Origin of the sequence: Chamaesiphon sp. (assembly GCF_041738855.1) — a bacterium.
In the GTDB taxonomy this organism is placed as follows: domain Bacteria; phylum Cyanobacteriota; class Cyanobacteriia; order Cyanobacteriales; family Chamaesiphonaceae; genus Chamaesiphon.
The window spans coordinates 1-57,469 of the sequence record NZ_JBGSPA010000143.1; the positions used below are offsets into that span (position 1 = coordinate 1).

At 48.9% G+C, this 57,469-nt stretch carries 56 protein-coding genes and 2 tRNA genes; 26 read left to right on the forward strand and 32 right to left on the reverse strand.

Translation table 11 applies throughout. The features are described from left to right. Positions 1 to 81 precede the first annotated feature (81 nt). The 5 genes from kdpA to ACEW9I_RS14685 all read left to right on the forward strand — a co-directional run bounded on the left by kdpA (position 82) and on the right by ACEW9I_RS14685 (position 6,289). Positions 82 to 1,791 (forward strand): potassium-transporting ATPase subunit KdpA, encoded by a 1,710-nt coding sequence (kdpA, locus tag ACEW9I_RS14665; RefSeq protein ID WP_373541073.1) that lies wholly within the window; start codon positions 82 to 84, stop codon positions 1,789 to 1,791. A gap of 2 nt (positions 1,792 to 1,793) precedes the next feature. After that, entirely contained in the window at positions 1,794 to 3,878 is a 2,085-nt protein-coding gene (kdpB, locus tag ACEW9I_RS14670; RefSeq protein WP_373541074.1) for a potassium-transporting ATPase subunit KdpB, read from the forward strand. Positions 3,879 to 3,884: 6 nt separating this feature from the next. After that, positions 3,885 to 4,124, forward strand: coding sequence for a potassium-transporting ATPase subunit F (locus ACEW9I_RS14675; RefSeq protein WP_373541075.1), 240 nt, complete (start codon positions 3,885 to 3,887; stop codon positions 4,122 to 4,124). Between the two features lie 400 nt (positions 4,125 to 4,524). Continuing rightward, positions 4,525 to 5,160: a K(+)-transporting ATPase subunit C gene (kdpC, locus tag ACEW9I_RS14680; RefSeq protein ID WP_373541076.1), complete on the forward strand. Its 636-nt coding sequence runs from the start codon at positions 4,525 to 4,527 to the stop codon at positions 5,158 to 5,160. 37 nt (positions 5,161 to 5,197) lie between these two features. Beyond that, on the forward strand, positions 5,198 to 6,289 hold the full coding sequence (locus ACEW9I_RS14685) for a universal stress protein (protein ID WP_373541077.1): 1,092 nt from the start codon (positions 5,198 to 5,200) through the stop codon (positions 6,287 to 6,289). Positions 6,290 to 6,297: 8 nt separating this feature from the next. Here the strand turns inward: ACEW9I_RS14685 and ACEW9I_RS14690 are convergent, their stop codons facing one another. Then, positions 6,298 to 6,696, reverse strand: coding sequence for a thiol-disulfide oxidoreductase DCC family protein (locus ACEW9I_RS14690; protein WP_373541078.1), 399 nt, complete (start codon positions 6,694 to 6,696; stop codon positions 6,298 to 6,300). An 82-nt stretch (positions 6,697 to 6,778) separates the two neighbouring features. Here ACEW9I_RS14690 and ACEW9I_RS14695 point away from each other — a divergent pair, with 82 nt between their 5' ends. Further along, a complete protein-coding gene (locus ACEW9I_RS14695; RefSeq protein ID WP_373541079.1) occupies positions 6,779 to 7,183 on the forward strand; it encodes a hypothetical protein in 405 nt (134 codons plus the stop codon). Between the two features lie 173 nt (positions 7,184 to 7,356). After that, the gene (locus ACEW9I_RS14700; RefSeq protein ID WP_373541080.1) at positions 7,357 to 8,034 is read left to right on the forward strand and encodes a hypothetical protein; all 678 of its coding nucleotides are present in this window, start codon (positions 7,357 to 7,359) and stop codon (positions 8,032 to 8,034) included. A gap of 123 nt (positions 8,035 to 8,157) precedes the next feature. On the opposite strand, the gene ACEW9I_RS14705 is transcribed toward ACEW9I_RS14700, so the two are convergent. From ACEW9I_RS14705 to ACEW9I_RS14715, 3 genes are all read right to left on the reverse strand, one after another. Beyond that, complete coding sequence (locus ACEW9I_RS14705) at positions 8,158 to 8,805, reverse strand: Uma2 family endonuclease (RefSeq protein WP_373541081.1); 648 nt, start codon at positions 8,803 to 8,805, stop codon at positions 8,158 to 8,160. Between the two features lie 303 nt (positions 8,806 to 9,108). Next, positions 9,109 to 11,664, reverse strand: coding sequence for an endonuclease MutS2 (locus ACEW9I_RS14710; RefSeq protein WP_373541082.1), 2,556 nt, complete (start codon positions 11,662 to 11,664; stop codon positions 9,109 to 9,111). A gap of 50 nt (positions 11,665 to 11,714) precedes the next feature. After that, positions 11,715 to 12,131: an SRPBCC family protein gene (locus ACEW9I_RS14715; protein WP_373541083.1), complete on the reverse strand. Its 417-nt coding sequence runs from the start codon at positions 12,129 to 12,131 to the stop codon at positions 11,715 to 11,717. 106 nt (positions 12,132 to 12,237) lie between these two features. On the opposite strand from ACEW9I_RS14715, the gene ACEW9I_RS14720 reads away from it, so the two are divergent. Beyond that, positions 12,238 to 12,831: a TetR/AcrR family transcriptional regulator gene (locus ACEW9I_RS14720; RefSeq protein WP_373541084.1), complete on the forward strand. Its 594-nt coding sequence runs from the start codon at positions 12,238 to 12,240 to the stop codon at positions 12,829 to 12,831. Positions 12,832 to 12,836: 5 nt separating this feature from the next. On the opposite strand, the gene ACEW9I_RS14725 is transcribed toward ACEW9I_RS14720, so the two are convergent. The 5 genes from ACEW9I_RS14725 to ACEW9I_RS14745 form a co-directional block, all read right to left on the reverse strand. After that, positions 12,837 to 12,959, reverse strand: coding sequence for a hypothetical protein (locus ACEW9I_RS14725; protein ID WP_373541085.1), 123 nt, complete (start codon positions 12,957 to 12,959; stop codon positions 12,837 to 12,839). Between the two features lie 178 nt (positions 12,960 to 13,137). After that, on the reverse strand, positions 13,138 to 13,776 hold the full coding sequence (locus ACEW9I_RS14730) for a hypothetical protein (protein WP_373541086.1): 639 nt from the start codon (positions 13,774 to 13,776) through the stop codon (positions 13,138 to 13,140). Positions 13,777 to 13,810: 34 nt separating this feature from the next. Further along, complete coding sequence (locus ACEW9I_RS14735) at positions 13,811 to 15,484, reverse strand: S-layer homology domain-containing protein (protein WP_373541087.1); 1,674 nt, start codon at positions 15,482 to 15,484, stop codon at positions 13,811 to 13,813. Positions 15,485 to 15,739: 255 nt separating this feature from the next. Further along, positions 15,740 to 16,333, reverse strand: coding sequence for a hypothetical protein (locus ACEW9I_RS14740; protein WP_373541088.1), 594 nt, complete (start codon positions 16,331 to 16,333; stop codon positions 15,740 to 15,742). Between the two features lie 94 nt (positions 16,334 to 16,427). Then, entirely contained in the window at positions 16,428 to 18,149 is a 1,722-nt protein-coding gene (locus ACEW9I_RS14745) for an S-layer homology domain-containing protein (protein WP_373541089.1), read from the reverse strand. A 481-nt stretch (positions 18,150 to 18,630) separates the two neighbouring features. Here ACEW9I_RS14745 and ACEW9I_RS14750 point away from each other — a divergent pair, with 481 nt between their 5' ends. After that, positions 18,631 to 20,565 (forward strand): polysaccharide biosynthesis protein, encoded by a 1,935-nt coding sequence (locus ACEW9I_RS14750; protein WP_373541090.1) that lies wholly within the window; start codon positions 18,631 to 18,633, stop codon positions 20,563 to 20,565. Between the two features lie 89 nt (positions 20,566 to 20,654). Here ACEW9I_RS14750 and ACEW9I_RS14755 read toward each other — a convergent pair whose 3' ends face one another. Next, positions 20,655 to 22,133, reverse strand: a complete 1,479-nt coding sequence (locus ACEW9I_RS14755) for an amidase (RefSeq protein ID WP_373541125.1) — start codon at positions 22,131 to 22,133, stop codon at positions 20,655 to 20,657. Between the two features lie 72 nt (positions 22,134 to 22,205). Between ACEW9I_RS14755 and ACEW9I_RS14760 the strand changes: the two genes are divergently transcribed. Continuing rightward, positions 22,206 to 22,805 carry a TetR/AcrR family transcriptional regulator gene (locus ACEW9I_RS14760; RefSeq protein ID WP_373541091.1) on the forward strand — a complete coding sequence of 200 codons (600 nt, stop codon included), beginning with the start codon at positions 22,206 to 22,208 and terminating at the stop codon, positions 22,803 to 22,805. A 6-nt stretch (positions 22,806 to 22,811) separates the two neighbouring features. Here the strand turns inward: ACEW9I_RS14760 and ACEW9I_RS14765 are convergent, their stop codons facing one another. Next, positions 22,812 to 23,501 carry a hypothetical protein gene (locus tag ACEW9I_RS14765; RefSeq protein WP_373541126.1) on the reverse strand — a complete coding sequence of 230 codons (690 nt, stop codon included), beginning with the start codon at positions 23,499 to 23,501 and terminating at the stop codon, positions 22,812 to 22,814. A gap of 429 nt (positions 23,502 to 23,930) precedes the next feature. Between ACEW9I_RS14765 and ACEW9I_RS14770 the strand changes: the two genes are divergently transcribed. Then, entirely contained in the window at positions 23,931 to 24,398 is a 468-nt protein-coding gene (locus tag ACEW9I_RS14770) for a single-stranded DNA-binding protein (protein WP_373541092.1), read from the forward strand. 37 nt (positions 24,399 to 24,435) lie between these two features. Here the strand turns inward: ACEW9I_RS14770 and cobA are convergent, their stop codons facing one another. After that, positions 24,436 to 25,983 carry a uroporphyrinogen-III C-methyltransferase gene (gene cobA / locus ACEW9I_RS14775; protein WP_373541093.1) on the reverse strand — a complete coding sequence of 516 codons (1,548 nt, stop codon included), beginning with the start codon at positions 25,981 to 25,983 and terminating at the stop codon, positions 24,436 to 24,438. 218 nt (positions 25,984 to 26,201) lie between these two features. On the opposite strand from cobA, the gene ACEW9I_RS14780 reads away from it, so the two are divergent. Continuing rightward, the gene (locus ACEW9I_RS14780; protein ID WP_373541094.1) at positions 26,202 to 26,429 is read left to right on the forward strand and encodes a hypothetical protein; all 228 of its coding nucleotides are present in this window, start codon (positions 26,202 to 26,204) and stop codon (positions 26,427 to 26,429) included. A gap of 162 nt (positions 26,430 to 26,591) precedes the next feature. Further along, complete coding sequence (gene infB / locus ACEW9I_RS14785) at positions 26,592 to 29,678, forward strand: translation initiation factor IF-2 (RefSeq protein ID WP_373541095.1); 3,087 nt, start codon at positions 26,592 to 26,594, stop codon at positions 29,676 to 29,678. Positions 29,679 to 29,689: 11 nt separating this feature from the next. Here infB and ACEW9I_RS14790 read toward each other — a convergent pair whose 3' ends face one another. Then, entirely contained in the window at positions 29,690 to 29,869 is a 180-nt protein-coding gene (locus ACEW9I_RS14790; protein ID WP_373541096.1) for a hypothetical protein, read from the reverse strand. Positions 29,870 to 30,350: 481 nt separating this feature from the next. Between ACEW9I_RS14790 and ACEW9I_RS14795 the strand changes: the two genes are divergently transcribed. From ACEW9I_RS14795 to ACEW9I_RS14810, 4 genes are all read left to right on the forward strand, one after another. Then, a tRNA-Asp gene (locus ACEW9I_RS14795) sits at positions 30,351 to 30,423 on the forward strand. A 29-nt stretch (positions 30,424 to 30,452) separates the two neighbouring features. Continuing rightward, positions 30,453 to 30,525 (forward strand) — tRNA-Ile (locus ACEW9I_RS14800). Positions 30,526 to 30,713: 188 nt separating this feature from the next. Then, positions 30,714 to 32,330: a TROVE domain-containing protein gene (locus tag ACEW9I_RS14805; protein ID WP_373541097.1), complete on the forward strand. Its 1,617-nt coding sequence runs from the start codon at positions 30,714 to 30,716 to the stop codon at positions 32,328 to 32,330. 341 nt (positions 32,331 to 32,671) lie between these two features. Then, the gene (locus tag ACEW9I_RS14810; RefSeq protein ID WP_373541098.1) at positions 32,672 to 33,160 is read left to right on the forward strand and encodes a hypothetical protein; all 489 of its coding nucleotides are present in this window, start codon (positions 32,672 to 32,674) and stop codon (positions 33,158 to 33,160) included. A gap of 166 nt (positions 33,161 to 33,326) precedes the next feature. Here the strand turns inward: ACEW9I_RS14810 and ACEW9I_RS14815 are convergent, their stop codons facing one another. From ACEW9I_RS14815 to ACEW9I_RS14860, 10 genes are all read right to left on the reverse strand, one after another. Then, complete coding sequence (locus tag ACEW9I_RS14815) at positions 33,327 to 33,623, reverse strand: RNA recognition motif domain-containing protein (protein WP_373541099.1); 297 nt, start codon at positions 33,621 to 33,623, stop codon at positions 33,327 to 33,329. Between the two features lie 306 nt (positions 33,624 to 33,929). After that, positions 33,930 to 34,139, reverse strand: a complete 210-nt coding sequence (locus ACEW9I_RS14820) for a hypothetical protein (protein ID WP_373541100.1) — start codon at positions 34,137 to 34,139, stop codon at positions 33,930 to 33,932. Positions 34,140 to 34,366: 227 nt separating this feature from the next. Continuing rightward, a complete protein-coding gene (locus ACEW9I_RS14825; RefSeq protein WP_373541101.1) occupies positions 34,367 to 34,945 on the reverse strand; it encodes an SH3 domain-containing protein in 579 nt (192 codons plus the stop codon). A 279-nt stretch (positions 34,946 to 35,224) separates the two neighbouring features. Beyond that, the gene (locus ACEW9I_RS14830; RefSeq protein ID WP_373541102.1) at positions 35,225 to 36,712 is read right to left on the reverse strand and encodes an AAA family ATPase; all 1,488 of its coding nucleotides are present in this window, start codon (positions 36,710 to 36,712) and stop codon (positions 35,225 to 35,227) included. A gap of 103 nt (positions 36,713 to 36,815) precedes the next feature. Beyond that, positions 36,816 to 37,199 carry a type II toxin-antitoxin system VapC family toxin gene (locus tag ACEW9I_RS14835; RefSeq protein WP_373541103.1) on the reverse strand — a complete coding sequence of 128 codons (384 nt, stop codon included), beginning with the start codon at positions 37,197 to 37,199 and terminating at the stop codon, positions 36,816 to 36,818. Further along, positions 37,196 to 37,420, reverse strand: a complete 225-nt coding sequence (locus ACEW9I_RS14840) for a type II toxin-antitoxin system Phd/YefM family antitoxin (protein WP_373541104.1) — start codon at positions 37,418 to 37,420, stop codon at positions 37,196 to 37,198. The genes ACEW9I_RS14835 and ACEW9I_RS14840 overlap by 4 nt, the downstream gene beginning before the upstream one ends. Positions 37,421 to 37,424: 4 nt before the next feature. After that, positions 37,425 to 37,610 (reverse strand): type II toxin-antitoxin system Phd/YefM family antitoxin, encoded by a 186-nt coding sequence (locus tag ACEW9I_RS14845; RefSeq protein ID WP_373541105.1) that lies wholly within the window; start codon positions 37,608 to 37,610, stop codon positions 37,425 to 37,427. 236 nt (positions 37,611 to 37,846) lie between these two features. Next, on the reverse strand, positions 37,847 to 38,032 hold the full coding sequence (locus ACEW9I_RS14850; RefSeq protein WP_373541106.1) for a hypothetical protein: 186 nt from the start codon (positions 38,030 to 38,032) through the stop codon (positions 37,847 to 37,849). 34 nt (positions 38,033 to 38,066) lie between these two features. After that, positions 38,067 to 38,381: a hypothetical protein gene (locus ACEW9I_RS14855; RefSeq protein ID WP_373541107.1), complete on the reverse strand. Its 315-nt coding sequence runs from the start codon at positions 38,379 to 38,381 to the stop codon at positions 38,067 to 38,069. Beyond that, positions 38,356 to 38,721: a hypothetical protein gene (locus tag ACEW9I_RS14860; protein ID WP_373541108.1), complete on the reverse strand. Its 366-nt coding sequence runs from the start codon at positions 38,719 to 38,721 to the stop codon at positions 38,356 to 38,358. Before ACEW9I_RS14860 ends, ACEW9I_RS14855 begins: the two co-directional genes overlap by 26 nt. 142 nt (positions 38,722 to 38,863) lie before the next feature. Between ACEW9I_RS14860 and ACEW9I_RS14865 the strand changes: the two genes are divergently transcribed. Further along, the gene (locus tag ACEW9I_RS14865; RefSeq protein WP_373541109.1) at positions 38,864 to 39,877 is read left to right on the forward strand and encodes a type I glyceraldehyde-3-phosphate dehydrogenase; all 1,014 of its coding nucleotides are present in this window, start codon (positions 38,864 to 38,866) and stop codon (positions 39,875 to 39,877) included. 174 nt (positions 39,878 to 40,051) lie between these two features. Here ACEW9I_RS14865 and ACEW9I_RS14870 read toward each other — a convergent pair whose 3' ends face one another. Continuing rightward, positions 40,052 to 41,200, reverse strand: a complete 1,149-nt coding sequence (locus ACEW9I_RS14870; protein WP_373541110.1) for a glycosyltransferase family 4 protein — start codon at positions 41,198 to 41,200, stop codon at positions 40,052 to 40,054. A gap of 477 nt (positions 41,201 to 41,677) precedes the next feature. On the opposite strand from ACEW9I_RS14870, the gene clpP reads away from it, so the two are divergent. Together clpP and murQ are read left to right on the forward strand one after the other, a co-directional pair. After that, a complete protein-coding gene (gene clpP, locus ACEW9I_RS14875; protein ID WP_373541111.1) occupies positions 41,678 to 42,289 on the forward strand; it encodes an ATP-dependent Clp endopeptidase proteolytic subunit ClpP in 612 nt (203 codons plus the stop codon). A 236-nt stretch (positions 42,290 to 42,525) separates the two neighbouring features. Further along, positions 42,526 to 43,440, forward strand: coding sequence for an N-acetylmuramic acid 6-phosphate etherase (gene murQ, locus ACEW9I_RS14880; RefSeq protein WP_373541112.1), 915 nt, complete (start codon positions 42,526 to 42,528; stop codon positions 43,438 to 43,440). Here the strand turns inward: murQ and ACEW9I_RS14885 are convergent. Together ACEW9I_RS14885 and thrC are read right to left on the reverse strand one after the other, a co-directional pair. Next, entirely contained in the window at positions 43,404 to 43,910 is a 507-nt protein-coding gene (locus ACEW9I_RS14885; protein WP_373541113.1) for a phosphoribosyltransferase, read from the reverse strand. The two genes, murQ and ACEW9I_RS14885, sit on opposite strands and share 37 nt — an antisense overlap. A 300-nt stretch (positions 43,911 to 44,210) precedes the next feature. Then, positions 44,211 to 45,314: a threonine synthase gene (gene thrC / locus ACEW9I_RS14890; RefSeq protein ID WP_373541114.1), complete on the reverse strand. Its 1,104-nt coding sequence runs from the start codon at positions 45,312 to 45,314 to the stop codon at positions 44,211 to 44,213. Positions 45,315 to 45,612: 298 nt separating this feature from the next. Here thrC and panB point away from each other — a divergent pair, with 298 nt between their 5' ends. Continuing rightward, a complete protein-coding gene (gene panB, locus ACEW9I_RS14895; protein WP_373541115.1) occupies positions 45,613 to 46,380 on the forward strand; it encodes a 3-methyl-2-oxobutanoate hydroxymethyltransferase in 768 nt (255 codons plus the stop codon). Positions 46,381 to 46,554: 174 nt separating this feature from the next. Continuing rightward, the gene (locus ACEW9I_RS14900; RefSeq protein WP_373541116.1) at positions 46,555 to 47,199 is read left to right on the forward strand and encodes a bifunctional 4-hydroxy-2-oxoglutarate aldolase/2-dehydro-3-deoxy-phosphogluconate aldolase; all 645 of its coding nucleotides are present in this window, start codon (positions 46,555 to 46,557) and stop codon (positions 47,197 to 47,199) included. Between the two features lies 1 nt (position 47,200). Here the strand turns inward: ACEW9I_RS14900 and ACEW9I_RS14905 are convergent, their stop codons facing one another. The 3 genes from ACEW9I_RS14905 to ACEW9I_RS14915 all read right to left on the reverse strand — a co-directional run bounded on the left by ACEW9I_RS14905 (position 47,201) and on the right by ACEW9I_RS14915 (position 49,396). Beyond that, positions 47,201 to 47,377 carry a hypothetical protein gene (locus ACEW9I_RS14905; protein ID WP_373541117.1) on the reverse strand — a complete coding sequence of 59 codons (177 nt, stop codon included), beginning with the start codon at positions 47,375 to 47,377 and terminating at the stop codon, positions 47,201 to 47,203. A gap of 138 nt (positions 47,378 to 47,515) precedes the next feature. Further along, the gene (locus ACEW9I_RS14910) at positions 47,516 to 48,076 is read right to left on the reverse strand and encodes a hypothetical protein (protein ID WP_373541118.1); all 561 of its coding nucleotides are present in this window, start codon (positions 48,074 to 48,076) and stop codon (positions 47,516 to 47,518) included. Positions 48,077 to 48,154: 78 nt separating this feature from the next. Then, positions 48,155 to 49,396: an esterase-like activity of phytase family protein gene (locus ACEW9I_RS14915; RefSeq protein WP_373541119.1), complete on the reverse strand. Its 1,242-nt coding sequence runs from the start codon at positions 49,394 to 49,396 to the stop codon at positions 48,155 to 48,157. A gap of 269 nt (positions 49,397 to 49,665) precedes the next feature. Here ACEW9I_RS14915 and ACEW9I_RS14920 point away from each other — a divergent pair, with 269 nt between their 5' ends. Then, the gene (locus ACEW9I_RS14920) at positions 49,666 to 50,199 is read left to right on the forward strand and encodes a hypothetical protein (protein WP_373541120.1); all 534 of its coding nucleotides are present in this window, start codon (positions 49,666 to 49,668) and stop codon (positions 50,197 to 50,199) included. A 208-nt stretch (positions 50,200 to 50,407) separates the two neighbouring features. On the opposite strand, the gene ACEW9I_RS14925 is transcribed toward ACEW9I_RS14920, so the two are convergent. From ACEW9I_RS14925 to apcA, 3 genes are all read right to left on the reverse strand, one after another. Next, entirely contained in the window at positions 50,408 to 50,611 is a 204-nt protein-coding gene (locus ACEW9I_RS14925) for a phycobilisome linker polypeptide (protein WP_373541121.1), read from the reverse strand. A gap of 268 nt (positions 50,612 to 50,879) precedes the next feature. Next, positions 50,880 to 51,365 (reverse strand): allophycocyanin subunit beta, encoded by a 486-nt coding sequence (gene apcB, locus ACEW9I_RS14930; protein WP_373541122.1) that lies wholly within the window; start codon positions 51,363 to 51,365, stop codon positions 50,880 to 50,882. Positions 51,366 to 51,436: 71 nt separating this feature from the next. Beyond that, entirely contained in the window at positions 51,437 to 51,922 is a 486-nt protein-coding gene (gene apcA, locus ACEW9I_RS14935; RefSeq protein WP_295621512.1) for an allophycocyanin subunit alpha, read from the reverse strand. Positions 51,923 to 52,211: 289 nt separating this feature from the next. Between apcA and ACEW9I_RS14940 the strand changes: the two genes are divergently transcribed. From ACEW9I_RS14940 to ACEW9I_RS14950, 3 genes are all read left to right on the forward strand, one after another. After that, positions 52,212 to 53,123: a PhzF family phenazine biosynthesis protein gene (locus ACEW9I_RS14940; RefSeq protein WP_373541123.1), complete on the forward strand. Its 912-nt coding sequence runs from the start codon at positions 52,212 to 52,214 to the stop codon at positions 53,121 to 53,123. 245 nt (positions 53,124 to 53,368) lie between these two features. Then, the gene (gene ftsH2, locus ACEW9I_RS14945; protein WP_373541124.1) at positions 53,369 to 55,255 is read left to right on the forward strand and encodes an ATP-dependent zinc metalloprotease FtsH2; all 1,887 of its coding nucleotides are present in this window, start codon (positions 53,369 to 53,371) and stop codon (positions 55,253 to 55,255) included. 525 nt (positions 55,256 to 55,780) lie between these two features. Further along, a complete protein-coding gene (locus tag ACEW9I_RS14950; RefSeq protein ID WP_373541127.1) occupies positions 55,781 to 57,136 on the forward strand; it encodes an IS4 family transposase in 1,356 nt (451 codons plus the stop codon). Positions 57,137 to 57,469: the final 333 nt, after the last annotated feature.

Below are 57,469 nucleotides of genomic sequence, written 5' to 3' on the forward strand. Positions count from 1 at the left end.
TTGAAGCAGCCAACATCAGTGGTAGATTCAAAGCTTCAATAATTAAGCTCGATCGCCGATGCAGATGAGGAATATTTATACATGCTACAGGGATGGATTCAAATTGGATTAACGCTGGTTATCATTCTGGCGATTACGCCAGTATTTGGTGACTATATCGCTCGTGTCTATCTAAGTCAAAAAACACTACTCGATCGAGTTTTAAGTCCAGTCGATCGACTGATTTGGAGCTTGAGTGGTGTCAATACTCAAACCCAGATGACTGGATGGCAATATGCTAGGGCGATTTTATATAGCAATTTAGCAATGGCGATTTTGTTATTTGTGATGCTGATGTTGCAAGGAGTGCTACCGCTCAATCCGACGGGGCTAGGTGCGCCGACTTGGGATACAGCACTGCATACGACCATTTCATTTGTGACCAATACCAATCAGCAGCACTACTCTGGGGAAACGACATACAGCTACTTCTCCCAGATGTTGGGTTTAGGTTTTATGTTTTTTACTTCCGCTGCGACGGGGATTGCGGTCGCGATCGCCTTTATTCGCGGCTTGACGGGTAGACCGTTAGGCAATTTTTATGTCGATCTGACATTGGCGATTACGCGAATTTTGCTCCCGATTAGTATTGTCGGTACGATCCTGCTTGTTGCTGCTGGTACGCCAGAAACCTTGGCTGGAGCCGTGTTAGTGCCCACGCTGGAAGACCCGACCCTGAGTCAGGCGATCGCGCTGGGGCCTGTCGCACACTTCGAGATCATCAAACAACTCGGGGAAAACGGTGGGGGCTTCTTTGCGATCAACTCCGCTCACCCATTTGAAAATCCCAATGGATTTACCAATCTGATTCAGATTTTGACGATGATGGCGATTCCGACCTCGATGATTTATACCTACGGCGTCATTGCTGACAATCGCAAGCAAGCTTGGTTGGTCTTTGGGATGGTGTTTATCCTATATGTGACATTTATCATCGTTACTGCCATGGGAGAGTATGGCGGCAATCCCCTGGTCAACTCAATCCTCGGCAGCTCACAGCCCAATCTGGAGGGCAAAGAGGTGCGATTTGGGTGGGCACAATCAGCTCTATACGCAGTGACAACTACGGGGACAATGACTGGTGCCGTCAACTCGATGCACGATTCATTTATGCCTGCGGGCGGATTTATCCTCTTATCCAATCTGTTTCTCCAAATAATTTGGGGGGGACAGGGTACTGGCACAGCTTATCTATTTTCTTACCTGATTTTGACGGTATTTGTCACCGGATTAATGGTCGGGCGGACTCCTGAATTTTTGGGACGGAAGATTGAAAAAAATGAAGTCGTATTGACCAGTTTTTTACTCTTACTGGTACATCCCATTTTCGTGTTATTTCCAGGAGCGATCGCCTTAGCGTTCCCCGAACAACTCGCGGGGATTAGCAACCCTGGTTTTCATGGACTAGCTCAAGTGATGTATGAATATGCCTCCGCTACTGCCAATAACGGTTCTGGCTTGGAAGGATTGGCGGATAGCCAACCCGCAGCTACGGCTTTGTGGTGGAATCTGAGCACTTGCTTGAGTCTGCTGGGTGGACGGTATATCCCGATCGTGGCATTACTACTACTAGCAGATGGGATGTCCCAAAAACAACCCGTTCCCTTTACCACAGGCACACTGCGTACCGATACCGTCTTATTCACTGGAGTTACCGCAGGCGTAATTCTGATCATGGGCGCATTAAGCTTCTTTCCGATTTTGGCACTCGGACCGATCGCTGAAGCCTTTCAACTTGCCAAGGGAGCTTAACCATGACTAGCAAATCTTCTCAACCTCAACCGACTCCCGACAGCCCAGGCGCAGCGCGCCGCAAAGCTCCCAAAGCCGCTGGCATGTATCGCAGCGCAATCCGCAATGCCTTCATCAAGCTCGATCCGCGCAGTGCGGTGGGCAATCCAGTGATGTTTATCGTGTGGGTCGGGACGATCGTCACTTTCCTCGTTACTCTCGATCCCAACTTATTTGGGGGAGTATCGGCAGATGTCAATCGCGAGCGGATCTTAAATGGACTGATTACCCTAATTTTATTCTTGACAGTGATGTTTGCCAACTTTGCCGAAGCGATCGCTGAAGGACGCGGTAAAGCTCAAGCCGAATCCCTTAAAGCAAGTAGATCGGACACGATCGCCAATAAAGTCTTACCAGACGGTAACATCCAGCAAGTCAGCTCCACCGCGCTTCGCAAGGGCGATCGCGTCAAAGTCGCCCTCGGCGAAATGATTCCCGCTGATGGGGAAGTAGTCGTCGGCGTGGCTTCAGTTGATGAGTCTGCCATTACGGGCGAATCCGCTCCAGTGCTCAAGCAACCTGGTACCGATATCGCCAGCTCCGTCACAGGTGGCACGCGGGTGGTTTCGGATGAATTGACAATTCAGATTACCGCCGATCCAGGACAGGGATTTATCGATCGGATGATCGCCCTCGTCGAGGGTGCCAAACGCTCCAAAACCCCCAACGAGATTGCCCTGACGGTATTCCTCGCCGTCCTGACGCAGGTATTTCTGATCGTGGTCGCGACTCTATCACCGCTGGCTAACTACGTCAATACACCGATTTCGATCGCGATTCTCGTGTCGTTGCTGGTGGCGTTGATTCCCACAACGATCGGGGGCTTGCTCAGTGCGATCGGGATTGCGGGGATGAATCGAGTCGCCCAGTTTAACGTGATCGCTACCTCTGGACGGGCTGTAGAAGCCTGTGGCGATGTCAATACGCTCATTCTGGACAAAACAGGCACGATCACCCTCGGCAATCGCTTGGCGGATGAATTTATCCCCGTCAACGGTCATTCCGCGGTCGAAATGGCGAATGTCGCCCTGGCTGGTAGCTTATTTGACGAAACGCCAGAAGGCAAATCGATCGTCCAACTCGCCGAAAAATTGGGGGCGGTATTTACACTCGATCGCGCTCAAACAGAAGGGATCGAATTCTCAGCGAGAACTCGGATGAGCGGTACCGATTTGCCCAATAATATCGAAGTTCGCAAAGGTGCGATCGACGCCATTCGTGGCTTTGTGCGATCGCGTGGCGGTAATATTCCCGCTGAATTCGACGAAGCCTACGAGCGGGTCTCCAAACTGGGGGGCACACCACTAGGCATTTGTCAAAATGGGGACCTATACGGCGTAATCTATCTCAAAGATATCGTCAAAGCTGGTTTGAGAGAGCGATTCGACCAACTGCGGCGGATGGGAGTCCGCACGATCATGTTGACCGGAGACAACCGGATTACTGCTGGCGTGATCGCCCAAGAAGCGGGAGTCGATGACTTCATCGCTGAAGCCACCCCCGAAGACAAGATCGATGTAATTAAGCGTGAACAGTCCCAAGGCAAACTCGTCGCCATGACTGGAGACGGCACCAACGACGCCCCCGCCCTCGCCCAAGCCAACGTCGGCGTCGCGATGAACTCCGGTACCCAGGCTGCCAAAGAAGCCGCCAACATGGTCGATCTCGACTCCGACCCCACTAAACTCATCGATCTAGTCGCGATCGGTAAACAACTCCTGATTACCCGTGGTGCCTTGACGACCTTTTCGATCGCCAATGACATCGCCAAATACTTCGCGATCATCCCTACGATCTTCGCCGCTGCTGGCATCGGCTCCCTCAATATCATGGGACTAAAAAGTCCCCAATCAGCGATCCTCTCCGCCCTGATTTACAACGCCCTGATCATCCCCGCGCTCATTCCGATCGCGCTCAACGGCGTCAAATTTCGCCCTCTCACTGCCGATCAGTTGCTTCAGCGCAACATCCTCATCTACGGATTAGGCGGCGTGATCGCCCCCTTTATCGCCATTAAGCTCATCGATGTCCTCCTCCCTATCTCCTAACCGATCGTGAACCACTTTATTTCCACAGAACTAGCTCCACTCTGGCAAGCCTGGAACCGTCGGCGATATCCTACATATCTGTTCCTCGCCCTCTGTTTGAATGTCATCCTGGCTGCCAATGTCTCTGCGGCTACAGGTGACGCCTTCTCTCGCCCACAAGTTTATGCGCTTGGCATCTTGGGCTTAGGTACTGTCGCTTTGTCTGCTTATTTATTTGTGGTGATGTTTCAACCAGAGCGATTTTAGTTAGCGTCAGTTCGGTTTAGGGCACGGGTTCAACTTCTAGTTGCAAGCCGAACGGTAGACGAAGAGAATTTGTAAGTTGCGAATTTTGCTAGTGTGGGCAGAACCCGGATCTGGGGGTTGTCTTGATGCGCTAAACCGTTGGGAAACCCAACGAGCGCGCATCGCTCCGACCCCCAGACCCCCGTTGAGAGGCGGGATGCCGCCCCTCAAACTCCCCTGCATCAGGTTCGACTAGTGTGAAGCGTGGTGCGGCGATCGCTCCACTCTAGATTTTAGTTGAAGGTTACTACCAAACTAAAATTTAATCTAAGCATGACTTTCACTGATATCTTTAACCCGAATTCCACCCTAACAGCAATTTCCATCAAGCACCAGTCCAAATTCACCACCCACAACTATCATGAACCCCATCCGCGAAATCACCAAAGCCATCCGCGCTACCCTCGTCCTCTGGGTGCTAGTCGCTATCATCTATCCCTTTACTATGCTCGCCGTCTCCCAAGTCGCCTTCCGCGAACAAGCCAACGGTAGCCTTCTTAGAAATGCCCAAGGACAAGTAGTTGGCTCCGCTCCGATCGGACAACCATTTACTAGCGATCGCTACTTCAACAGCCGTCCCAGCACTACCAGCTACAGCACCGCTACCCCCACCAAAGACGCCAATAACATTCTCAAAACCGGAGTCTCTGGAGCCAGCAACCTCGCCCCCACCAACCCCGCATTACTCGATCGCATCAACGGCAAAACCGACCCCGATCCCACCAAAACCATCACTGGAGACCTTCCTAGACTCCAGCAAGCAGGTATCAAACCCACCGCCGACCTCCTCTACACCTCCGGCTCCAGCCTCGACCCCCACATCACTCCTGCCGCCGCCATCGCCCAAATCCAACGCGTTGCCACCGCCCGCAAACTCCCACCCAATCGCCTGGAAGCATTAATCAGTCAAAATACTGACGATCGCGCCTTGGGGATCTTCGGCGAACCAGGTGTCAACGTACTAAAATTAAATCTAGCCCTAGATGCCATAAATTGACTCCGCGCCTAAAATCTAAAGCCTAAAGCCTAATTCCATGCAGATCTATCGTCGCGGTAAACACAAAATCTTTATCGGTATGAGTCCTGGAGTGGGCAAAACCTACCGGATGCTCGAAGAAGGACACCGACTCCGCTCCGAAGGAATTGACGTAGCAGTTGGTTTGCTCGAAACCCACAATCGTGCCGAAACCTCCGCCAAAGCGATCGGTTTGGAACAAATCCCCCGCAGGCAGATCGAATATCAGGGTGTAACTCTCAGCGAGATGGATGTCCCCGCGATCCTTCATCGTCAACCCCAACTAGTCTTGGTAGACGAGCTAGCTCATACCAATGTCCCTGGTTCCGCTCTCGAAAAACGCTATCAAGATGTCGAACAGATCCTGATCGCCGGAATTGATGTCTATTCCACTGTCAATATCCAGCACCTCGAAAGCCTCAATGATACCGTCGCTCAACTGACAGGCGTGGTCGTCCGCGAACGGATTCCCGATCGCATCCTCGAAGCCGCCGATGAAGTAGTTGTCGTCGATGTCACACCAGAGACACTCCAAGAACGACTGCGGGATGGCAAAATCTATGCGCCCGAAAAGGTCGATAGTTCGCTCAAAAATTTTTTCCAACGTCGTCATTTGGTAGCATTGCGGGAGTTGGCACTGCGGGAAGTTGCTGACAATATTGAAGGTACCGAGCAGTCGCATGGATACGCGCTCACAGGGGCATCCTGCAACATCCACGAGCGGGTATTGGTGTGCATCTCTACCTATCCCAATTCGCTGCAATTGCTGCGGCGGGGAGCGCGAGTAGCTAATTATATGCACGCCCAATTTTATGTCCTATTTGTAGACGATCCCGATCGCTTTCTATCCAAAGAAGATAGTCTCCATATCGAAACCTGCCAACGCCTCTGCCAAGAATTTGGGGGTGAGTTTATTCGGGTGCGCGACTACAATGTGATCAAATCGATCGCTCAAACTGCCCAACAATATCGCATTACCCAAATTGTGATGGGTGAGAGTCAAAAATCCCGCTGGCAAGCATTTTGGAAAGGCTCTTTGACACAGCAGATCCTCCGCTTACTCAAAAATGTGGATATTCACATTATTTCCACTACTCAGGAGCGGGAATAAGCTAACTATCAGCAGATAAATCGTTCCTGTAATTCGGGAGTGGGTACCATACATGTATCGCGCCGTCCGAACAGGACAAATCGCTGGCGGGCAAATTCACCATAAGCCCAGTCGCGTAATGGTTGGGGCATGGCTCTAAAACCAGCTAATAACTGCCAGCCACCATCAAGTCGAGCTAGCACCTCTAGCACCGCGTCACTTTTAGTCAAAACGCGATCGCCATCGACAAACATCAGCGTTTGGATATCGATCGGATCTAATCCATGCTGATGATAAAGCTGTTGTCCTAATTCCGACTGAATTGAAGCAAATTTAAAGATTTTTCGGCGATCGATCTCGATGACCATCTGGACTGCGCTATTACAAAAGTTACAGACTCCATCAAACAAAATTAAATTTTGATACATGAGTTAATACTGATAAATTTAGGTGATGATTGGTAGGTTATTTAATCCCCTGCTCGAGATGATGACTACTCGAAATTTTGCTATGTACTTTATTCTATATATCTTGACTAGTATAGTTATGGCTCTTAGCATCGCTTTCACGAGTGCTGCTTGGAGTATCTATTTTTTTAGCCTATTACCATTCTATCTGATTTGCACTCTCTACTGTCTCAATCTGTACGTAAATCATCGCCAGCAACAGCTCAAGTTTAGAATATCATTTTGGTGCCCGCTCTTATTCCAATCGATATTTATCATCACTAGCCCAGCCGAATGTCGTCTCTGGCATCAAGGTAGAGCATGTTATTCATTTATTCAATCTTATGTAGAAACTACTCAGCTCGATCCTCCTCATTGGAATTTTGTTGAGGTGATTTTCCCGCTGTCATTACTACTATATCTGCTCTCGATCGTCGCTTTTTTGAAGAATGCTCAGATCGCTAACTAACCAATAACAGAGAGATTTATTCAAGGATCGATGCAACATCTCAGCTAGCTTCGATCCTGCAAGATCGATCGGCTAAACAGCATTAATTTTGATGAGGAGATCGAAAATCCGTAAATTTACCTAGAGCGGTCATGAATTGAGTGGGAATACTAAAATAATCAATATATTTAGCCGTGTTCAAGTATCCTCAGTCCAATTTTTTATCACAATGGCTACTGGTTCAAGTTTTCGGTTCGATCGCGCTAGCAATTGCCACTCAGGCGATCGTCACTTTGATAATCTTACTAGTTCAGATCGACGATCTGACAACGATTTATCTCATCAGATTATTAGGTTATCTAGCAAGTATTACAATTCAGGGATATTTACAATGGCGTCTGCTCAAACAAACGATCGCGACACTCGATCGCCAGTGGATTTGGACAGCAATTGTGGGACTACCGCTCGATATTTTAACTTGGAAATTAATTCATCTCGGTATCCAAATGTTAGTATTGGATGAAGATGGCACCGCATTAATTATATTAGGGATTGTGGGTGCCATCATCGGTGGTATCAACGGACGAACGATCGGGAATTGGCAAAAATCTTTATTTAAGCACCGCCTTTACTGGCGATCGCTTTGGCATGATTGGGATCGCGAACAGATCCTCGCTGGTGCGCTCGGTGGCGTTGTCAAAACGGTGATTATTATCGGTGCGGTGTTTTTATTTGGCTGGGATTGGCTGGCTTCGCCACTAGCTGCGTTCATTTGTGCGAGCGTACTAGCTGCAAGTTCCCAAGTGATGTATGGTGCGATCGTGGGTGATACTATTTATGATGTATTCAAGCAAGCTAAATTATTAAAGTAAGCAATTGCTATTACTGAAATGAGTAATAAAATGGGATGAGTATCATCTATCTATGCTGCGAAAACGATCGCTCACAACATTACCACTTGGTTCACTCTCTAATTCAAATAGATCGAATCACTCCTACTGTTTGGTGAATTCTCGCACCCATTGGCGGAGATTAATTTCCGCTGCTACTTCATCTGTTTGAGCGACTGCCAAGAATTCATAAAGCCTTTCTTTCGATACCATCGGGAAAGTGGGACTATTGGCGACTTCGGTATAGCGATTGGTTTGAACCCGATAGATCGACCATTCGCGTCCATTATATCGCCAAAACTCTGGCACTCCCATACTGGCATAGAGAGCTGGTTTATTGATATCGCTATGAGTTATGTCTACTTCCACAACTAAATCGGGCGGTGGATCTGTAGCCAAATCTACTTTACGCCCAGCTACTAACGATTGGTTTTGAATATAGTAGGCATTGTCTGGCTCTGCGCCCCGTTCCAAGTCCGATCGATCGAGTGTTGTCGAACCCATCGTTTTGACCTTTAGACCTAGCTCTACTACTAAAATGACAATCATTCGTTCGATTAAACGACCAAAAAATTCATGTTCTTCTAAAGGCATCGTAATTTCTAGAATTCCGCGATCGAATGTGACTCTACTAGCACGGTTTTCGCCCAAAATACTCAGCAGTTGTTGGTAACCCTGCCAAGTAATATTGTGGAACACCACCCGTCTTTCGCCCACGAGCACAGGAGCGATAATCGGCGTCATCGAAACCATCTATTTTCCTCCTCCGTTAGGTTTTAGGCTTTAGATCTGTAAGTTGGGTAGCGGATGCGCGATCCTCGGCTCTGCCGTAAGCGCAGAGCGCAGGCTACGCCAACGCGCAGCGGATCGCACAGAGGGTTTAGCGCACCAAGCAGGCTTTAGGCTTTAGCGGATGCGCGCTCCTCGGGTTCCCCGAGGGTTTAGCGCACCAAGCAGGCTTTAGGCTCTAGGTTGAGAAGAGCAAGGCGAAACCCAACACACCCAACTACCCTCTCATCGCAATTAACGTCGGACTTTCGCAAGAGGTCTATTGGACTACTTGAGATAAGCGATCGTCACACCACCACCACCATCTTTTTCACCAGCTAATTCAAAGCGATCGACCTGTGGATGATGGGATAAGAATTCTTGGACTCCCTCGCGGAGTTTGCCAGTGCCTTTACCATGAATCACCCACATGATACCCGATTCGTAAGCTTGCCCGATCGCGCGTTCGATTTCGGTTTCGGCATTCATCACTCTTTGCCCGCGCACATCGACAGTATTTCGCGATGTCCGAATTGCTACGGGAGTGACAACAGGCGTAGTCTTGGCAGGAACTTTGGCAGCGGATTTTTTTGGTGCTGGGGTAGCTTTTTCACCTGTCAAGGATTCGATGTCAACTAGTGCGACGTTCATTTTCATGATCCCAAACTTGACATTGAGATTGCCGCTATCATCAACTTTGCTGAGCACTTCGGCGGTTTGTCCCAATTTGGGAATCCGAATCCGATCGCCTATCTGGGGATTGAAGCCTGGAGGCGGCTGGGGGGTCGATTTGGCTGGTAAATGGCGATGATTGACTCCATCGAGAGCAGCGGTGGCTTGCTGGGCAGCCTGAGCGGTTTGGGGGCCTTGTTGAAGTTGGCGGATCACCTGGGCGATCTCACCTTTAGCTTCAGCGATCGCGGCTTGGATGGTGCGTTCCTGATTGATTTTGAGTTCTTGTTCCCGAGCTTGCAACTGTGCGGCTGTTTGGGAAACTTCCAGATAAAATGCTTCGGCTTGTTTTAATAGTGTGGCAGCTTCATTAGCTTTGGTTTCTTGAGTACGCCGTTGTGCTTCGAGTCCCGCAATTACTGCATTTACTTCCTGCGTCGCACCCAAGACTACCTGCGATCTGGCACTCTCAATGACGGCTGGATTCAAGCCGAGTCGCTGAGCGATCGAGAGAGCATTGGATCGCCCTGGAATCCCCCACAATAACCGATAAGTGGGCGCGAGGTTGACATCATCAAATTCGACTGAAGCATTCTCAAATCTACTATCTTGATATTTGAGAGCTTTTAACTCCCCATAGTGGGTACTAGCGATCGTCAGCATCGCGCGATCGGCCAAATATTGCAATAGGGCAATCGCGAGTGCGCTCCCTTCCGCTGGATCGGTGCCAGCTCCAACTTCGTCGAGGAGGATGAGGGCAGAGGGTAGGGGGGTGAAAGAGGGTAGGCGATTAGGTAAATCCAAATCTCGATCTGGTTCTGGATTTAGTGGAGAGTTGTGGCTGTCTGGTGCCTCAGTGGTTGTGGCATCTGTACCGATCGCCTCCAAAATCCGCCCGATCCGGCGAATGTGTCCCGAAAAAGTCGAGAGACTCTGCTGAAGTGATTGTTCATCGCCGATGTCAGCCAGAATAAGGTCGAACCAGGGGATCTCCACTGGCTCCCGAGCGGGGATAAATAGCCCCACCTTTGCCATCAAAGCGACGATCGCGAGGGTTTTGAGGGTAACGGTTTTACCGCCTGTATTGGGGCCAGTAATGGTGACTACACGGATATCTGGGCGGATCGAGAGATCGACTGGGACGACGGCGGGGCCTGATTCGTGGCGGTGTTGCCATATTAATAAGGGGTGCCGCAGTTGACGCAGGGTGATATATTCAGCGGCAGCTCGATCGACAAATCTTGGCGGATTGGCTTCCAACCACAGACTATATCGCGCTCTGGCAGTGGCGAGATCGATTGTCGTGGCGACAACGAGCAGGTGTTCGAGGTCATCGACTACTTCAGTTACTTTGACAGTTAGAGCGGTCAAGACCACTTCAATTTCTCGCTGTTCTTGGCGTTGAAGTTGGCGGAGTTGGTTGCCGAGGTTGATGATTTGTTGGGGTTCGATATATAGTGTCGAGCCACTGCCAGAGGTATCATGAACGACGCCAGGAATTGCCTCTTTATGGGATGCTTTGACAGGGATGACAAAGCGATCGCCCCGTTGGGTGATGAGTGGCTGTTGGACGGCATTGGAATGACGTTGGATCAGACTATTGAGAAACTTGTAAATCCGATCGCGCAATCCCTTGAGCTGGACGCGTACCTGTGCCAGTTTCTCACTCGATCGATCCGTAACGTCACCGCGATCGTCAATGCACCGATAGATCTCTTGCTCCAATTCGGGATATGTCCGCACATCTGCGACCAAAGTTGCTAAGACGGGAATATGTTCTTCACTCTCAATAGTACGGCGCAACTTCCGCATCCCCGCTAGCGTCGTCGCAATCTCGTGTAGCTCTTTACCTGAGAGCATCCCTTGCACCGCAGCACGTTCGAGCGCGTCCCCAAAATCTTCGATCCCATCGAGTGACAACCCCCCAGTCAATCGGGTTTCGAGATCGTATACTTCCTTGGTTTGTGCCAACAAGTTCAGACTGACACTAGGGTGCTGGGGAATCACCAACTTTCTCGCCGCGATCGTTCCTAGCTTAGTCGCGGCAAATGTGGATACCTGCTGACACAATCGCGACCATTCCAATAACTCTAAAGTCTCTGCCTGAATCACTAATCTACACTCGCTGTTGCACTCCCAACCATTATAGAGGCTCGGGATTGGGGATTTCATCCCTCGATGCGACTGGCTACTGGGTATTCACGAGGTTAATTTCTCATGATTCATCTTTGGACTTCAGCAATTCGCTTGATATTCTCCATAATTCCAGGTAGTTTTGTCCGAAATCTTCGCCCTAATAACACCCCAAACAGAAAGGCAAGAAATCCTTGAAATGAAACTTCATGGGTAAAGTAAGTCCCGTCTGACCCAATATGAAGGTGGCGATAGACATTCAACTGAGAAAGCGGCAATTTCGTGGTGAACGTATAGCTTTTTCCTACATTAAATTGTGAAATTCTAAACGAGGAAACTGGACCTGATTTGGGTCTGAGTTTACCGACGGCTCCAAGACCAAAAGTACCGTCTAAACTAGCAGCCGATAGTTCAGTATCCCATTCTGACCAATGCGCTACATCTGTCCAAATAGCCCAGATCTTTTCTGGGGAAGCCGACGTTTGAAGAGTATGACTAAATTTCATAAGATTCTGCCACCATAAATGTTTAGATCTGGAGGCTCGGCACAGTAAAATATTGTTAATGTAAATATAGTCCCTAAATATTGTCACTGTCAATATCTAGAGAAGAATGCCCAAATACCATCACGGCAACTTGCGTAATGCGCTGCTCTCGATCGCGGCTGAACTATTGGCTGAAGACGGACTTCATGCCCTGAGTTTGCGAAAAATGGCGCAGAGAGCTGGAGTGAGTCATAATGCGCCATATATGCACTTTGCTGACAAAGAAGCCGTACTGGTGGCGATTGCTGAAGAAGGCTTTCGGTTGCTTTCGGTGGAGGTGGAATCTGCTATTTCTCAATCAAGCACCACGCGCTTACAGTTGATTTCGGCAAGTAATGCCTATGTTAACTTTGCACTCAATTATCCCAATCATGTGCAATTGATGTTTTGTGCTTACGATGAAGAAAAATATCCTAGCTTGCTTGAATCTTCGCAAGCATCATTGCATCGATTATTTGAGCTGGTTAAAACTGGACAGGAGAAGAGGGAACTAATTTCTGGGAATACTCAGGAAATGACCAAAGCAATATGGGCAATGGTGCATGGAGTAGCAACCCTCTCGATTGCTTATAAAACAAATAGTCTGTTGCCAGGAAAGATTTCAACAGCAGAAACTATTTCTGTGTTTATAGATTGTTTGCTAGATGGATTAGCGGCATAACGTTCCTAGTCAGCGGCGGCAGATATCTTTTGCATCACCACCAAGATCGATAGGTCTGTTTTTAGCAAGCCTCGCATCCGTTGGATCGCACCAGAACGATCGGCTTCAGAAACTGGCCGATCTTGCAAACCTGAGTTCGATGAGGCGTAGCCTCATCAAACTTAGAGGATGTGTGGAAATACGGAGAGTATACAATATTTAGGCAAGTCTACGGAGCATAAGTCGAATCATCACAATGTGAATGAAAGCTTTAGAGGAGGCAGGTAAACTGTCATCAATTGAGCCGCGATCGAGCTGTCATCGCGACTACTTAGGTGCCGCTTGGTTGGCAACTCGAACCAATTGACTCAATAGCCCTTGCACCGCTTTTTGACCGACTGGAGCGGTGGCAACCGCCGCATCGGGGCCGAGTTCGCCGACGAGAGCTGTGACGTACTGATTGAAGGCACCGACAGAGCGATTGAGTTTGCTGGCATCAATTTTCCCATCACCCGATCGCATCCCTTGGAGCGTACTGGCGAGATTTTGGGCGGCTTTGGCTGTTGTGCCATCCGTAGCCATCCCAGTGGGTAACAAGACTGCGACTAGCGGTGCTGGTGCGCCACCATTGATGACATCAAATGTCGCCGCATCGCCGATACTACTAGCAGTAAGGGATTGAGAGAAGCGATCGACAGCAGTTTGACTCTGAGCGATGTAAGCCGACTGGCGGTTACCAGGTAGTGGGGCGACGATCGCTTCTCGTCCGCTCCCATTGTCGTTACCACCAGCGATTTGGGCGCGGACGGGGGTGAGATTGCCCAGGAGCGCACTAGTTACTGCTCCTAGACCTACTAAATAAGTGGCAAGTTTCATGGTGAATGGTGAATGGTGAATGGTGGAAGGTGGCTGGACAGACAACTCATCGATTCGATCGGCTATGTTTGAGATAGGAAGGGAATACATTCGAGCGCAATTTACCGATCTAGACCAGTGGTGATTAGAACCGGAAACCCAATCCAGCGTTGACAACAAACCGCGCACCGCCAGTTTCTTTATTCACCAGATCGACTACCGATGGCACCACTTGGAGCGTGGCACTATCGCCCAGGTAAAGGGTAATCGGCACCCCCACACCCAAATCTTGACCATTCCAGTCAGCAACTAGTGATAAGTTCGGCGATAGCCGAGTGCCCAGACTGCCAAATACTCCATAGCTATCTTTACCCGTACGGATATCCCCAACAGTGCGGAATCGTCCAGCACCACCACCAACTGATAACGTCGTGTTGCTCAAAAAGCCCACATTCGGATCGGGATTTAAGACCAAACTCGCTACACCATAGCCAGTCTGACCGCCATCTAAATTATTCCGATTGAAAGGAATTGCATTTTCAAAACCACCTGCGATCGCGAAATTATCCCCAAACTGTTTGTGCAGCTTAAAACTGAGACTACCCGCATTGAGCAAACCACTAATAGCGGTACTGTAGGAAGTCGCCACTGTTTCTAACCCCAAGAAGCTCCGCGCGTCGCCCAGACCAAAGCCTAGATAGACTGCACCATCGTTGCGAGCTTGACCGACATTTGGCGGGTTGAGGTAGAGAGCCGCACGGGTAGAGGACTGATAGCTCGTCCCGACAAATACCTGCCCCCAACTCGCCCCAAAAGCATAAGGTGTATTGAGACCTGCAACTGGATAGATATTAGCACTGCTGTACGCCAGCTCGGGCACGCGATCGACTACCCCTAGCTTGGAAATCGCCTCATCTGCACTCAGTCCCGCAGTTCTAGGAGTTGTATCACCAATCGTCGTCACATACGTGCCCTGCGGGCAAGCTGCAACATATTTATTAGCAGGGCTAGTTACTGCTACAGCCGACAATTTGCCAGTGCTGACCAATACCTGATGGATATACGCAGCGACATCTGCACGCGTCGCTACGGCATTTGGGCCGAAGTTACCACCTGGAAGTCGGCTACTGTCGTACTCGACGCTCACAGCCACACAGCTTTGGGTGGCAGCGATCAGGGCATTTTGACCGTAGCTAGGCACTTGAGCGGCATCGCCAAAGACGTTATTGAGATCGACATTGCCTGTGGGTGTAAGCTTGCTACCATTTACCAGCGCGACGAGACTTTGAATCCGGCTGATATTTTGACTGGGGGCAAAGGTGCCATCGGGATAGCCAGCGATAAATCCAGCTTGAGACGCTGTTTGGATGACTGCGGCTGCCCAATAATTGGTGGGGACATCTTTAAATGTGCGCGCAGCTCGGATGGGCTGGAGGGCAAAAGCTTTGTTGAGCAAAGCGGCAAACTCTGCCCGAGTTATGGGTCGATCTGGCTGGAAAGTGCCATCTGGATACCCTTTGATAATATCTTGTGCGACTAAGGCTCTAATGAAAGGTTCAGCCCAATTGCCTGCAATATCACTAGCTTGAGCGATGCGATGCGCGGCGGGAATGAATGGTGCAGTGCGATCGATTGCTGTGAGGGTTGCTGCCACAGAGCCAGTGCTGGTAACTCTGGTCAATGAGTTGTCATCGCTGGGTGCCGTTGGCTCTGCTCGTGCACAGCCAATCGCGATCGAGCCGCTGGTTAGCACTGAGCCAATTAGTAGGCATACCAGCCGATCGACTTGGATCTGTTTGAAATTATTTGGTTGGTTCATGTTTTTGTTGCTAAACTCCTCACCGAAAAATTCATCACCTCGGATTATCTTACTACGAGTATTACTTTCGCAGGAGGTATATGCAACTATTGCCAATATTTCACATCGATCTCCACTATCTCAGTCGATTTGCAGCAACAACATGGCAGATATTCCGATCTGTCTATACCCTTATAAAAGAACAGGAGCAAGAAAAACTGTCCTTGCTCCTGTTATGACTGCTAACGAATTATGCGGTTTAGCTACAGCCAGTCGCTATCTGGGCAGCGGTGGGGTAGTTGGAGCTGGCGCAGTTGGTGAAGATTGGTTGGCAACTTGGATGAGTTGACCCAGCACTCCTTGGAGTGCTTTTTGACCACTAGGTGCTTCATTCAATGCTCGTTCGGGACCGATCTCGCCGACTAAAGCTCTGACATAATCATTGTATGCACCCACCGAGTCGTTAAGCTTGGTCGCACTGATGTTGCCATTGCCACCACGCATTCCTTGGACGGTATTCGCCAGATTACTCGCAGCTCTGCCTGTCGCACCATCTGCGGGTACGCCAGCAGGTAGCAATGCTGCGACCAGTGGTGCTGGTGCTGCACCATTGATGACATCAAATGTCGCTGCATCGCCAACAGTATTGGCACTTAAAGATTGTGACAGCTGGTTGACAGCACTCTGACTTTGGGAATCATAAGATGGCTCACCGCTACCGACAATCCCGCCACCACCAGTGTTGGTAATTGAAGTGAACGGGTTACCATTATCGGAACCGTTACCGATTTGGGCACTAGCAGGAGAGACATTGAGTGCGGCGAGGGTCGCTACAGCACCTAGTCCTAACAAATAAGCTGAGATTTTCATGTTTGCGCTGATGATGAAGGGAATGGATAAGAAGAATGGAAACTTGAGGATCGCTCCTCAAATTTCCAGCAGGTAATCAATCGACTAGCTGTGTCTAGAAGCTGAAGCCTAAACCACCGCTAACTGTAAAGCGAGAACCGCCAGTTTCGTTGTTGACTAGATCGACTAGTGCTGGCGTAATTTGGAAGGAAGTACCACCACCAATCGGGATGAAGATGGGTAAACCAACACCTAAGTCTTGACCGTTCCAGTCAGCAACCAATGAAACATTGGAGAATAGACGAGTGCCGAGACTACCGAAAACATTGATCGTATCGCGACCGCTGCGGATATCACCAACTGTTCGGAAGCGACCCGCACCAGCACCAACTGATAAGGTGGTGTTGCTGAAGAAGCCCAGGTTGGGATCGGGATTGAGGATGACACTCGCTACGCCGTAGCCAGTCCGACCACCATTAACTCCACCATCGGGAGTAGTGGGGAACCCAGAATTACTACCAAAGGTGATGGCGTTTTCAAAACCACCTGCGATCGCAAAGTTGTCACCGAGTAACTTGTGAACCTTGAAACTAATCCCACCATTATCAAACGAGCCAGCGTTAGGTCGGTTGTAAGTAGTGGCGACTGTTTCCAAGCCAAAGAAGCTACGCGCGTCGCCCAAGCCTAGACCAACGGAGTACGCATAAGTCTCTGGATTCTTAACTGTTGATGGTACGAACCCTGGATTTGGTGGAGTACCATAAATGTTCGGGCGAGTTTGGTTTTGGTAGCCTGCGCCCAGGAAAAAGCCTGTGCTAGCACCAAAGGCAGTCGGCGTACCCAATCCACCTACGGGGAAGGTACTGATAGGATTTGACGCGAGTTGGGGGACTTGACCGGGGAGGCTGAGTCGGGAAATCGCCTCGTCAGCAGTCACGGGCGTGGGCGGGGTAGGAGTACCAGTGATGCTGGTTACGTATACGCCTTGAGGGCAAGATGCGATGTATTTGTTGGCAGGGCTAGACGGGTCTAGCGCAGTCAGTCTGCCTGAACCGACCAAGACTTGGTGGACATAAGCAGCGACATCAGCACGAGTCGCGACGGTGTTGGGGCCAAAGTTACCACCAGGGAGCCTGCTGCTATCATATTCGACACTTACGGCTACGCAGCGTTGAGTTGCGGCGATCAGGGCATTTTGCCCGTAGCTAGGGACTTGAGCGGCATCACCAAAGACGCTGTTGAGATCTAAGTTGCCAGAGGGTTCGAGTCTACTACCATTGACTAGAGAAACTAAACTCTGAATCCGAATAATATTTTGGTTGGGTGCAAAGGTACCATTTGGATATCCAGCGAGGAATCCACTTTGGTAAGCTTTCTGGATGACATCGGCAGCCCAGAAACGGTTAGGTACGTCTTTAAATTTACGTGCAGCTCGAGTTGGTTCCAAGGTGAAGGCTTTATTTATTAAAGCGGCAAACTCAGCCCGAGTGATGGCTTGGTCTGGTCGGTAAGTACCGTCAGGATAGCCAGCGATGATTCCTCTCTCGACTAATACTCGGATAAAAGGTTCTGCCCAGTTGCCAGCGACATCGCTAGCTTGAGCGACTTGGTTGGTGGCTGGAGTTGCGGGAGCATTAGTGTTTACTCCTTTGACTGCTTCAGCTAGAGGTGTGGATGCGGCAACTTTATTCAACGAATTGCCAGTTGCAGCGGTTGGTACGGCCAGTGCCGGATCGATCGCCAACAATATGCCTGTAAAGACCGAACCTAACATTAAGGATGCAATTCGACCTACCTGGGCGCGTTTAAGCTGAGATTTTTGGTTGTTTTTTTTCATGGTTTCTTTAGTACACTCCTCGCCGAATCGCTGCTGTCACTTTGTGGTTGGACTGCAAATTTCCGGATTGAGAGCAGGTGGGTATTTGTTGGAAGTTTAGACGGTGAGCAATTTTGGGTTGGTGTTTATTTTACCCATCGCTTCGATACCACATGTATTTAAATTATAGACTTAAACATCTAGATAGCGAATGGATCGATCTCAGCCTTACCCGCTCAAGTTCAGATATTTGGCTGAGTACATTTGGGTAAAAAAAATATACTTTAGATGTATCGATCGAACTTTTACGAACTGTTTTTTTCGGCACTGCCATTGACTAAGCTTACTTAGTACAGGTTGCTTCAATTTATCAGTTACTGACAGCTTACACCGTACGTTGATGCTCATAGCATCCGTATTTGCAAAAGTCAGTAATCGAGTTTTAAACTCGATCGAAACTTAATTTCAACTTGTTAAAAACCGTCGATTGCGTCATAATATCATGTCCACAAAAAGCCGATCTTTGTTGAGTATTGAAGCTACTGCGGCAACTCTTGAAAAACTTATCAATGCGCTTTCCAATCATCAGAAGTATACTATTCTGACGTCGATCGATATCAGTTTGTTCCTGACTTCTATTATTGCGGCGATCGGCTTTGAGTGGGGATTTGACCGCATTCCGATGGGGATGTGGCACCTCAGTAAGTTCGTGGTGCTAGAAATTAGCATCAAAATTGGACTATTCTGGGCTTTTAGAATCTATCAGCAAGTATCGCGATATATCGATGGCGAATTCATTTTGACGATCGCCAAGGCTGTAATCACTAGCACTATAGCGATCGCGGCGATTGGTAATTGGTCGATCGCTCCGGCAATTCCAGTTTCTGTCACGGTCAATGATGGCATGTTAACCCTGATTTTGGTCATCGCCTTCCGCCTCAGCGTCCGGCTGACGATGAGCAAAATTCGTCAGATTGACGGTCGCGGTCGAGATAGCTGTGGGGTGGTCATTTATGGTGCTGGCAGTGCTGGCTGTATCCTCGCTCAAGCCTTGGCTGGCAATGGGAAACGACCGATCGGATTTGTAGACGATAGCCCCTATCTCCAAGGTCGCCACATTCAAGGTATTAAAGTATATGCTCCAGCCGAATTGCTCAAGCTCAAAGCCAATATCGGGTTTGATGAAATCCTCCTGGCGATGCCGTTACTCGATGGCAAACGCAAACGCGATATTTTAGCCACATTGCAAGTGCTAGGCGTACCTGTCAAAACCGTACCGAGTATTGCTGAGATTCTCAATGGTCAGGTGTCGATCTCGAAAGTACGCGAACTGGAGATTGAAGATTTGTTGGGTCGCAAAGCGATCGCCGCTCGTCCCGAATTGTTACAGCATGATATTACTGGACGAGTAGTGTTGGTCACGGGTGGTGGTGGTTCCATCGGTTCGGAACTCTGTCGTCAGATCGCCAAGCAACATCCCAAACTGCTGATTGTTTATGAGTTTCACGAATTGTCGCTCTATACAATGGCGATGGAACTAAACGAGAATTATCCCCATCTCGACAAAGTTGCCTGCTTGGGTTCTGTTACCGATGCCCAAACCTTGACCCAAGTTTTGAATAAATATGGTGTCGAAACGATCTATCACACAGCAGCTTTCAAACACGTACCGATCGTTGAAGACAATCCACTCTATGGCGTCATCAACAATATCAATGGTACGCTAGTGACCGCCAAATGCGCGATCGCTTGTGGCGTCAACAAATTCGTACTCATCTCTACTGATAAAGCCGTCCGCCCCACCAACATCATGGGTGCAACCAAGCGGGTGGCAGAGTTGGTACTCCAAGGTTTAGCCGACCACCCCAATCATCATACTTGCTTCACGATGGTGCGCTTTGGGAATGTCTTGGGCAGTAGTGGTTCTGTCGTGCCTCGGTTCCGCGAACAGATTGCTTCAGGTAGCTCGATCACAGTGACACATGCCGATATTACTCGTTATTTCATGACGATCCCTGAAGCTGCTACGCTGGTGATCCAAGCTGGTGCGATGGCTCAAGGTGGGGAAGTATTTCTGCTAGATATGGGCGAACCTGTCAAAATCTACGATCTGGCTACTCAAATGATCCGATTACATGGACTGGAACCGCACAAGGATGTCCACATCGAGATCGTTGGGTTACGCCCTGGTGAGAAGATCTACGAAGAATTGCTGATCGATTGCGATGCGGCGTTGGTGACGGGACACCCGAAAATCTTCTGTGCTCATGAGGCTAAATTAGGCTGGCAAGAGCTGTCACCGCAACTGGATACTTTACTAGCGGCTGCGGCGGAAGGTAAAGTCACCGAATGCGTATCTGCTCTGCATCGATTGGTGCCTGAGTATCAACCGATGGGACAATATGCTCAGGTCAAATATGCCGTGGTAGCCGTGTAAGCGAGGCTGAGTTGTCGCCACGCATCGATCGTCATCCCCATCTAAGTTCACATCAAAGTAAATCCCCAGTCGATCGAGGCTGGCTTCTGTCAGTAGCCTGGTGGCTGGCGGAAATCGCCAGTAATGCGATCGATTTCTTGGGCGATGGCGAGTAACTCCATCTCTCGCCATCGCTGACCGATAATTTGTAGCCCGATCGGTAAACCTGCCTGAGTACGGGCGATCGGGATAACTACAGCCGGATGTCCGCTGAGGTTGAAGGGGATGGTGTAAGCTCCATTTGCCACGGCGTGGGGATAGGATCTGCCATCGATATCCACTGCACTCCAGGCTGGGCGATGGGTAAAAGCTGGTGTCGCGGCTACAGGTACGATCCAGACATCCCAAGGCTCCAAGGCTGTATCCAGATCGGCGATAACTCGATCGCGTGCTGTCAATGCTTGAAAATAACCCTCTAAAGTCGGATTGAACATTTCGGGCAAAAAGCGACTAAAATTGCCCAATTGACGTAATTGGCGATCGCCTTGAGTTGCCGTCCGCCATAATATTTTGAGGCTGTGCTGGATGGTGTAACGATTGACTGGTTGGGCATACCTGTTCAAATAGGCAGACATCCGTCCGTATAATCCGAAATTGGCAGCTAGATCGAAGTTAGGTGGCATCCAGCGATCTACTTTTGCACCTGCGGCAGTCAACTTTTTGGCACTCGCTACCATTGCCGCTTTAATCTCCGCTGCGACAGGGACTTGTGCCCATTCATCGCTCCAAGCAATCTGGAGATCGGCGAGAGATTTAGTCGGAGGTGCATCGAGTGGAATTGGCGGCACATCTGGTTGGCGCGGATCTACGCCTGCAATTAGCTCGAAACACAATCGCAGATCCTCTACAGATCGCGCTAAACAGCCCACCGTCATCATTTGCCGCAAACAGACAGGCATCCCTGGGACTTCAGGAATCGCGCCAGCCGTAGAAATCCGGCGATCTGTGGGCTTCAAACTACATACGCCACAAAAATGTGCGGGTTGACGGAGCGAACCCCCAAAATCGTTACCAACATCTAAAGCTGAAAATCCCGCCGCCACTGCCGCAGCACTACCGCCAGAACTGCCCCCAGGCGTATATTCGAGCTGCCAAGGATTATTTACACGCGGAAATAGAGAATTGGTGCTCTGAAAATCTCCACCCAACTCAGCCATATTACTCTTTCCCAAGATAATTGCGCCAGCAGATCGCAATCTGGCAACTATAGTTGCATCTTGGTGGGGAATATAATCCTTGAGCGGGATATAACCCGCTGTAGTTCGCACTCCTGCTGTCTCGAAAATATCTTTAACCGTAATTGGCACACCATGCAATACACCCCAATTCTCACCGCGATCTAGGGCTAAATCGGCTTCCTTGGCTCTAGTCAGTGCATTTTCGGTATCTAGAGTGCAAATTGCATTGAGCTGGGCGTTGTGGCGAGATATCTTGGCGATGTGCGCCTCAATAACTTCAACTACCGAAACTTGGCGATCGCGAATTAGTTGTGCTAGTCGATGAGCAGGGAGAAAGGTGATGTCATTCATCAGCGGGCGACCGTTATTTTTGATAAAGTTAACTATATTCACTATTAGTTAATAATATTAACTTAATTCTTGATGGGTCGTCCAATTAAGGCAAATTCACTCACTTCAAAGCATGTAATTGATGCAGCGATCTCCTGTCTCGATCGAGAAGGTGAATCGGCTCTAGGTGTAAATCGGGTGGCGCGGGAATTGGGAATCAAACCGCCAGCGATATACAAGCATTTAGATGGAAATACTGGATTACGCCGCGCCGTAGCGTTGCAAATTTGGCATGATTATTTGGCAGATTGCCGCAGCCAAACTACTGGTATTAGCGAAAAGAGGTCATTATTTCTGGCGGGTGCGCGGGCGACTCGGAACTTCGCCACCGCATATCCCGCCAGATATACAGTGATGATGCAATACCAATTGCGCCCCAGCGACTTAGAAGAAGCCAAAATCATTCACTACTCACTCGGTTTTTTTCAGGAGGTGCTACAACTATCCGAACTCGGTCAAGCTGCTCTCATCGATACGATGCGGATAGTCAATGCGGCGATTTATGGTTTTATTATGAGAGAAAAATCTGACTTGATGACGCTCGATCGCTCTCCTGGTGATAGCTATGAGGTGATGTTGGATGCACTCATCGTCGCGATCGAGTACATCCAGCAACATCGCCAAGCAGCATGAATATCTTTATTCCTTCGAGACTAACTCCTTCCGTTGCGAGAATCCCCAGGTGAAAATAATTGCCACCAGTACGATCGTCAACAACTCAGGAATCTCTAAATCGGGGTAAATGGCACGTACCAATAGCTTGACGCCCACTAAGCCCACCGCTACATAGCCAGCATCTTCGAGATGAGTATATTCTGCTAGCCAGCGGATAAATAATTCCGCCATAAATCTGAGTAAGATAATCCCGATCGTCGCGCCACTAATCACCAACCACGTATCGGTTGATACAGCGATCGCCGTGGCGACACTATCTAAAGAAAATGCCAAGTCAGTCACAGCAATAATCGGAATCACCTGCCATAGCGAAGTATATTGAGGGCGTTGTGGTTCGCCATCTTCATTCTTTCCGGCTGTAAAGTACTGAAACACCAGCCAGAGGAGATATGCAGCACCCAGCACCTGAAATTGCCAGTAGCGTACCACCCATGTCGCGGCGACAATCAATGTCATCCGCAGAATATAAGCAAACAACAAGCCGAGATTGAGGGCTTTGGGACGGAGTTTTTCATCGACCAAGCCTTGGGAAATGGATGCTAAAGCGATCGCATTATCGGCAGATAGTACTGCTTCTAGCGCGACTAGGACTAGGAGTAGGATGGGCGTAGACATACCAATATCTACTGGTAACTCGATCGGTGGATCTATCATCGATAAAATGAATGGAATGGACAAAAAGGTGCGCGATCGATTTATATGTATGAGCGATCGCTAATGCTACCAAACGGCTCGGAGCTGTTCTTATTGTAACTGGAACATCCAGATCGGCGATGGGGCAGCTCGATCCTCACTCTCAGTGTCGAATTAGCGAGGGTAGTGAGTCGATGGTGGATGGTGGATGGTGGATGGCGATTGTCGATCGATTGGGTGCGAAGGGAGTAGATTCGATCGCCAATCTCAGCTGGAACTCACGCTCATTGCGTAGCTTGAGAAGGCAAACATTGTGATAAAATAGTAATTGGATACTAAAATATCCAAACGACTGTCCAGTCTCGATCTCGGGTTTTGCTTGGTGCAACACCCGAGTGGGAAAGCATCTACCAGTGGATGTCATTTGTCCCCCAACCTCACTTTTTACCTATGAATAGTTGCATTTTAATGGCGGAGATTATCAAAAATCCCGAACTGCGTTATACCGCTGACAATCAGATGGCGGTAGCTGACATGTTCGTCCAGTTTGCGCCGTCACCAGGCTCCCGCCCAGACGATCGACATCCGACGATCGAAGTTGTGGGGTGGGGTAATCTGGCAACAGAAATGAAGGAAAATTTTAAAATCGGCGATCGCGTGACGATCGAGGGGCGTCTGCAAATGAATACGATCGAGCGCGATGGCTATAAGGAAAAACGCGCCCAACTAGTCGCCAGCCGTCTTTATCACATGATGGCGATCGCTGCTCCCACTACTACACCATCAGCCGCCCCAACTGGAGTCGCTGCGGCTCCTAGTTCGCCACCACCGAGCAGTCGCACTGCGACTACCGCTCCGCCTCGTGAGGCGGAGCGTCCAGCTTTTGATGCTGAAGACGGCGATAATATTCCTTTTTAGTCTCGTCGATTGGCTCCCATCCAGCGGCAGGGGCAATTTACGAATTATCCTTACCGCTGGCTACCAATGCCGCCACCAGCCCAGGTAAGGTATATTCCGTCGCCTCAATATCCACCTTCCCCAGTAACTCCCGACAAGTAGCTGAAGTCTGAGGGCCGATCGACGCAATGAGCACCCGCTCTTGCCAGTCCGGTGGTAGGCTGGTGCCAATTAGTTGACAAAAATGTTTGACAGTTTTGGAACTGGCAAAGGTAATAATATCTACTTGTCGATCTTGTAGCGCGAGTAGAATAGCGGGATCGATCGCGCTCGGACATTGAGATTCATACGCCGCTACTTCGACGACACTCGCCCCGCTGTCGGTAAATGATTGGACTAATAATTCGCGTCCACCCGTCTCTACTCGCGGAAATAAGATCTTTAATCCGTTCACTGCTACTGGGAAAGTACTCACCAACCGCTCGGCGACAAAATCAACTGGGATAAAGTCGGGTGTAATCCCACGCTGTTGGAGCGATTGGGCGGTTTTTTTGCCGACGACAGCTATTTTAATTCCCGCCAGGGCGCGACTATCCTTGCCCACATGGTGAAGCCGTGCGAACAAGGCATCAACCCCATTGGTAGAGGTGAGGATCGACCAGTCAAAATCACCCAAGCTGGCGATCTCGCGATCGAGATCCTGCCAGCTACTCGGCGGGACGATCTCCAATGTCGGCAGTTCTAGCACCCGTGCGCCATGCGATCTCAGCAGTTGACTAAATTCGTGTGCCTGTCCGGCAGCGCGGGTGACTAGGATCGTTTTGCCAGCAATGGCAGCAGATTTTGACGGCTCATCGATCGTGAAATCCCGATCGGTTCGGGAACCCGAGATCCCCCACCGCAGATACTCACGCAATCTCACCACTTGTCCGATGACGATGACTGCTGGCGATAGCTCCACCTGGGCAGTTTCCGAGATGACTCGACCGAGATCTGAGACCCAGACTTGTTGCTCAGGCGTGCCTGCCCAGCGAATAATCGCGATCGGGGTGTTGACAGAGCGATCGTGTTTCAATAACTGAGCGACGATCTCGCCCAATTGCCGCGCCCCCATCAAAATTACCACCGTCGGCATCCGTGATAGCGCGTCCCAATCGAGATCGTCAGGGAGATGAGCGGTAATCACCGCAAAACCGCTGCTCAATACTGGATCGGTAAGCGGAATCCCCGCCAGCAGCGGTGCGACTAGCGCAGTAGACAAGCCTGGTACGACCTCATACTCACAACTAGCCGCAATCAGCGCATCGATTTCGGCAGTTACCCGCCCGAAGATGAAGGGATCGCCACTTTTGAGCCGGACTACCACTCGTCCGGTGTGGGCGTATTCTACTAGCAATCGATCGATTTCAGATTGGGGCACACTGGGCTGTCCGCCCCGCTTACCTACATTGACCAGCACGCAAGTGGCAGGGACGAGATCGAGCAAACAACGATCGACCAAAGCATCATAGATCAGCACTTCTGCTCGGTTGAGGATCTGTTGCGCTCGAATTGTCAAATAGGAGATCTCTCCTGGCCCAGCACCGACAATGTATACTTTGCTCATCAACCGTGAATGATAACTAATTAATTACTCGCACATCGCGCATCGACCGTCCCGCTACTTCTTCTCGACTCAGCCGCCGCCTACCCAGCGATCCCCGTCACAGCCTTCGATCGGGAGATCGGATCGATCTATCACATTATCACAAATTGTCGATCGGACTCGCCGATATCGCCAATTTGGTGTAAGAATATAATATGGTTCCCTGTTGACGAGCAGTAATGCGATCGCGTCAACCAATACTGTGCGGTAGCTTGCAACCGTCGGATCGTCCGAGCTGGGCGCAAGCACAAACAGGTTCTGACGATCTCGCTCGCCCCGAACGACGATGGCAGCCAGAACAGACAGCAATTTTGTCCGAGGGAAGAGGCTGTGCCGATGGCAGGCTTCAGCCAACACCAACGAGTTGCGCCAGCGACGGATTGGGGTCAGTCACCAGCATTATGTAGCATCGATCGGGTGTTAGAAAACCACTACCAGGTAATAGCTTTCATCTAAATATACTAAATTTCGTCATTACCGCATTAGCATTGTGTAGATAACTATCTGGTCTTGTCCAGATCGACCAATCATCTAGACCAGAATCGAGATCATCAATAGGGACATAGTGGATGAACAACGGCAAAGTCAGAATATACGAACTGTCAAAGGAATTGAATTTGGAAAATAAGGATTTATTGGGAATTTGTGAGGACTTGAATATTGTGGTCAAAAGCCATAGTAGTAGTATTTCTGAAGCAGAATCAGAACAGATTACCAAAGCAGCTAACACGAAATTTCCCGATCGTCAAAATAAGGCACCGCGTCAGATCGCCACAGATAAGGTTGAATCTTCATCTGCCCTCAAGAGCGATAAGCCATCAGCACCAAACCCAGTTGCCGCGACCATTGTCAGCCAGGGCGCACCACAGCGACCAGCCGAACCCAACAAAGCACGGATCTTGCAGATCGATCGCCAAAGTGATAGTCAGACCAAGCCATCGTTGATGCCTCAGTCACCACTGCAAGCCCAACAACCGCCGCAGCGACCCGCGACACCCCCAGCCTCCGCCAGCCGTCCGGTCGTGCGTCCGACACCTGTGGGTGAAGGTGCAGCCCCAGTCAGACGTGCCGAAGCTGGTGAAGGTACCAACCCAGCGCGGGTACTCAGAACGGCTAGCCCAGTTGTCCCCCCAGCACCCAAAGCCCAACTATCAGGGCCACCAGCCCGTCCTAGTGCCGCCGAAACTGGCACCTCAGAGCCAAGCAGTGGTGATAACGCGGATAGTCAGATCCCGACTACCCCCAGAGCCGCAGCTCCCAGTAAACCCATCCCCAAATCTCAGCAAGTCAAGAGCGAACCCAGCGACCGACCGACAGTTGGTGCGCCGACGCGGAGTCCCGCAACTGGTGTCGTCCGCCGACCAGTAGCCAAATCCGAAAATGCCCCACCCCCCCTCAACCGCCCGCCCGCCAGAATCGTCCAAATCAAGCCGCAAGGTAGTAGCCCGACTCGCCCTGGCGCACCCAGCAAAGATGGTGCTGCCAATGAGAAGGATGACAACACCCCCACCACGGTAGATCTCGAACTCAAGCGACCACCACTGCGGAAACCAATCAACAAAGGCAAAGGTTGGAGCAAAGAAGAAGAAGAAATCGAAACCGCCAAGGCGAAAGTTCCAGCCAAAGGCAAGCGGGTCAAAACAGTTGTCATCGATGATGATGATGATGACGATCTCGATGGTAATGATAACTCGACTGAGACCATTGTCAGTCTGTCGATCGCTCGACCTGCCAAGCAGAAAATCGGCAGCGGTGGTGGCATCCGACCCGCAGCGGTGCCCGCTCAACGCAAGAAACCCGTCATGAAGGGGGATCAACAAGCCAAAGAACGCAGTAGCAATAACAAGCGGGAACAGAAAACCACTGTAGACAAGCCCGAATCGATTACGCTCATGGGCAGTATTACCGTCCGTGACTTAGCCGAAATGCTCCTCGTCCCCGAAACTGAAATCGTCAAGCAGCTCTTCTTTAAAGGAATTGCGATCAGCGTCACGCAGATCCTCGATGTGGGTACTGCCACGATGGTAGCCGAAGAAATGGGTGTAGCTGTAGTGACAGGTGTCGAACAAGCTGCGGCAACGAAAGTGACCGAAATGCTCGATATCGGTGACTTCGACTTGCTCCAACGTCGTCCGCCAGTAGTCACGATCATGGGTCACGTCGATCATGGTAAAACTACATTGCTAGACGCCATTCGATCGACCAAAGTAGCCCAAGGCGAAGCTGGCGGCATCACCCAGCACATCGGTGCGTACCACGTTGATATGCTACATGAAGGCGTCAATCAACAGGTAGTCTTCCTCGATACCCCCGGACACGAAGCCTTCACAGCCATGCGGGCGCGGGGAGCACGAGTCACCGACATCGCCATCTTGGTAGTCGCTGCCGATGATGGTGTCCGCCCCCAAACCATCGAAGCCATCCGGCACGCTCAAGCAGCAGAAGTACCGATCATTGTCGCCATCAACAAGATCGACAAACCAGGTGCCAATCCCGCTCGTGTCAAACAGGAATTGATCGCCTTTAATCTTCAGTCAGAAGATCTCGGTGGCGATACCATCATGGTCGAAGTCAGTGCCCTCAAAGGTGAGAACCTCGATAGTCTGCTAGAGATGATCCTCCTAGTCGCAGATGTCGAAGATCTCCATGCCAATCCCGATCGCACCGCCCGTGGTACGGTGATTGAAGCTCACCTCGACAAAGCCAAAGGTCCCGTCGCCACACTCCTGATCCAAAATGGTACCCTCCGCGTTGGGGAGACTCTAGTTGCCGGACATGTATTTGGGAAAGTGCGGGCAATGGTAGACGACCGCCTCGCGCGCGTCGAAGCTGCTGGCCCATCCTTTGCTGTTGAAGTCCTCGGCTTGAGCGATGTACCGCAAGCTGGTGACGAGTTTGAAGTCTTTATTGAGAAAGAAGCTCGTGCCATTGCCGATGTCCGGTCTGCCGAACGCCGTCAATCGCGACTCCAACAGATGATGGCTTCTCGTCGGGTGACCCTCAATAGCTTGTCTGCTAAGGCACAGGAAGGAGAACTCAAGGAACTCAACCTGATCCTGAAAGCTGACGTGCAGGGTTCTGTCGAAGCGATTCTCGGTTCGCTCCGCCAACTTCCCCAAAACGAAGTCCAGGTGCGCGTGCTCCTCTCCGCAGCAGGTGAAATCACCGAAACTGACGTAGATCTAGCCGCAGCCAGTGGTGCCGTCATCATCGGCTTCAATACTACCCTCGCCAGTGGTGCGCGGGCTGCCTCAGATGACGCTGGTGTCGATGTCCGCGAGTACAACATCATCTATGCCCTCCTGAGTGATATTCAAGGCGCGATGGAAGGTCTCCTCGATCCCGAACAGGTCGAAGAACCATTGGGTCAAGTCGAAGTCCGAGCAGTATTCCAAGCCGGACGTGGCAACATCGCTGGCTGTTATGTCCTCTCTGGTAAAGCACTGCGTAACTGTAGCATCCGCGTCCTCCGCAAGAATCAGTTAGTCTTTGACGGTACACTCGACTCCCTCAAACGAGTCAAAGATGATGTCCGCGAAGTCAATGCTGGCTTTGAATGCGGGATTCGTTTAGACAAGTTCAATGCCTGGGAAGAAGGCGATATCATCGAAACCTTCCAAATGGTCAGCAAGCGTCGGGTATTATCACCTGTGTAGGTCTTAAAGCGTCAGTGCAACTGACCGCAGATAATCGATCGAAACCCCAACTTCCTAGTCAGGCAGTTGGGGTTTTTGCGGCACTTTTTGCGGCAATTATGCCACCGGATGTAGTATTGAGCCACAATCTCTGGAGATCGACTCGAATCGGCGGCAATGTTGCCAGAATTGATGAATGAGGGACTAGTCATCCGACAAGTTCCCTAGCTCGGATTCTGCATTAAAGTTCGGGGCATCCCCTAGCTCAAATCTTTCCCCCGGGTCTGAAGTACTTATCTAGTAAGTGTTGTAGTGATGCGATCGCGCATTAGCTTCGGGTCGATCTGTGAGGCTATTCTGTAGACATGGAAACAAACACCACCCCACAGGAGCAACCGAGATGACCATTAATTAACTGCATCGATTTCAAACTTCATGTAGTGAGTAGCTTAATAGCAAAGTGCCATTTTTACCCGCAAGGGGCGCAGATCTGAGGGTTATCGCTATTAACGAATCCCCCCTCGATCGTCGGAAATGCGGGTGCAACTCCCGCCTCACTACCTCATCGGTGGATCGCCAAGTAGTAAGGCAACTATTTTATTCCTTATTCAACCAACTTACCCGCCAGGGACGACAGAGTGAGGGTTATCGGGTTTAGCCATTCGCAGGTGCAACTCCTGCTCCACCTAATTTGGGATTGTAACTCAGTGGTAAGAGTGTCTGCCTGTCTAGCGGAAAGTCGCGGGTTCAAATCCCGTCAATCCCGTCCGACTTTGAATCAGAGTTGGTAGATCTGGAACTGTAGCTCAATGGCTAGAGTAATCGCTTGATAAGCGATCGGTTGTGAGTTCGAGTCTCGCCAGTTCCATAATGACTTTTTAGTCATAATTTGCTCCCATCGTCTAAAGGCTCAGGACACGGTGCTTTCTACACCAAAATAGGGGTTCGATTCCCCTTGGGAGTATTACTATTTCCGCCGGAAATTTGGGGGCAAATTCCACTCTGCTGAATTTTCACATTATCGCCCTCACGGGCTGAAGGAGGTTACCACAAATCATGGTTTATAATTTCTTTTTCGGTAACAAACAAGTCCAAGCAACACCCCAAAATCAACCCATTCCTGGACGTAAATCGGAAATGATTCAAGGTAAATCGGGTGGTTATATGTTCGAGGCTGGGATTTGGCGCACATTGCGTCGGTGTTTGTTAATCGGTACTGGTAATGGTAGCTACTATGCAACTAAATGGGAATTAACTAATGATTTCGTCGATGTTTTGGAAAAAGCGATCGCCGCAGATCCCGATCGCGTGGCGCAGGAAATCGTTTATGCTGCTGACGGTCGATCTATTAATAACAGTGCGCCAATTTGGGCATTAGTATTACTCTCGATGGGTGCATCTCCTGCTGCGAAAAAAGCTTTTCAATCGATATTTCCGCAAGTCGTGCGGACAGCCAGCCACTTTTATGAGTGGATGAGCTACACCAAATCCGTGCGCGGTTTCGGTAAAATCGTCCGCGAAGCTGGTAAAAATTGGTTGTCTCAAGGCGATACCAAAGCCTTGGCTTATCAACTGTTGAAATATCAACAACGCCACGGTTTTTCCAATCGCGACGCCTTGCGATTGTTTCATGCCAAGCCGCCAACCGCAGACCGCGATTTATTGTTTAAATGGGTAACCAATGGGTGGGACAAACTGCCCCCAAAACCACCTACAGACGCATTGAATCAGATCTGGTGGTACGAATGGTTAAAACGCAATCCAGAGCACACTCAGACGGCAATCTCCAAGGGTCGCTTGACTCATGAAATGGCTGCACCTGTGGGCAAAATGGATGTAGGTGCTTGGCAGTTATTATTTGAAGATATGCCGATCGGTGCCTTGCTACGAAATCTCGGTTCTTTAACTGAAATTGGTGTTTTGGCTTACGCCAAGAAGTCCAATAAAAATCTCAACAGAGTCGCATCAATCCTCAATAGTAAAGAACACTTACGTAAAGGACGCATTCACCCGATCGATGTTTTGAAAGCACTCAAAACTTACCAATCCGGTGGTAAATTGGGAAAAAGTAGTAAAACTTGGACGCCAGTACCGCGCATCGTCGATATTTTAGAAACTGCGCTCGAAATGTCCTTCGATGCGATCGAGCCGACTGGTAAAGTATTTATGCACGCTGTCGATATCTCTGGTTCGATGTCTTACTACTCCGTAAGTTCGATTAATCTCACCTGCTGCGAAATCGCGACGACGATGGCATTAGTATCGGCAAAAGCGGAAAAAAACTATGCAATCCGTGGATTTTCAACCGACTTTATCGATCTGCAAATCAATCGGACTGACTCATTTAGTTCGGCAATAAAAAAAGCTAGCGATCTCAATTTCGGTGGCACCGATGCTAGTTCTGCTTTTAGATGGATGATAAAAAATAACTTCTATGCAGACGTAATTTGCTTGTGGACGGATTGTGAAAGTTGGGCGGGAGGTCAACACCCTACTCAAGCTTTAGCTGAATACCGTCAAAAAGTGAATCCTGATGCTAAAGCCATTTATATCTCTTTGGTGCCAAACAATATCTCTCTAGTAGATCCCCAAGATCCGCACTCTTGGGATATTGCTGGATTCGACCCGAGCACGCCAAGATTGATTCAATCGATCGCCAGTGGCGAGTTATAGTTTTAGCTCTCATTCCCGACCCGCTCCTGACTTTGGGAGCGGGGATTTTTGAGAGATCGAGATTATCTAATTTTGTTGCGCTGTCGGTCTAAACCAAAATAAATATTAGATAATAGAAATTAGACCCAACTTAATTTAGATTTAAAAAAATGGCTAATGATAACTTAGCTCAAACCGAGCAGATTTAGGTCAAAATATCTACACTCGTTGACTTCGATCCTCAAGCTAGTCAGTTGGTGACGATTGCGCCTAGGAGCGGTAACGCCATCAATGGCAAAAAGCGAGTTATCACCTGTTATTTTCATGGCTACTGTCATCAGTTATTCTTTGGGAAGGTGTGAGTGTTGACGATCGTTGGCGGATTAAGATCTGGGTGGTGCGCTCGTCACCGCTGGCTCACTACCATCGTCATCACTCTGAGCACAATCCTTGCAAGTCATCTTACAGCTCTCACCGAGCAACCCAATCGATCTAGGGTTAAGCCACTGGCGAATGGCATCTATCTGTATGGTGAAACCGCTCTACCCAATGTCGTGGGTAAAGAATATATTGTCTTTGAAAGAATTGGCACTAAAGTACGCGGGGCTTTCTATCTGCCGCGCTCGGAGTTTAGTTGTTTTTACGGTCAGTTTAGAGGACCGAGCCTCGATGTGACCCTCTTTGACCCATTCGATCGTCAGAAGTACAATTTCACCCTCACTGTCAATTCCAATGGTCTGACCGCCAGCAAGCAGCCCAAGAACAGTCAACCTGCCTATCAACCGCTCGGTAAGATTAGCCCTAACGATCTCCGGATCTTGGCTGCTTGTAAGTTGCAGTTGCCAAACTAGCCACACTCGACCTGGATTCAGTAGCATCCAGAACTATGGCGACAAAAAGGTGAAGGTAGCCGATCCTTCACTCCGATGGCAGCGTGAGATCGATGAAGAAACCGACCTCAGCTGCGATTGCTGCGCTCGAAAAAATAGTAGTTAATGTGGATCGATCCGAGCGGGTTTAGTAGCTGGGTTTGCGAAAATCGCCACGACTTTGACCGCCGCCGCCAGACTCTTCGCGGGGACGTGCCTTGTTGACCTTGAGCGAACGACCCATCCACTCAGCACCATCGAGATTTGTAATTGCATTGTCTTCGTTGGCATCATCAGACATTTCAACAAAGGCAAAGCCGCGCATTCTACCAGTCTCACGATCCATCGGGAGTACGACGCGTTTGACTGTGCCATAATCCTCAAAAACTGTTTTTAAGTCTTCTTCGGTGGCTTGGTAAGACAGGTTTCCAATATAGATGGTCATGAGATCGATAAAGCTGGATGTAAAAACTTACCGTACTAGCTCGGCAAAATCGGCATCAAACGTTACCAACAAAGTAACGAAACTTCAGCTCGATCGGCGATCGTCATGGTAGCGCGATGATGTTGGCGGTGGCTACTCAGATCGGTAGTTATCCAAAAATCTCGAAATTTACCGACAATCGCACTGAACTAGTAATGATTATTTTTATCATAGCCGATCTATCGAGGTTTTATGACCGATCTTTGATTACCAGTTCAGTGATTTTTATCACGACCTATTAATTAAGTAAATGTACCTAGTACTAGTCTAGTCGATATCGATCGATTGGGGGCCAGATTGGCTGCTCGATCTGGTTTGATTACCAGTCGGCGTAAATCCTGCTTGCTTTTCTAGCCATGTTTTCACGGGGTCATCAGTGAGATTCAATCGGAGCACGCCTGAGACAAAACCGCTACAAAAGGCGGCGGGATCTTTGGTCAGTTCTTTAAAAATAGGTGTCAGTTCGTTCAAAAGCATAATATTTATCGGACTAACTGGGAGGATATCTGCTGTCTCAAGTTTAGCTCAAACAGGATCGATCGGGGTTCAGACTTGTGTACTTGTGTCAAATTAGGTATCGAGGGTAGTGAGTGAATGGTGGATGGTGGATGGTGGATGGTGAATGATGAATGGTGGGCAAGCTAAATCGTCTACATCGAACGTCAGCGCGCAGATTCGGTCACGATTGCGATGAGATCGATCGCTTAATTTTCAGCAGCGGCTGGGGGTCTTACTCTCGCTCTATTTCTGGCTCTAGGTTTGACCGTTGGCTTGGCAGCCGCTGGTGTGTCAGTCGCCGCCGCCGCTGCTTTATCGATATTTCCAGCTTTGACCCAACCTTGGCGATTATCAATCTGGGATTGAATCAATACCCATTGTTTATCTGCACTGGTTTTGATAATGGCAACTTTGGCATTAAAGGCCACGCCGCCTAGCTTTTGGGCACTAGGATCGGGTTCTTTTTTGAGGGACAACCCATCTTTCCACAAGACTTTCGCATCGTAGGCTTCCGGCGGCAGCTTTAACGGTGCATCGGGATCGGCAGGGATTGTGGCGGCTGGCGATGCAGTGGGTTTGGCAGTTATTGGCTTGGGCTTGGGCTTGGGTTTGGCAGTTACAGGTTTACTACCACTTTGCTCCTCAGCAAATACGGGTTTCGGTGGGCGGTTACTCATTTGGGTCACAAAAAAATAATAACCCGCTCCACCCAAAATTCCCATCAATCCAAGCAATCCAGCTAGAATACCGATGAGTAATTGCAGAGATTTTAGTGCGCCATTCATAAGTTAGGTGTTAGGGATTAGGCTTTAGGCTTTAGGTGTTAGATAAGGAATGAGGATTAAATAACCTACAATTCTAAATTGAACTTGTGATGGTACGCTCGCGCTGTCTTGTCTTGATTCGCTAAACCCTCGGCAAAGCCGAGGAGCGCGAGCCGCTTGCGCTAACACACCGTACTTTATTTAATCCCCATTCCTAAGTAGATCTTAGAGATGGATCGCCGAATATTAGTTATCAATTTTAAAATCATTTCAGGTATTACCAAGCCTAAAGCCTAAAACCTAATCCTTACCCTGTCTCGAAGCTAGCCGAGCTTTACCAGAATTCGCCCAGTCTTGGAGGAATTGAATTTGGACTTGAGCGGTGACGGCGAGAGGGATCATTTGACTGGCTGACTCTAGAATATCATCAGTGGTGAAATCTCGGTTTTGACTGAAGCCGATGTGCATCGCTTCGATCAGAGTTTGTTCGATTTCGGCACCTGAAAAGTCCGGTGTTTCGTATGCCAAGCGATCGATGTCATACTGGGCGAGATTGTGGGGGCGTAGTTTGGTCAGATGGACGTTGAAAATAGCGCGACGTTCGGCTCTAGTCGGCAATCCGACAAAAAAGATCTCGTCAAATCTGCCCTTACGGAGCATTTCGGCGGGGAGTGAATCGATATTATTGGCAGTGGCGACGACGAAGACGGGCGAAGTTTTTTCGGTCAGCCAGGTAATAAATGTCCCAAAGACGCGACTAGATGTGCCCGCATCACCTTTGCCATCGATACCTGCAAAGGCTTTGTCAATCTCATCGATCCACAGCACGCAGGGAGAGAGAGCCTCTGCGAGTTGGATCATCTGTCTGGTGCGGGATTCAGACTCCCCTACCAAGCCCCCAAACAGGCGTCCGACATCCAGTCGGAGCAGGGGTAGATACCAGTGGTGGGAGATGGCTTTGGCGGTGAGTGATTTGCCAGTGCCCTGAATTCCGACCAGGAGTAGCCCTCTAGGGTAGGGCAGACCATATTGACGTGCTCGGTCGGAAAAGGAGCCACCACGGCGCAGCAGCCAGTCTTTGAGGTTGTCTAAACCCCCAATGTCCGTAATCTGTTCTTTGGCGGGATAGAAGTCGAGGATTTGGGTCTGGCGGATGGTTTGGCGTTTTTCGGAGAGTACCAATTCGACATCATCGGGACGAATTTCGCCATGAGTGGCGATCGCGCGAGCCAATACGCGGCGAATCCGATCGAGTGACAAGCCTTGACACGCGCGCACTAGGTCATCGAGTTGCTGGTTGCTCAGATGATTGCCAGTTGCCATGAGCAAGCGATCGATCTCAACTTTGATTTCGGTAGCGGTTGGGAGCGGAAATTCTAGTAAGACGATCGCTTCGCTCAGATCGCTGGGGATGGTAATCTGGGGCGAGAGGATGACGATATTTTTGGGTTCGGATTTGAGTTTGCGCGCTAGATTTCGCAGTTTGCGGGCGACCGAAATATCTTCGAGAAAGCGGTGATAGTCACGCATCACAAAGATCCCAGAGCTATCGGGGCTGAGTTTATCGACAAATTCTAGGGCTTGGAGAGGATTGCGCTTACCATAGCCATTGTCATTGGGATTGCCCTGATAACCATCGACAAAATCCCAGATATACACTGGGCGATTGCCTTGTTGATGGGCAACTTTGGAGATCGCGCTTTCGACGCGTTCTTCTTCGGTGGTGGGGATATAAATCAGGGGAGATCGCGCCCGTAAAAGTAGTTCAAATTCTGTACTAAATGCCATACTTGGTAGCCAATGACTTCGGATCTGGATTTCCCAGATGCGGCTCAATCTATCTGTTCATAGCTTAATACAATCTACACTCGACAAGCTGGGCACACAGCCTCTATTCCCACATTAATCGAACTGGATAGAGTGAAAATACCCAATCGGCACTGATAATTAAGAGATCTTCGACGATTGCTTGAGCAATAAGTAGTCTGTCAAACGGATCGCGATGATGGAGTGGTAGAGGAGAGACTCGCTTGAGATGTTCTAGTTTAATATCTAGTAGTTGAATTCCATTTGGATCTATTTGTCGATCGATAAAATCATCGAAAGGTACCTCAAGATTTAACTTGCCAATTCTGTACTTAATCGCTATTTCCCAAATGCTGACAATGCTGACAAAATTCTCATTGTCTTCGATCTCCGCTCTCAATTTTTCCGTAATTCGGTGATTTCCCATCACAAACCACAAAAAGGTATGCGTATCGAGCAATTGCCTCACTCCATATACTCCTTCATTTCTGCCAACGGCTCATCAAAATCGTCGGACATCCAAACTAGCCCCTTGGCACTACCAAATTTTGGACGAGGTTTGACTGATTCAATCGGTGTAAATTTAATTGCAGGTCGATCGCCGTTAAGCACAATTACTTCTTCACCATTGATGGCAGCTTGCATTAGCTCGTTCAGGTTAGCTGCGGCTTCTGTTACAGATACTTGCATAGTTTTAATCTCTAAATTCTGCTAGCGGCTCATCAAAGTCTTCCGACATCCATACCAGCCCTTTCGCACTACCAGCTTTAGCCGGACGACGTTTTCGCACTTCTAGGGACATAATTTTGGCAATGGGTAGATTGTCAACGAGCAAAATCACTTCTTCCCCATCGATCGCAGCTTCAACTAGATCGTTCAATATGTGATTAGCAATCGACTCCTCAATCGATCGCGCCCCTCATTGGGGTGGCTGTATTCTATCATTTTATTTGTGATACCACAAACCCAAGCCAAAGAATAAACCCACATCCTATTGACATCAATTACAATAACGTATCAACGAACTACTGCGGGTTTAGATGCAAAGTCCCGATGTTTTAAGATAAAACATCGGGATTGGTTATTGATACCATCCTCAATTAGCGTCTATAGTTCTTACCAAGAATTCTGCGCTTCTTCTAGCGATCGATAAACCTTCGGCTTAGGCGGCTCCTTTTTCGGATTGGGTGTAAGGACGATCGACAACTTGGTATCCTTGGTTTGGGCGGTGCAACCGATATTATGCTCGCCTTTGACTCCGATCTCGCAAAATCCTGTTACATCTTTAGGCTCTGAAATCACGCCTTTTGAGTTTAGAGCGGAATACGATCACGATCTAACGTTTGTAAATCCAACCTTTACCGACTCTAATATGACCTCGATCGGTAACGAACATTAGCCCGTTTTTTGGACTGAGGAAGCGAAAGTCGATTCTCCCTTGGAGAGGCTGCGCCAACGAGTCGTCAGGATACGATACCCCATCGGCTACAACGAGACGATCGCAATCATAGGAGGCAATTGGCTCCTTCCCAGTTGTCTCTACTACGCCCAAGCACGATCCTTGGTAGCTGGTTTGTCCAGCTAATACTTGCAGTGGTGCAAGCACGCTCGCTACTACAATCGCATTAACTAAACCCAAATTTATAACCATCTGTCATTGTTCCATTATCGACACCAGCCATGATATTATCGCGCCCGAATAAGGTAGCTAAATCTACCCACAATCTATCGTGGATCTCCCGGCGCTGCTGCTCTGGTACATCCTTACAGTACTCGATCGCATCTAGCCGCTTCAGTCCTGGATCGTAGTCCTCGATCGATCCTAGCAGGGTGTTGGGATTAGTGTCGGCGGCAACTAATCGTAGGTAATCCAAATTGCGATCGTAGTTTCGATCTTGGTGTGAGTCTTGGCTACAGATTTTAAAATCGCAAGGCTGTAAGTTTGTCGATCGGTAAGTATTTTGGCGAATATCTTTAGGCTGTAATGGCACTGGAGATATTTTTTTAGGTACAAATCGTAAACAAAGTCACCATTCTGACAGCGATAAGGTTATAGATGTGTATGGATTGCGATATGATCTGGTTTTATCACTGGATATATACTGAGATTTACGAAAAGAGGGATAAGCGGCTGTGATAAGAGTAGCGATTAATGGGTTTGGGCGGATCGGGCGGAATTTTATGCGGTGTTGGCTGGGCAGAGCTAATAGTCATATCGAAGTTGTCGGCATCAATGATACTTCCGATCCTCGCACCAACGCACACTTGCTCCGGTACGACACCATGTTGGGCAAGTTCGACGCCGAAATCAGTGCTGATGACAACACAATTACGGTCAATGGCAAGACGATCAAATGCGTATCCGATCGCAATCCTGACAATTTACCTTGGAAGGATTGGGAGATCGATCTGGTAATTGAGTCTACTGGGGTATTCATCAGTCATGCTGGTGCTTCCAGACATATCAAAGCTGGAGCCAAAAAGGTCTTGATTACCGCACCAGGCAAAGATGAAGACGGGACATTTGTCGTCGGCGTCAACGAAAAAGACTACGACCACAACAAACATTTCATCATTAGTAACGCTAGTTGTACTACCAACTGTCTAGCTCCCTTTGCCAAAGTCCTCAATGATAACTTTGGGATCGTCAAAGGCACGATGACAACTACCCACAGCTATACAGGCGACCAACGCCTCTTGGATGCTTCCCACCGCGACTTGCGACGGGCGCGGGCGGCGGCAATGAATATCGTCCCCACCTCCACTGGTGCTGCTAAAGCGGTAGCCTTGGTGTTGCCAGAACTCAAAGGTAAACTCAATGGGATTGCGCTGCGGGTACCGACACCGAATGTCTCCGTTGTCGATCTAGTCGTCAACGTTGAGAAGAAAACCTTCACCGAAGAAGTCAATGCGACCCTCAAGGCTGCCGCTGAAGGCTCCATGAAAGGGATTATGGACTTCTGTGAGCTACCCTTGGTTTCGAGTGATTTCAAGGGTACCGATGCCTCTTGTACGATCGATTCGAGTCTGACGATGGTGATGGGTGATGATATGGTCAAGGTCATTGCTTGGTACGACAATGAGTGGGGCTATAGTCAGCGGGTTGTCGATTTGGCCGAAATCGTCGGCGAGAAATGGGTCAAATAGGAGTTGATAGTTGATAGTTGCGGATGCAATCACGCGGAGGTTTCCTCCGCATGTGTTGCACCAAGCAGATAGTTGACAGCTCAAGAGAACTGTACCGATCGAATCGATCGACAACACTACTAAAAATTAATGCCTCATCACATTGTGGTGGGGCATTAATTTTGGTTGAATCGGTCAAGATGTTGCTCCGCCTAGGGCTTGAGCATACAATTGCTCGTGTAACTGGACGATCGATTCGAGAGCGTAGTCACCGATCCGTTCGTAACCTCGCTGACTCATCTGCGCTGCTGCTGCGGGTCGATCGAGGATTTCCGCCATTGCCGCTGCCAACCCAGCCACATCACTCACTTCCACCAACAAGCCACAACCGTCAGCTAGCAAGTCTTTGGTACCCCGAATGTTGGTACCGATCGTCGGCGTCTCCAGCGCGAGGGATTCCAGAATACTCCTAGGCAATCCTTCTTGTGCCGAAACCAGGATATTCGCACTAGCCGCTCGCATCAGGGTTGGAATATCTGGTCGATTGCCCAAAAAATGTACCCGCTCGGCAACACCCAACTGAGCAGCCAACTCCTGCATCTTTTCCAGCAATGGGCCGCTACCCGCACAAGCGAGATGTACCTCAGTGCGACCCAATTTGGCAAATGCCGCGATCGCATCAACATGGCGTTTGCGGGCGGTAAATTCGGCAACACAGAGCAGCACAGGATTGTCAGCACCGATCCCTAGTTCTTGACGTACCTGCATCACTGAAGACTCAGACACATTGTGACGATTGTAATAGATTAAGTCCACACCAATCCCCGGCATATAGCGATCGTGGTGAGGTGCGACTAAGTGATGCTGTTGTACTGCCTGTTTATCCTCATGATTGATTGTCACTAGATAGTCCGTCCAATTACCTGCCAATTTTTCCAAATTGATAAATACTTGATTTTTGAGCGGATTGCCGCCAGTATAAAAGTGAAAACCATGCGCTGTATAGACGATCTTCACTCCCAGGCGATCGCGTAAATCCCTAAGCGCATAGCGAGTTACAAAGGCGGCAACTGGTGTATGAACGTGGACGAGATCGTATCTTTCACGAGTGACGAGATCGCGAATCACTTGCGGAGCTGCCAATAAGTTGCGCGGATCGAGCGGGTTACGCGACCACTGCACCTCCCACACGCGATCGAATCCTTGCTGGCATTTGACATCGGTCGAAACTCCACAAGCCATCCCATCCACAAGCCATCCTTGCTCCCGAAAATGAGCGGCAAAAGGTAGCAGAAAACTCCGTAGGGTACTAGGAACCGTCGTCACCATCAAAATTTTAGTCATATCTTTTTCAAGCTAGCAAAGTATCGATCCGGATCGGAAAACATCAAAAATTAGTGATTATATTGACCGATCTCCAGTGCGATCTGTGCCAGAACCAATCTCATATTCACACGATCCGTTTAATCCTCATCAAATTGAAGACTATTGGCATTCTCTACGGACAACAATCAAAAGTAGCAAGCTGGTAAATACGTAGGTGTCGAGTATAGCAAGGAAGACTACAAAATCCATCAGGGAATTTACGTACGTGTAAGAGAGGGTCGAGAGTAGAGGGTGGAGGGTAGCCATCTGCTCCTTTCCCCTCTCTCCAGTCCTTAGAGCATTGCTTGGTGAAACACATGCACCAGGGTTCCTCCGCGTAATTTCATCCGCAGAACCTAAAACCTAAAGCCTAATTGCCCCACGTACGGATACCCCTAAATCGTTAGCACCAAGATTAGGTAATAATAAAAAGAATCGATATATAATGGCGTAGCTATGATACCTACCGTAATTGAACAATCTGGCAGAGGCGAACGTGCCTTTGATATTTATTCTCGACTGCTGCGCGATCGCATCGTCTTTTTGGGCGGTCAGGTAACTTCAGATATGGCGAATCTGATCGTGGCGCAACTGCTATTCTTGGAAGCAGAAGATCCCGAAAAAGATATCTACGTGTATATTAATTCCCCTGGCGGTTCGGTTTCGGCAGGGATGGGGATCTTTGATACGATGAACCAAATTCGTCCTGACGTCTCTACTGTCTGTATGGGATTTGCCGCGAGTATGGGTGCATTCTTGCTCAGTGCTGGTACCCCAGGCAAGCGGATGAGTTTGCCTAGTTCGCGGATCATGATTCACCAACCGTTGGGTGGGGCACAGGGACAAGCGACAGATATCGCGATCCAAGCTAAAGAAATTCTCTATATCAAGGGGACACTAAACGATCTGCTTGCCAAACATACGGGTCAACCATTGGAGAAAATCCAAGAAGATACCGATCGCGATTTCTATATGTCTGCTAATGAAGCCAAGGACTATGGTTTAATCGATACAGTGATCGATCGTCGCGTTAGTGCTACCAATCCTCCTCTAGCTCTAGTTCAGTAATCACTATTCTCTTCCCAGTGTCAACTTAGATATCTGGGGGAGTGAGTGGATGGTGGATCGAAATTGTCTATTGCTTGAGTAGGAAGTGAGTAGCTCAGAGTTTGAGGCTTACATTTGATACCTCAGTTTTAGACATTTAATAAAATTAATGGTAGGGGCAATTTGTAAATTGCTCCTACCATTAATTTTGTGTTCATCCACCATCCACCATCCACCACTCACCCACCATCCAAACCATGACACCCGAACACCAGAACACCCGCGCACATCTGCTCACCGAACAGGTAAATGTCAATAGTGCCAATCTCGATCGACTCAGTACCCTAGAGCTAGTAGACTTATTTAATCGGGAAGATGTACATACTATCAATGCGATCGCTGGTGCTAGAGCCGAATTGGCGATTGCGATCGATACAATTGCCGACTCACTGCGCCAAGGTGGACGATTGTTTTATATCGGTGCGGGTACCAGCGGGAGATTGGGCGTACTCGATGCAGCAGAGTGTCCGCCCACTTTTTGCACGCCGCCGGAGCTAGTGCAGGGGATTCTGGCGGGTGGTGTTGGGGCACTCATTAAGAGTTCGGAAGGCTTGGAAGATATCGCTAGCGATGGTGCCCAAGCCATGAGCGACAATCAGATCGGACAGCATGACGTAGTGGTGGGGATTACCGCAGGTGGGACGACGCCGTATGTACATGGGGCGATCGAGTGTGCCAAACAGCGGGGTGCCAAGACAATATTCATCGCTTGTGTGCCAGCAAATCAAGTCGCCAGCATCGCCGATATCGACATTAGGCTACCTGTAGGGGCAGAAATCTTATCGGGTTCTACACGGCTAAAATCGGGCACTGTGACGAAGATGGCTCTGAATATCCTCTCCACAGGGACGATGGTAAAATTGGGCAAGGTCTACGGCAATCGGATGGTAGATGTAGCGGTAACTAATACCAAGTTACTCGATCGCGCGTTGCAGATCGTCCAAGATTTGACGCAATTGGATCGGGAGGCGGCGAGTGAATTGCTCACTGCTAGCAATCGCTCTGTGAAAGTGGCTCTACTGATGCACTGGCAGCAAATCGATCGCGTCCAAGCTGAGGCTATATTAGCTAAAAATTACGGACAATTACGCGTGGCTGCCGATAATTTATAGTTGTCGTATTTCTCGAACGGTTGATGAATCCAGGGATTGTCAGGGAGATATTTTACGTAATATTCAGGTATATAATTCGAGCAAGCTTTGTACCAAATCACCGCTGTTTTTAACTCCTCGATCTCTGGATAGAGATCGCGCAGCCAGATCGTTGTCTGTTGGAGCGTGATACCAGAATCCACCAGATCGTCAACCACTAATACTCGACTACCCAACTTATCGCCAGTCATGGTCATCTGACTGCCGATCGCGAGTTTCCCGCGTTCTTGCTGGCGATCGCCACCATAAGAACTCGCTGCTAAAATTGCCAAAGGTCGATCGAAGATCCGCGACAGGATATCACCTGCGCGTAAACCACCTCTGGCTAGACACACCACGCGATCGAATTCCCATTCTGACTGCCAAATTTTTTCGGCTAATAACTCGATCGACTGATGATATTCATCCCAAGATATATTTAGATCGTACATACAAAAAGCTGTGAAAGTTAAAATCTTATGATGAATTATTCAGCGCAAAATTCTAAATAAATTATGAACCCGCTCGATTACTAGAATACTTTCCTCGTTTGTAAGGTGGGCACTGCCCACCAGTCAGGGTTCAGATACGATCGAGTCGATAAATAATTGTAGTGACCTATTTATTTAATAATAGGCGGTGTGCATATTGATAGCCGACCTATCTAATAATAACTGTCTTAAAAATAACTGGTGGGCAGTGCCTATCCTACAAATCTAATCGATCGAGAGATTCATGAATATTCGCCCAATTTAGAATCCCATTGCTGAAGCAACAGCCTCCATATTGGCGGCGATCCCTTGTTGGAAGGGATTGATCTTGTTGGCGATTGCTGTATCGGGATCTTTGAGTCCATTGCCAGTGAGGACACAGACTACTGTAGCGCGATCGGGTACGCGATCTTTGACCTTGAGCAAACCAGCGACTGAAGCTGCACTTGCAGGCTCGCAGAAGATCCCCTCTCGGCTCCCCAACCACCGATAAGCGGCGATGATTTCAGCATCGGTGACGGCATTAAATTCGCCCCCGCTCTGAGTTTTAGCGGCGATCGCTTTTTCCCAATTAGCCGGATTACCAATCCGGATTGCGGTTGCGAGGGTTTCAGGATTCTTGACACGGATGCCACTAACCAGCGGTGCCGAACCTGCGGCTTGGAAGCCCATCATTTTGGGCAGATGGCGACATTTGCCATGCTGCTGGTACTGATTGAATCCCATCCAATATGCCGTAATATTCCCGCCGTTACCAACTGGGATACACAACCAATCTGGCGCATCACCCAAGGCATCAACTAGCTCGAATGCTGCGGTTTTTTGACCTTCTAGCCGATAGGGATTGACCGAATTGACGAGCGTAATCGGATAATTATCCGCCATCTGTCGGACTATATCGAGCGCATCATCAAAGTTACCTTTTATCGCCAAGACTTCGGCACCATAAAGTAATGCTTGGGCTAATTTTCCCAACGCTACATAACCATCAGGAATCAACACATAGGCACGCATCCCCCCACGCACGGCATAAGCCGCTGCTGCTGCCGAAGTATTGCCCGTACTGGCACAAATTACCGCCTTGGCACCTGCTTCCTTGGCTTTAGTGATTGCCATCGTCATCCCACGATCTTTGAAGCTGCCAGTGGGATTGAGACCGTCATATTTGACATATACCTTTACACCACGACCGATTTCGGCGGCGATTGTGGGCACGGGGATCAATGGTGTGTTACCTTCATTCAGGGTAACTACTGGTGTCGTCGCACTCACGGGTAGATACGCTCGATAGGTCTCAATTAATCCCGGCCAACCACGGTTGGTATGAGTTGCGGAATTGACTTCAATTTGGGTATCTAAGCTCATGATGTGACTTTAAACCTGATTAAGAAACGATTAGCGACTCTCGATCGTGACGAAGAGCGCACACTCCCCGCTGATTCTACTATTGAAGCATAATTTCGGGCCGTTTAGGGGCTTAGGTTTTAGGTTTTAGGCTTTAGGCTTGAGGTTTTAGGCTTGAAGTTTTAGGCTTGAGGCTTGAGGTTTTAGGTTTGAGGATCGCCGATGTAGGGTGTGTTGGGCGTAAGCCGTAACGCACCAGTATCTGATAATGATTTAGGATCGCTATAGTCCACCATTTACGATCCACCATCCATCATCCATGCCCACAGTTCGCCAATTACTACAATTTAAACCCAATGGAAAACAAATCGTCGCGCTGACGGCGTGGGATTTTGCGATCGCTCAAATTTTGGATGAAGCTGGGGTGGATCTGATCCTCGTGGGTGACTCGCTGGCGATGGTGACGCTGGGATATGAAAATACCCTCCCACTGACGCTCGATGAGATCGTCCACCATGCCAAAGCTGTCAAGCGCGGTGTCAAAAACGCGCTGATCGTGGTCGATTTGCCGTTTCTGAGCTATCAAACGAGTATCGAGGTCGCAATCGCCTCCGCAGGTCGAATCCTCAAGGAGACGGGCGCGCAGGCGGTGAAGCTCGAAGGTGGTCATCCGGCAATGGTCGCCACGGTAGCCCGACTGGTGGAAATCGGCATTCCGGTGATGGGGCATATCGGCTTGACACCCCAATCGGTACATCAATTGGGCTATCGTCAACAGGGTCGGGAGCAGATCGATCGCGATCGGTTGATATTGTCCGCACTAGCCTTGGAATCAGCAGGAGCATTTGCGATCGTTTTAGAACACATCCCCGCTGATTTAGCCAAATCGATCTCTCACCAGCTCGCGATTCCGACGATCGGGATCGGTGCAGGAGCTGATTGTGACGGACAAATATTAGTTACTGCCGATCTATTGGGTTTAACTTCTCGTCAGCCACCTTTTGCTAAGGCTTATGTCGATCTGCGCGCAATTATCGCTCAAGCGGTCCAGGATTATAGTGCTGAGGTGAATGGGGGTAGAGGGTGAATGGGTGGATGGGTGGATGGTGGATGGTGGATGGTGGATGGTGGACTGGTTGTATTTCCCTTACCCTATACCCTTGTCTCCCTACACCTAAGACCTAAAACCTCAAGCCTAAAACTTCAAGCCTCAAGCCTAAAACCTAAAACCTCAAGCCTCAAGCCTAAAGCCTAATTAAAGATGCACAGATACGGGGATAAGTGGTTGAAGCGGGTTAAAAAAGAGCGCGTAATTGCGGTGATTCGATCGACCGAACTGCGAATTGGTGTAAAGATGGCGCAGGCGGTGGCGGCTGGCGGGATGAGATTGATTGAAATCACTGCCAATAGCGATCGACCGTGGGAATTAATTGAGTTACTACGGGCGGAACTACCGGATTGTGCGATCGGGGTGGGGACGGTATTGACGCTGGCTGATATCCGCAATGCGATCGCGTGTGGTGCCGAGTATGTCTTTACACCCCATGTCGAACTGAGTTTGATTGATGCTGCCATTACTGCCGCAATCCCGATCGTCCCTGGAGCCTTAACGCCAACTGAAATCATCACCGCATGGCAAGCTGGTGTAACGGCGGTGAAGGTATTCCCGATTCAAGCAGTAGGTGGGGTGAATTATCTACAAGTATTGCAGGGGCCGATCGGTCAGATCCCGCTGATTCCTACTGGCGGCGTGACGGTAACCAATGCCCCTGAATATTTGGCGGCTGGAGCGGTGGCGGTGGGATTGTCTGGCTCGTTGTTTCCACAGGGGGAAATCTGGGCGGAAGACTGGCAGAGTATCCGCCTGCGCGCTAGTAAGTTGGTGACCAGCATCCAAATCTCATAATTTAGATCAGATCGAAGCGGTAACAAATTACTGTAAATGTTGTCGAAATCGCCGTAATCGCGATCGCCATCGCCGGGTGTTGTCCTTGCGCGATCGCAAAGGTAGTGACAATACCAGCACCGAGTGTCGCAGGTAAGGCGACATCAAACAAGGAACGACCGGATTTACTTTTATACATATTTTTCAATTAGCGAGATCGCAATTTGATAAGCTGTGCTGCAAATATTCATAGCAGCTTATCACTCGCTTCCGGTGTTACTCATCAGTACTATGAGATTCTGAAATCAATGTTGATATTTAGATATAATTCTTCATCTCACGCTGGGATGACTGGCTCTAGATCTTCATCGCACAGATCGCCCAATTGCTCGGCAATCGCGCGATCGAGGTAGACTAAAATCATCGCTTGACCGTTATCAAGTGAGTAAAACTGTTTTCCATCTCGCTGCAAATCTTCCATCACATAGGAGATTGCCAGCATATCTGCCCAGTCGTCATTTGCTTCGATCTGCCAATGCTGTCTTTGCCCGTGCCGGGTATATTCCAACCAGCATTCTCCCGTGTCGAGGTCGATCGAGTCCGTAATATCTATAAGGTAATCTCGATCGCCTGTCAACAGACAAAGGTTCTGCACGATAGTCACATAGTCGCCAGTAGCGGCGATACATTCGGTGTCGAAATTCCAGACGCTGTTACAGATCCGCCGCCCCCAGGGTGCGCGCTGTACCTCACTCCCCAATGAGAATAGTAATAGCACGAATGGCTGTTCTTCAAGCTCCTGGCGATCGACAGTATCTAAGACATCCTCGATCGTGATATCAGGATTGAGGACTAGTCCTAATTGAGCTAATTTATCTAATTGTGCTGTTAGTTCCAACTTACATACCACCAGTTTTGGGAATATTCGTCACTACTATTTTCACACTATGGCACTTAAACAGTTGACAGTTGACAGTTAACCTTCTCTAAATTTAAATAGTAGAAACTGGGTAACTTGACGGCTACTAAAGTTATTATCACTGACTAAAAGTAGGGTTTTACTACCATCGACTAACCGCCCTCCCAATGCCATCCCTTCAAGATTATCGATGTAGATATCTAGTTGCTGGAGATCGAAAGCTAACTGTTTTTTAATTGGTTGAATCGTAGTATTGCCTATAAAACTTGCAATTTTGCTAGTATCGGTAGCACCTGCCATACTAGTTTGAAATAGCTTGACGCGGAAGCCAAATAAGCCGAAGGAACGTTCGAGCGTCAGAAAGTGACCACTGGTATCGATCGACTGGATCTCCGACAACCCATGCTCGATCGCCCCCAGCGGTGGCGGCTCTAATTGATAGAGGTGTTCGCTAATAATCTCGGCACGCTCGCTCAGGAGATAATGCAGCCAGCGATTTTTGGCACCAGGAATTTTGCCGTCCTTGCCGACTTTTGTCACTTCCTTGTCTTGTCTCAACGCTGACTCGGTGGCAGCAAATAGCCTCAGAGCCTCCCCACTGGCTGGTAGCGTGCCTGTCGGGCTGAGGGTCATCCCTTCAAACGCCAGATTGTTTTGGACGCCGCGTTTACCTTCTGTGTCTGGGAGATAGCGCGCTGGCATCGGCAATGCTTGTTTGACTTTACCAGTTTTGAGATCGAATTCGTCGATCGATGGGGGAATATCTTTATTGCGATCGCCCTCGCTAGCGATAAATACCGAGGATTGAGGCGTTAAGGCGATCCCTTCGGTATCGGTTTCACCTTGGGGATAGAGTTCCCCCCGCTCATTTTTGAGCAAAGTTACATCGGTAATATTTACCTTGTTGAGTTTTACCTGCGCTGGATTTTGGCGATCGAGATCGAGCTTGAGCGTATAAAATCTCGCTGGAGATCGATCGCTGCGATCGTCGGAGATCGCATAAAATTGGTCTAGTTTGCGATCGTATGTCAGTCCTGACAAGCCCCCAACGAGGGTATCTTTGACTTTAAAGTCGCTGGGAAGCTGATATGCACCGACATACTCGATCGCGAGTTTATTAAAAATGCGATTACTAGCTTCACTAGGCAGCTCTGCACTACAGGAACTGAGAAAGACGGCTATACCGAGCAAACACAATAACACACCACAGGATACAGTTCCAGCAAGAATCCAACTGCCAACTTTTTGGCGCGATCGGCGATCGACACTCGGACTTACAGGCTTGAATATTTTTGCCACAATAATATTACTACTAAGGAAATCAGTCCTTCTCAAAAAGTCTAATTATCATTTTTTTAGGGTCGATCTAGATTTTCAGCCCAAGTTATCGGTAATGAGAACTTACGTCGCCACCAACTGACCATCGAGGGTGCTTTAGATCGGATCTCCACCGCTATTGACATCTTGAGACTGAGATCGGAAATCAACTAGTTCCCCAACTTACTCGCTACTAGCGATCGAGGTTGAGTAAAATGTGTGGTAACTAGTTCTTTCATTGTAAGTGATTCATGTCTTCGACCTTAACCGTTCCGGCTCATGTCAGATTCGACCAAGCGATCGAGCTGACTCAAGCCTTTTTGCTCCAGCTCAAAAAATATGAATTAACCTCCAGTCAAATTCAGGAATTTGTCGCTAACTTGGTTCAAACAGCCAATGGTGCTAGAGGATTTTTTGTAACTTATCTCACTGCACCAGATCCGATCTGCGACGATCCTCAACCAGAAATCATCACGGCTCTGCACGCACATCCAGAAATTACCGCCGATTTACTAGTCAAGAACATTGCTATGTCTACCGCACAACAACTCTATCACCAGCGGCGTAACGATCTCGACATGGTTGCTTCCTCGGCAACTGTCGCCGCGCGTACGACTAAAATTATTCAGCAGTTAAACTTGTCCCAAATTCAAGATCTGTGCCGAGAATTGGTAAATACGATTGAGACGGGTAATGGCTCTTACCAAGAATTTCTGACTCGTTGGGGCTATGATGACGAGCAGAAACGTGCGATCTCGCAGGCAGTTTCATCGCTGGGAATTTAGATCGATCGCAGTCGCCAGTGCGGTTAAGACATTCTTGCCATTACGGCTAGATTCCCGACTTCTCTAAGAGGTCGGGGATCTGTTCTCACCGATTTGGTGCGTTACGCTCCGCTAACACACCCGACGATCGATCCGATCGACTCGGTAGCCTGGAATGACAAAAGAGGTCAAGAATGACCTCTTTTGTCTACATGTACTTAACTAGTATTTAAAGTAGTCCGGTACTAGCACCCTGTTTACCAGTGGCTAATTCAACTTTAATAATTTTGCCACCCATTTTCATGATTCGCTGTTGTTCGCGAAACCAATTATCATAGGGAACTAATTTAGTAAAATAAGTATTTTGGAGTTCGCGCTGAGTTCTGATCCGAGATTGGCTGGGAACGCAGGCGGTGACTTTGAACATCCGCATATTAATGGTTCTCCTATTTTTATACTTTAGATAAACTATACTAATTTTTGCACTTTTCGGTCGTTAGATGTCTAAATCTAAATGACGAGTGCAATTGAGTTTCGATCGGTAACTATGCTAAATACATCAAAATCTGGGAGTCAAAGGTCAATCCTAGATCGTCAAAACTCATCTTAGGTAGGCTAGATAAGCTGTTGAAGAGCTAACATTCACATCTGACTTCCCAGACTCGATTTCTATATCCTCGACAGGTTTTACTATCGTTCGACTAGCTCAAGCCAGAACAGATATAGTCTAGGTAAACACCCATTTCTTTACCAGCATCAGCACCAACTAAGCTAGCGGTGACTTCTTTGATGGCTTGGATAGCTTGAACGGTAGCAGCTACAGGTACTCCTAGGGAGTTGTAAGTTTCTTTCAAACCGTTGAGGACGCGCTCATCCAAGATCGAAGGGTCGCCAGCTAACATCGCGTAGGTAGCATAACGGAGGTAGTAGTCCAAGTCACGAATGCAAGCAGCATAACGACGAGTGGTGTACATGTTACCACCTGGACGGGTGATGTCTGAGTACAGTAGGGATTTGGCTACAGCTTCTTTGACGATGGTGGCGGCATTGGCACTGATCGTACCAGCAGCACGAACGCGGAGTTCGCCAGTACCGAAATAAGCTTTGAGCTTGTCTAGTGAAGTGGAGTCCAGGTATTTGCCTTGGACGTCAGATGAATTGATAACAGAAGTAATTGCGTCTTGCACGATCCTAAATTCCTTAACGAGTCTTTAGTTGCTGATTTTAAAATTCGGAGCTGATGATAGTCAACGATCGACTAGCTCATTGCGCCGATCAAGTAGTCAAAGTAAGCACCAGCTTCGGCTGCGTCTTCACCAGACATCATGGATGCTGCTGCATCCTTCATGGCACGAACACCACCAGCAACTGCATCGATGGGGGTTCCCAAAGATCTATACATCTCACGCACGCCTACGACACCGATTTCTTCGATCGGAGTGACATCGCCAGCGACTACACCGTAGGTGATCAGCCGGAGGTAGTAGTCCAAGTCACGCAAGCAAGTTGCAGTCATTTCTTCACCGTAAGCATTGCCACCGGGAGAGACAACATCAGGACGTTGTTGGAATAGTTTGTCGCCTGCACCTTTGACTAGACGCTCGCGCGAGTCAGTGAGGGTTTGAGCGATGCGGAGCCGACGTTCGCCAGAAGTGACGAAGTTCTTGATCCGATCTAATTCGCCTGGACTCAGGTAGCGAGCTTCAGCGTCTGCATTGACGATCGCTTTGGTGACGATACTCATTGTGGTTTACTCCAAAAAAGTTTGTTACCAGACTTACATTCGGCTACAAGCCTTTAGGTCTGAGGTTGATTACGGACACTTATATCATATATAAGTTGGTCGCGAATTAGGTACCTTCCGCAATTATTTTCCGGCATTATGAGTGGTTCCTGAGTAAAGTCGTAATAGTTTGTAACGATCGGGGATCGGTGAGTAGGTGTGAGATCGCGGTGTGGATGGACAGATCCAGTCGATCGCCCGATTTCAAAAAATTAGTCACTGTCGGCACGATCTAGCTGAGATAATGGACGTGAAACCATGCTCAGAACCGATGCCCAATCTTCCTTTCCTCATCCTTGATGTCTTTGCGACGAGCAAATATACAGGCAATCAACTCGCTGTGTGTCTGGATGCTGGAGACTTAACCGATGTGCAGATGCAGCAGATCGCCCGCGAAATCAATTTCTCAGAGACCACCTTTGTGACGAGTGCGGAGCCAGTAAATAACGGCTACAATACCCGCATTTTTACGCCGACGATCGAACTACCATTTGCCGGACATCCAACGATCGGGACGGCTTTTGCCATCCAGCAGGAGCTAGTTAAACTGCCGATCGAACGGGTCGCCCTCAATTATCAAGTCGGACAAATTCCGGTCGATTTTAACTACCTCAACGGCGCGCCAGATATCTTATGGATGCACCAACAGCAACCACAATTCTTCGATCCAGTACTTGCGGAGACTTTAGCCGCTGTCATTGGTGTAAAACCGACCGATATCGATGCGCGTTACCCGATCGAGCCTGTCTCGACTGGGTTACCATGTATAATCATGCCCCTCAAAACTCTCGCAGCGGTGAGTCAGGCAAAATTAAACCTAGACCTCTACGCACGAGCGGTTGCCGATTTACCCGCTCAAGCTATTCTCATCTTCTGCTCCGAAACAATCGATCCCAATCTTCAGTTACACGTTCGGGTCTTTACCGAATGGTATGGGATTCCGGAAGATCCGGCTACAGGTAGTGCGAATGGTTGTCTTGCCGCGTATCTGACCAGACATCAGTACTTCGGGAGTCCGGACATCGACATCGCCGTCGAACAGGGTATCGAACTGGGTAGAGCTTCAGTACTATATCTACGTAGTCAATATACAACCAACGCATGTACTGTCAGTGTTGGCGGCCGTGTCATCAAAATTGCTAGAGGTGAATTTCTGTTATAGAAATGCCCGATCTGGATCTCGCTAACTAGCGAAGATCCAACTGGTGGGCAGTGTCCACCCTACATTCTCCAGCCTAAAGCCTAAAACCTAAAACCTAAAGCCTAACTCCCCCCCTTTCCGAAATCTGAGAATTACGTTAAATTTAATTAAGATATGTTTTCAGAGATTTTAAAGCGCATAAGACAAACTGAATTAATAATTCTGAACTGATAACTGTCACTTCGTACCCAAAGGCAAACAATTTTATGAAGTTTTCGTGGAAACTAGCAGCACTGTGGACGATTCCAGTTCTGGTAATTGGCTTCTTTGTATGGCAGGGAGCATTTACACCTGTCACTGCCGAAGTCAGCAAAAATACAGCAAGCACTCGGATGACCTATGGTAGATTCCTAGAGTATCTTGACGCCGATCGGGTCAAAGCAGTCGATCTCTATGATGGCGGCAGAACGGCAATTGTCGAAGCGATCGATCCCGACCTGGAAAATCGGATGCAGCGACTACGCGTCGATCTGCCCACCAATTCACCAGAATTGATCGCCAAGCTCAGAGATTCCAATATCTCCTTCGACAGTCATCCTGCCCGCAACGACGGTGCAGTTTGGGGTTTCCTCGGTAACTTGGTATTCCCAGCATTATTGATTAGCGGCTTGTTCTTGCTGTTCCGCCGTTCCAACAATATGCCTGGTGGTCCCGGTCAAGCGATGAACTTTGGTAAGTCCAAAGCGAAGTTCCAAATGGATGCCAAGACTGGCGTAATGTTTGATGATGTCGCTGGGATTGCGGAAGCCAAAGAAGAATTACAAGAAGTTGTCACTTTCCTCAAACAGCCCGAACGCTTTACCGCCGTCGGTGCCAAGATTCCTAAGGGTGTCTTGTTAGTTGGTCCTCCAGGGACAGGTAAGACCTTACTAGCAAAAGCGATCGCGGGTGAAGCTGGCGTACCATTCTTTAGTATCTCCGGTTCGGAGTTCGTAGAAATGTTTGTCGGTGTGGGCGCATCCCGCGTCCGTGACTTGTTCAAGAAAGCCAAAGAAAACGCACCTTGCATCATCTTCATCGATGAAATCGATGCCGTCGGTCGTCAACGTGGGGCTGGTATCGGTGGTGGTAACGACGAACGCGAACAAACCCTCAACCAGATGCTCACTGAGATGGATGGTTTTGAAGGGAATACCGGAATTATCATCATCGCGGCGACCAACCGTCCTGATGTACTTGATTCCGCTCTTCTTCGTCCAGGTCGTTTCGATCGCCAAGTTCAAGTAGATCCACCTGATATCGCTGGTCGGATCGAGATCCTCGGCGTTCACTCCCGCAACAAAAAGCTGGGTGCAGATATTTCACTCGATGCGATCGCGCGGCGGACTCCTGGTTTTACAGGTGCTGACCTCGCCAACTTACTCAACGAAGCTGCCATCCTGACCGCCCGTCGTCGCAAAGATGCGATTACCAACCTCGAAATCGACGATGCAGTCGATCGCGTCGTCGCTGGGATGGAAGGTACGCCGCTCGTCGATGGTAAGAGCAAGCGTCTGATCGCTTATCACGAAGTCGGACACGCGATCATTGCGACACTCATTCCCGCTCACGACCCACTCCAGAAGGTCACATTGATTCCACGCGGACAAGCTCAAGGTTTGACCTGGTTTACGCCATCTGAAGATCAATCTCTGATCTCACGTACTCAACTCCGCGCGCGGATCTGTGGTGCTTTGGGTGGACGTGCAGCCGAAGAAGTCATCTTCGGCGATTCTGAAGTCACAACTGGTGCGGGTGGAGACTTGCAACAAGTGACCTCAATGGCACGGCAAATGGTCACTCGGTTTGGGATGTCCAAACTCGGCCCCTTGTCCCTAGAGAGTCAGTCTGGCGAAGTCTTCCTCGGTGGTAACTGGGGTGCGCGCTCTGAATACTCCGACGAAGTTGCCGCTCAAATCGACCAACAGGTGCGTGAGATCGTGGCTGAGTGCCATCAAGAATCACTGAAAATCATGCGCGAAAATCGTGCGGTAGTCGATCGCTTGGTCGATCTTCTGATTGAAAAAGAAACGATCGATGGTGAAGAATTCCGTCAAATCGTTGCTGAGTACACAGTGGTACCTGAGAAGCCTCAGTTTGCACCGATGCTCTAGATCTAGCTGAATTGAGACTCAGATCGAAAAAGCCCTGCTATCAATTAGCAGGGCTTTTTAAGTCAAACGTCACCCCTCAACCAAAATACGCTGGAACTGTTCGTCCCCTAGATCGATCGCTGTCGCCCCTGTCACCTGCTCCTCAAAATCCCTGTAGCGATCGAATATTTACGCTTTTAAGTAATGAATAATCCTTTCATAAAACAGCAAGAAAAATACAATAAAATAGTTAGCTTAGAAGCTGCGATCGAGAGCAGTCCAGATTCCAGAGAACTTAAAAGAGCGATCGCTGTAAAAAAGTTTAGAGATTACTTGTACTCTGTTTGCTCCAAATGCACCTCAACTGCTTGGGTCGGTTGCATGGTCGGGTCTCCCGATTGGTGACAAGTTAAGAAAAACCGAGGTTTGTCAAGGAGAGAAAGAAAAGATGTCAAACTCAGACCAGCAGAGAGTTAGAACCAAGTTTGACACATGCCTAAAAAGCGGACAACAAATCGTGACCACGCGAAGCGACAACAACGTCCGATGATGGAAGAGGAGGTGATAGCAGCACAATTAGAAGAGCTAGTTACACCAGCAGTACTAGCACAAGAGAAATACTATCGCCAACTCGGAATGAGAGATAGAATCTTGAATCTGCCGCTGATGGTAGCAGCAGTGCTGAGACTAATTTGGCGAGATGTAGCTGGAGTCAGAGAACTGAGCAGAATACTTGCCAGAGAAGGATTTCTATGGTGCGAACCAACGCAAGTCAGCCAACAAGGATTATCACAACGATTTCTGACATTTCCCGCCGAGATATTTGAGGGAGTATTCAAAGGATTACTGCCAGAATTTGAGCGAAAATGGCACAGCCGCAAGCAAAGACCACTCCCAGAAAGCATTCAATTTGCCCAAACTAAATTTGCCAGAATTTGGGCTGGTGACGGCTCAACATTAGAAGCAATATTCAAGAAATTAGACAGTCTGGCAGAGGTGCCAAAAAATCAATTAGCTGGAAAAATCGGAGTAGTAATCGATCTGGTAACTCGATTACCAGTAGAAATTTGGTTTCAAGAGAAAGCGACAGCTAGTGACATGAAGTTTGAGTCGGATATTTTGAAGCTAGTTAAGCCCCAGACATTGATATTACTAGACCGAGGTTTCTGTCATTATCAGTTTTGGCAACAACTAATCGAAAAGAATGTTCATTTAATTACTCGGCTAAATAACAAAGCATCATTGACCGTCGAGAGAGTATTCACGAATAGTTACAGCATCCGCGACCGGACTGTCAAAATGGGTGCTGGCAATAAAACAACGCCCTGTATTACAATGAGATTGGTGGAAATAAGAGTGGGTAAAACTTGGTATTCTTACGCGACGTTTTCGGGGGAAGCTTCCCCCGAAAAGCTCGCTTATCTAACCAGTGTGCTTGACCCACTGATTTTACCTCCTTATGTAGTCGCCGATTTATATGGCAGAAGGTGGCGAATCGAGGAGGCATTTAATACGGTTAAACGCTTGTTAGGATTGAGTTATATCTGGACGGGTTCACTCAATGGTATTAAATTACAACTCTGGGGGACTTGGCTATTTTATGCTGTGTTGGTAGATCTAGGTGATGCTGTTGCTTCGGAGGTATCTCTTCCGTTCGACCGGATTTCTTTAGAAATGATCTATCGTGGTCTTTATCATTTCTATGTCGCTCATCATAAGGGTTTAGCTACTGACCCTGTTAAATATTTTGCAGCTCCCAAGAATCGAGATTTGGGTGTTGTTAAATCTATCCGAAAACCATTCAAGAAATTGATTATTCACCCCTTCCCCGACCGAGCGACCAGGGAAGGGTCATTTTTCTTTGAGCCGTCCGCTCAAACCTGCTTGACAACTGCGCTTTAACCTTAACTTGTCACCAATCGGGTCACCCGACCGCACCGACTCCGCAAAATCCGGTAGAAGATGCTTGGTTGCAAGGGAAGAACTTCTTGAGAAAATACTGGTACTTATGCAAGTCCTTTTGGGCTATCAAAAAGCTGTTTGAGTTGTTTTATGACTCTTTAAGATTTGATTTTCCCAAAATTCACAAGTATGGCAACCGCCAAGGCGGTTAGGACAGCACAGCGATTAAAATCGCCGCTAGTGCTGCAAAGTCCGCCTGTCTTGATGCGCTAAACCCTCGGCAAAGCCGAGGAGCGCGCATCGCTACGCGGACTGAGATCTAGAGTGTCTTAA

Coding starts and splice junctions, on each gene's coding strand:
- ACEW9I_RS14950 (WP_373541127.1), top strand. CDS start 55,781: ATGATGGAAGAGGAGGTGATAGCAGCACAATTAGAAGAGCTAGTTACA.
- ACEW9I_RS14840 (WP_373541104.1), bottom strand. CDS start 37,420: ATGCAAGTATCTGTAACAGAAGCCGCAGCTAACCTGAACGAGCTAATG.
- ACEW9I_RS14805 (WP_373541097.1), top strand. CDS start 30,714: ATGGTTTATAATTTCTTTTTCGGTAACAAACAAGTCCAAGCAACACCC.
- ACEW9I_RS14820 (WP_373541100.1), bottom strand. CDS start 34,139: ATGCTTTTGAACGAACTGACACCTATTTTTAAAGAACTGACCAAAGAT.
- ACEW9I_RS14715 (WP_373541083.1), bottom strand. CDS start 12,131: ATGAAATTTAGTCATACTCTTCAAACGTCGGCTTCCCCAGAAAAGATC.
- apcA (WP_295621512.1), bottom strand. CDS start 51,922: ATGAGTATCGTCACCAAAGCGATCGTCAATGCAGACGCTGAAGCTCGC.
- cobA (WP_373541093.1), bottom strand. CDS start 25,983: ATGAGCAAAGTATACATTGTCGGTGCTGGGCCAGGAGAGATCTCCTAT.
- ACEW9I_RS14770 (WP_373541092.1), top strand. CDS start 23,931: ATGAATAGTTGCATTTTAATGGCGGAGATTATCAAAAATCCCGAACTG.
- ACEW9I_RS14730 (WP_373541086.1), bottom strand. CDS start 13,776: ATGTATTCCCTTCCTATCTCAAACATAGCCGATCGAATCGATGAGTTG.
- ACEW9I_RS14705 (WP_373541081.1), bottom strand. CDS start 8,805: ATGGTTTCGATGACGCCGATTATCGCTCCTGTGCTCGTGGGCGAAAGA.
- clpP (WP_373541111.1), top strand. CDS start 41,678: ATGATACCTACCGTAATTGAACAATCTGGCAGAGGCGAACGTGCCTTT.
- kdpA (WP_373541073.1), top strand. CDS start 82: ATGCTACAGGGATGGATTCAAATTGGATTAACGCTGGTTATCATTCTG.
- ACEW9I_RS14870 (WP_373541110.1), bottom strand. CDS start 41,200: ATGACTAAAATTTTGATGGTGACGACGGTTCCTAGTACCCTACGGAGT.
- ACEW9I_RS14780 (WP_373541094.1), top strand. CDS start 26,202: ATGCGATCGCGTCAACCAATACTGTGCGGTAGCTTGCAACCGTCGGAT.
- ACEW9I_RS14755 (WP_373541125.1), bottom strand. CDS start 22,133: ATGAATGACATCACCTTTCTCCCTGCTCATCGACTAGCACAACTAATT.
- ACEW9I_RS14925 (WP_373541121.1), bottom strand. CDS start 50,611: ATGCGGATGTTCAAAGTCACCGCCTGCGTTCCCAGCCAATCTCGGATC.
- ACEW9I_RS14920 (WP_373541120.1), top strand. CDS start 49,666: ATGTCTTCGACCTTAACCGTTCCGGCTCATGTCAGATTCGACCAAGCG.
- ACEW9I_RS14815 (WP_373541099.1), bottom strand. CDS start 33,623: ATGACCATCTATATTGGAAACCTGTCTTACCAAGCCACCGAAGAAGAC.
- ACEW9I_RS14825 (WP_373541101.1), bottom strand. CDS start 34,945: ATGAATGGCGCACTAAAATCTCTGCAATTACTCATCGGTATTCTAGCT.
- ACEW9I_RS14765 (WP_373541126.1), bottom strand. CDS start 23,501: ATGATAGATCCACCGATCGAGTTACCAGTAGATATTGGTATGTCTACG.
- ACEW9I_RS14750 (WP_373541090.1), top strand. CDS start 18,631: ATGTCCACAAAAAGCCGATCTTTGTTGAGTATTGAAGCTACTGCGGCA.
- ACEW9I_RS14695 (WP_373541079.1), top strand. CDS start 6,779: ATGTACTTTATTCTATATATCTTGACTAGTATAGTTATGGCTCTTAGC.
- ACEW9I_RS14710 (WP_373541082.1), bottom strand. CDS start 11,664: ATGAAATCCCCAATCCCGAGCCTCTATAATGGTTGGGAGTGCAACAGC.
- ACEW9I_RS14855 (WP_373541107.1), bottom strand. CDS start 38,381: ATGGTTATAAATTTGGGTTTAGTTAATGCGATTGTAGTAGCGAGCGTG.
- ACEW9I_RS14885 (WP_373541113.1), bottom strand. CDS start 43,910: ATGTACGATCTAAATATATCTTGGGATGAATATCATCAGTCGATCGAG.
- ACEW9I_RS14830 (WP_373541102.1), bottom strand. CDS start 36,712: ATGGCATTTAGTACAGAATTTGAACTACTTTTACGGGCGCGATCTCCC.
- ACEW9I_RS14690 (WP_373541078.1), bottom strand. CDS start 6,696: ATGTATCAAAATTTAATTTTGTTTGATGGAGTCTGTAACTTTTGTAAT.
- infB (WP_373541095.1), top strand. CDS start 26,592: ATGAACAACGGCAAAGTCAGAATATACGAACTGTCAAAGGAATTGAAT.
- ACEW9I_RS14685 (WP_373541077.1), top strand. CDS start 5,198: ATGCAGATCTATCGTCGCGGTAAACACAAAATCTTTATCGGTATGAGT.
- ACEW9I_RS14735 (WP_373541087.1), bottom strand. CDS start 15,484: ATGAACCAACCAAATAATTTCAAACAGATCCAAGTCGATCGGCTGGTA.
- ACEW9I_RS14745 (WP_373541089.1), bottom strand. CDS start 18,149: ATGAAAAAAAACAACCAAAAATCTCAGCTTAAACGCGCCCAGGTAGGT.
- ACEW9I_RS14760 (WP_373541091.1), top strand. CDS start 22,206: ATGGGTCGTCCAATTAAGGCAAATTCACTCACTTCAAAGCATGTAATT.
- ACEW9I_RS14900 (WP_373541116.1), top strand. CDS start 46,555: ATGCACAGATACGGGGATAAGTGGTTGAAGCGGGTTAAAAAAGAGCGC.
- murQ (WP_373541112.1), top strand. CDS start 42,526: ATGACACCCGAACACCAGAACACCCGCGCACATCTGCTCACCGAACAG.
- ACEW9I_RS14905 (WP_373541117.1), bottom strand. CDS start 47,377: ATGTATAAAAGTAAATCCGGTCGTTCCTTGTTTGATGTCGCCTTACCT.
- thrC (WP_373541114.1), bottom strand. CDS start 45,314: ATGAGCTTAGATACCCAAATTGAAGTCAATTCCGCAACTCATACCAAC.
- kdpB (WP_373541074.1), top strand. CDS start 1,794: ATGACTAGCAAATCTTCTCAACCTCAACCGACTCCCGACAGCCCAGGC.
- panB (WP_373541115.1), top strand. CDS start 45,613: ATGCCCACAGTTCGCCAATTACTACAATTTAAACCCAATGGAAAACAA.
- ACEW9I_RS14790 (WP_373541096.1), bottom strand. CDS start 29,869: ATGACTAGTCCCTCATTCATCAATTCTGGCAACATTGCCGCCGATTCG.
- kdpC (WP_373541076.1), top strand. CDS start 4,525: ATGAACCCCATCCGCGAAATCACCAAAGCCATCCGCGCTACCCTCGTC.
- ACEW9I_RS14740 (WP_373541088.1), bottom strand. CDS start 16,333: ATGAAAATCTCAGCTTATTTGTTAGGACTAGGTGCTGTAGCGACCCTC.
- ftsH2 (WP_373541124.1), top strand. CDS start 53,369: ATGAAGTTTTCGTGGAAACTAGCAGCACTGTGGACGATTCCAGTTCTG.
- ACEW9I_RS14720 (WP_373541084.1), top strand. CDS start 12,238: ATGCCCAAATACCATCACGGCAACTTGCGTAATGCGCTGCTCTCGATC.